General features: G+C 72.4%; 47 protein-coding genes (2 of these 47 cut by a window edge). 24 read left to right on the top strand and 23 right to left on the bottom strand.

All coding sequences use genetic code 11. The annotated features are described in order from the left end of the window. From FNV62_RS09660 to FNV62_RS09645, 4 genes are all read left to right on the top strand, one after another. Window positions 1-6,810 carry the end of a type I polyketide synthase gene (locus FNV62_RS09660; protein WP_144315078.1) on the top strand. It extends 7,176 nt beyond the left edge of the window, so the window shows 6,810 of its 13,986 coding nt (coding positions 7,177-13,986); its start codon lies off the left edge, out of view; the stop codon is at window positions 6,808-6,810. Window positions 6,811-6,888: 78 nt separating this feature from the next. Beyond that, the gene (locus tag FNV62_RS09655; protein ID WP_144315077.1) at window positions 6,889-9,462 is read left to right on the top strand and encodes a thioester reductase domain-containing protein; all 2,574 of its coding nucleotides are present in this window, start codon (window positions 6,889-6,891) and stop codon (window positions 9,460-9,462) included. After that, window positions 9,459-10,595, top strand: a complete 1,137-nt coding sequence (locus tag FNV62_RS09650; RefSeq protein WP_097283578.1) for an alpha/beta hydrolase — start codon at window positions 9,459-9,461, stop codon at window positions 10,593-10,595. The genes FNV62_RS09655 and FNV62_RS09650 overlap by 4 nt, the downstream gene beginning before the upstream one ends. A gap of 64 nt (window positions 10,596-10,659) precedes the next feature. Next, window positions 10,660-11,439: an alpha/beta fold hydrolase gene (locus FNV62_RS09645; protein ID WP_143600668.1), complete on the top strand. Its 780-nt coding sequence runs from the start codon at window positions 10,660-10,662 to the stop codon at window positions 11,437-11,439. Window positions 11,440-11,465: 26 nt separating this feature from the next. Here FNV62_RS09645 and FNV62_RS09640 read toward each other — a convergent pair whose 3' ends face one another. Both FNV62_RS09640 and FNV62_RS09635 read right to left on the bottom strand, forming a co-directional pair. After that, window positions 11,466-12,113: a TetR/AcrR family transcriptional regulator gene (locus FNV62_RS09640; protein ID WP_143600666.1), complete on the bottom strand. Its 648-nt coding sequence runs from the start codon at window positions 12,111-12,113 to the stop codon at window positions 11,466-11,468. A 164-nt stretch (window positions 12,114-12,277) separates the two neighbouring features. Further along, on the bottom strand, window positions 12,278-13,234 hold the full coding sequence (locus tag FNV62_RS09635; protein WP_097283575.1) for an ABC transporter substrate-binding protein: 957 nt from the start codon (window positions 13,232-13,234) through the stop codon (window positions 12,278-12,280). Between the two features lie 442 nt (window positions 13,235-13,676). Between FNV62_RS09635 and FNV62_RS09630 the strand changes: the two genes are divergently transcribed. The 4 genes from FNV62_RS09630 to FNV62_RS09615 are packed head-to-tail and all read left to right on the top strand — an operon-like array spanning window position 13,677 to window position 17,965. Beyond that, complete coding sequence (locus FNV62_RS09630; protein ID WP_225900828.1) at window positions 13,677-16,439, top strand: ATP-binding protein; 2,763 nt, start codon at window positions 13,677-13,679, stop codon at window positions 16,437-16,439. A 2-nt stretch (window positions 16,440-16,441) separates the two neighbouring features. After that, window positions 16,442-16,915, top strand: a complete 474-nt coding sequence (locus tag FNV62_RS09625; protein WP_054228754.1) for a roadblock/LC7 domain-containing protein — start codon at window positions 16,442-16,444, stop codon at window positions 16,913-16,915. A gap of 59 nt (window positions 16,916-16,974) precedes the next feature. Then, window positions 16,975-17,403, top strand: coding sequence for a DUF742 domain-containing protein (locus FNV62_RS09620; RefSeq protein ID WP_097288801.1), 429 nt, complete (start codon window positions 16,975-16,977; stop codon window positions 17,401-17,403). Continuing rightward, on the top strand, window positions 17,354-17,965 hold the full coding sequence (locus tag FNV62_RS09615) for a GTP-binding protein (RefSeq protein ID WP_054228753.1): 612 nt from the start codon (window positions 17,354-17,356) through the stop codon (window positions 17,963-17,965). The genes FNV62_RS09620 and FNV62_RS09615 overlap by 50 nt, the downstream gene beginning before the upstream one ends. A gap of 66 nt (window positions 17,966-18,031) precedes the next feature. Here the strand turns inward: FNV62_RS09615 and FNV62_RS09610 are convergent, their stop codons facing one another. Genes FNV62_RS09610 through FNV62_RS09600 form a run of 3 tightly spaced genes read right to left on the bottom strand, consistent with a single transcriptional unit; the run spans window position 18,032 to window position 20,543 of the window. Continuing rightward, entirely contained in the window at window positions 18,032-18,706 is a 675-nt protein-coding gene (locus FNV62_RS09610) for an ABC transporter permease (protein ID WP_060898546.1), read from the bottom strand. Further along, on the bottom strand, window positions 18,703-19,410 hold the full coding sequence (locus FNV62_RS09605; protein WP_054228751.1) for an ABC transporter permease: 708 nt from the start codon (window positions 19,408-19,410) through the stop codon (window positions 18,703-18,705). The genes FNV62_RS09610 and FNV62_RS09605 overlap by 4 nt, the downstream gene beginning before the upstream one ends. After that, on the bottom strand, window positions 19,407-20,543 hold the full coding sequence (locus tag FNV62_RS09600; protein WP_144315075.1) for an ABC transporter ATP-binding protein: 1,137 nt from the start codon (window positions 20,541-20,543) through the stop codon (window positions 19,407-19,409). Before FNV62_RS09600 ends, FNV62_RS09605 begins: the two co-directional genes overlap by 4 nt. 285 nt (window positions 20,544-20,828) lie before the next feature. On the opposite strand from FNV62_RS09600, the gene FNV62_RS09595 reads away from it, so the two are divergent. Continuing rightward, a complete protein-coding gene (locus FNV62_RS09595) occupies window positions 20,829-22,919 on the top strand; it encodes a GH92 family glycosyl hydrolase (protein WP_143612679.1) in 2,091 nt (696 codons plus the stop codon). 34 nt (window positions 22,920-22,953) lie between these two features. Here FNV62_RS09595 and FNV62_RS09590 read toward each other — a convergent pair whose 3' ends face one another. Next, a complete protein-coding gene (locus FNV62_RS09590; RefSeq protein ID WP_097283571.1) occupies window positions 22,954-23,733 on the bottom strand; it encodes a DeoR/GlpR family DNA-binding transcription regulator in 780 nt (259 codons plus the stop codon). Window positions 23,734-23,889: 156 nt separating this feature from the next. On the opposite strand from FNV62_RS09590, the gene FNV62_RS09585 reads away from it, so the two are divergent. Both FNV62_RS09585 and FNV62_RS09580 read left to right on the top strand, forming a co-directional pair. Beyond that, on the top strand, window positions 23,890-24,780 hold the full coding sequence (locus tag FNV62_RS09585) for an SIS domain-containing protein (RefSeq protein ID WP_143612678.1): 891 nt from the start codon (window positions 23,890-23,892) through the stop codon (window positions 24,778-24,780). 32 nt (window positions 24,781-24,812) lie between these two features. Beyond that, window positions 24,813-25,664, top strand: coding sequence for a class II fructose-bisphosphate aldolase (locus FNV62_RS09580; protein ID WP_144315074.1), 852 nt, complete (start codon window positions 24,813-24,815; stop codon window positions 25,662-25,664). Between the two features lie 2 nt (window positions 25,665-25,666). Here FNV62_RS09580 and FNV62_RS09575 read toward each other — a convergent pair whose 3' ends face one another. Together FNV62_RS09575 and FNV62_RS09570 are read right to left on the bottom strand one after the other, a co-directional pair. Then, complete coding sequence (locus FNV62_RS09575; protein ID WP_097283568.1) at window positions 25,667-25,948, bottom strand: hypothetical protein; 282 nt, start codon at window positions 25,946-25,948, stop codon at window positions 25,667-25,669. After that, on the bottom strand, window positions 25,945-26,778 hold the full coding sequence (locus FNV62_RS09570) for a phytanoyl-CoA dioxygenase family protein (RefSeq protein WP_097283567.1): 834 nt from the start codon (window positions 26,776-26,778) through the stop codon (window positions 25,945-25,947). The genes FNV62_RS09575 and FNV62_RS09570 overlap by 4 nt, the downstream gene beginning before the upstream one ends. 71 nt (window positions 26,779-26,849) lie before the next feature. Between FNV62_RS09570 and FNV62_RS09565 the strand changes: the two genes are divergently transcribed. Beyond that, complete coding sequence (locus tag FNV62_RS09565; RefSeq protein ID WP_097283566.1) at window positions 26,850-27,623, top strand: AraC family transcriptional regulator; 774 nt, start codon at window positions 26,850-26,852, stop codon at window positions 27,621-27,623. On the opposite strand, the gene FNV62_RS09560 is transcribed toward FNV62_RS09565, so the two are convergent. Next, window positions 27,613-28,758 carry a methyltransferase gene (locus FNV62_RS09560; protein WP_205523141.1) on the bottom strand — a complete coding sequence of 382 codons (1,146 nt, stop codon included), beginning with the start codon at window positions 28,756-28,758 and terminating at the stop codon, window positions 27,613-27,615. The two genes, FNV62_RS09565 and FNV62_RS09560, sit on opposite strands and share 11 nt — an antisense overlap. 104 nt (window positions 28,759-28,862) lie before the next feature. Between FNV62_RS09560 and FNV62_RS09555 the strand changes: the two genes are divergently transcribed. After that, window positions 28,863-29,564, top strand: a complete 702-nt coding sequence (locus FNV62_RS09555; RefSeq protein ID WP_144316447.1) for an alpha-ketoglutarate-dependent dioxygenase AlkB family protein — start codon at window positions 28,863-28,865, stop codon at window positions 29,562-29,564. Then, complete coding sequence (locus FNV62_RS09550; protein ID WP_054228741.1) at window positions 29,561-30,805, top strand: ROK family protein; 1,245 nt, start codon at window positions 29,561-29,563, stop codon at window positions 30,803-30,805. Before FNV62_RS09555 ends, FNV62_RS09550 begins: the two co-directional genes overlap by 4 nt. 123 nt (window positions 30,806-30,928) lie before the next feature. Here FNV62_RS09550 and FNV62_RS09545 read toward each other — a convergent pair whose 3' ends face one another. From FNV62_RS09545 to FNV62_RS09535, 3 genes are all read right to left on the bottom strand, one after another. After that, window positions 30,929-31,846, bottom strand: coding sequence for a phosphotriesterase (locus FNV62_RS09545; protein WP_225900215.1), 918 nt, complete (start codon window positions 31,844-31,846; stop codon window positions 30,929-30,931). A 71-nt stretch (window positions 31,847-31,917) separates the two neighbouring features. Beyond that, window positions 31,918-32,502 carry a DUF4865 family protein gene (locus FNV62_RS09540; protein ID WP_144315070.1) on the bottom strand — a complete coding sequence of 195 codons (585 nt, stop codon included), beginning with the start codon at window positions 32,500-32,502 and terminating at the stop codon, window positions 31,918-31,920. 38 nt (window positions 32,503-32,540) lie between these two features. After that, complete coding sequence (locus FNV62_RS09535) at window positions 32,541-33,113, bottom strand: TetR/AcrR family transcriptional regulator (protein WP_164657625.1); 573 nt, start codon at window positions 33,111-33,113, stop codon at window positions 32,541-32,543. A 203-nt stretch (window positions 33,114-33,316) separates the two neighbouring features. Here FNV62_RS09535 and FNV62_RS09530 point away from each other — a divergent pair, with 203 nt between their 5' ends. Genes FNV62_RS09530 through FNV62_RS09520 form a run of 3 tightly spaced genes read left to right on the top strand, consistent with a single transcriptional unit; the run spans window position 33,317 to window position 36,938 of the window. Further along, window positions 33,317-33,625, top strand: a complete 309-nt coding sequence (locus FNV62_RS09530) for an SHOCT domain-containing protein (RefSeq protein WP_143654541.1) — start codon at window positions 33,317-33,319, stop codon at window positions 33,623-33,625. Continuing rightward, window positions 33,622-34,380, top strand: coding sequence for an ABC transporter ATP-binding protein (locus FNV62_RS09525; RefSeq protein WP_143600652.1), 759 nt, complete (start codon window positions 33,622-33,624; stop codon window positions 34,378-34,380). Before FNV62_RS09530 ends, FNV62_RS09525 begins: the two co-directional genes overlap by 4 nt. Next, window positions 34,377-36,938, top strand: a complete 2,562-nt coding sequence (locus tag FNV62_RS09520; RefSeq protein ID WP_144315068.1) for an ABC transporter permease — start codon at window positions 34,377-34,379, stop codon at window positions 36,936-36,938. Before FNV62_RS09525 ends, FNV62_RS09520 begins: the two co-directional genes overlap by 4 nt. Before the next feature lie 26 nt (window positions 36,939-36,964). Here FNV62_RS09520 and FNV62_RS09515 read toward each other — a convergent pair whose 3' ends face one another. Together FNV62_RS09515 and FNV62_RS09510 are read right to left on the bottom strand one after the other, a co-directional pair. Further along, on the bottom strand, window positions 36,965-37,498 hold the full coding sequence (locus tag FNV62_RS09515) for an ATP-binding protein (RefSeq protein ID WP_144315066.1): 534 nt from the start codon (window positions 37,496-37,498) through the stop codon (window positions 36,965-36,967). A gap of 1,329 nt (window positions 37,499-38,827) precedes the next feature. Continuing rightward, window positions 38,828-39,151, bottom strand: coding sequence for a hypothetical protein (locus tag FNV62_RS09510; RefSeq protein ID WP_054228734.1), 324 nt, complete (start codon window positions 39,149-39,151; stop codon window positions 38,828-38,830). A gap of 392 nt (window positions 39,152-39,543) precedes the next feature. Between FNV62_RS09510 and FNV62_RS09505 the strand changes: the two genes are divergently transcribed. Continuing rightward, complete coding sequence (locus FNV62_RS09505) at window positions 39,544-40,668, top strand: PLP-dependent cysteine synthase family protein (protein ID WP_054228733.1); 1,125 nt, start codon at window positions 39,544-39,546, stop codon at window positions 40,666-40,668. A gap of 32 nt (window positions 40,669-40,700) precedes the next feature. Here the strand turns inward: FNV62_RS09505 and FNV62_RS09500 are convergent, their stop codons facing one another. Together FNV62_RS09500 and FNV62_RS09495 are read right to left on the bottom strand one after the other, a co-directional pair. After that, entirely contained in the window at window positions 40,701-41,180 is a 480-nt protein-coding gene (locus FNV62_RS09500) for an SRPBCC family protein (protein WP_097283460.1), read from the bottom strand. Between the two features lie 80 nt (window positions 41,181-41,260). After that, window positions 41,261-42,091 (bottom strand): DeoR/GlpR family DNA-binding transcription regulator, encoded by an 831-nt coding sequence (locus tag FNV62_RS09495; protein WP_097283459.1) that lies wholly within the window; start codon window positions 42,089-42,091, stop codon window positions 41,261-41,263. A 280-nt stretch (window positions 42,092-42,371) separates the two neighbouring features. Between FNV62_RS09495 and FNV62_RS09490 the strand changes: the two genes are divergently transcribed. Continuing rightward, window positions 42,372-44,714, top strand: a complete 2,343-nt coding sequence (locus FNV62_RS09490; RefSeq protein WP_144315064.1) for a hypothetical protein — start codon at window positions 42,372-42,374, stop codon at window positions 44,712-44,714. Window positions 44,715-44,748: 34 nt separating this feature from the next. On the opposite strand, the gene FNV62_RS09485 is transcribed toward FNV62_RS09490, so the two are convergent. The 4 genes from FNV62_RS09485 to FNV62_RS09470 form a co-directional block, all read right to left on the bottom strand. Beyond that, window positions 44,749-47,184 carry a right-handed parallel beta-helix repeat-containing protein gene (locus tag FNV62_RS09485; protein ID WP_060902523.1) on the bottom strand — a complete coding sequence of 812 codons (2,436 nt, stop codon included), beginning with the start codon at window positions 47,182-47,184 and terminating at the stop codon, window positions 44,749-44,751. Between the two features lie 158 nt (window positions 47,185-47,342). Beyond that, window positions 47,343-47,948 (bottom strand): hypothetical protein, encoded by a 606-nt coding sequence (locus FNV62_RS09480; protein ID WP_097283458.1) that lies wholly within the window; start codon window positions 47,946-47,948, stop codon window positions 47,343-47,345. A gap of 157 nt (window positions 47,949-48,105) precedes the next feature. Further along, complete coding sequence (locus FNV62_RS09475; RefSeq protein ID WP_097283457.1) at window positions 48,106-48,930, bottom strand: MOSC domain-containing protein; 825 nt, start codon at window positions 48,928-48,930, stop codon at window positions 48,106-48,108. 68 nt (window positions 48,931-48,998) lie between these two features. After that, entirely contained in the window at window positions 48,999-49,436 is a 438-nt protein-coding gene (locus FNV62_RS09470) for a DUF6643 family protein (RefSeq protein ID WP_143600646.1), read from the bottom strand. 302 nt (window positions 49,437-49,738) lie between these two features. Here FNV62_RS09470 and FNV62_RS09465 point away from each other — a divergent pair, with 302 nt between their 5' ends. Beyond that, window positions 49,739-51,175, top strand: a complete 1,437-nt coding sequence (locus FNV62_RS09465; protein ID WP_164657624.1) for a TerD family protein — start codon at window positions 49,739-49,741, stop codon at window positions 51,173-51,175. Window positions 51,176-51,246: 71 nt separating this feature from the next. Here FNV62_RS09465 and FNV62_RS09460 read toward each other — a convergent pair whose 3' ends face one another. After that, the gene (locus FNV62_RS09460; RefSeq protein WP_144315063.1) at window positions 51,247-52,422 is read right to left on the bottom strand and encodes a glycosyltransferase; all 1,176 of its coding nucleotides are present in this window, start codon (window positions 52,420-52,422) and stop codon (window positions 51,247-51,249) included. A gap of 58 nt (window positions 52,423-52,480) precedes the next feature. Here FNV62_RS09460 and FNV62_RS09455 point away from each other — a divergent pair, with 58 nt between their 5' ends. Continuing rightward, window positions 52,481-53,266 carry a glutamate racemase gene (locus FNV62_RS09455; protein WP_143600642.1) on the top strand — a complete coding sequence of 262 codons (786 nt, stop codon included), beginning with the start codon at window positions 52,481-52,483 and terminating at the stop codon, window positions 53,264-53,266. 173 nt (window positions 53,267-53,439) lie between these two features. Beyond that, entirely contained in the window at window positions 53,440-53,985 is a 546-nt protein-coding gene (locus FNV62_RS09450) for a hypothetical protein (protein WP_060902529.1), read from the top strand. Between the two features lie 12 nt (window positions 53,986-53,997). Here the strand turns inward: FNV62_RS09450 and FNV62_RS09445 are convergent, their stop codons facing one another. Continuing rightward, window positions 53,998-55,014, bottom strand: a complete 1,017-nt coding sequence (locus FNV62_RS09445; RefSeq protein WP_225900214.1) for an O-antigen ligase family protein — start codon at window positions 55,012-55,014, stop codon at window positions 53,998-54,000. Between the two features lie 309 nt (window positions 55,015-55,323). On the opposite strand from FNV62_RS09445, the gene lnt reads away from it, so the two are divergent. Beyond that, window positions 55,324-56,952 carry an apolipoprotein N-acyltransferase gene (gene lnt / locus FNV62_RS09440; RefSeq protein WP_144315059.1) on the top strand — a complete coding sequence of 543 codons (1,629 nt, stop codon included), beginning with the start codon at window positions 55,324-55,326 and terminating at the stop codon, window positions 56,950-56,952. A gap of 40 nt (window positions 56,953-56,992) precedes the next feature. Continuing rightward, window positions 56,993-57,508 (top strand): NUDIX hydrolase, encoded by a 516-nt coding sequence (locus tag FNV62_RS09435; protein ID WP_143607371.1) that lies wholly within the window; start codon window positions 56,993-56,995, stop codon window positions 57,506-57,508. Here the strand turns inward: FNV62_RS09435 and FNV62_RS09430 are convergent. Next, window positions 57,495-57,671, bottom strand: the end of a protein-coding gene (locus FNV62_RS09430; protein WP_144315057.1) for a PP2C family protein-serine/threonine phosphatase. The gene runs 1,107 nt beyond the window's last position; the window shows 177 of its 1,284 coding nt (coding positions 1,108-1,284); its start codon lies beyond the right edge, outside the window; its stop codon occupies window positions 57,495-57,497. The two genes, FNV62_RS09435 and FNV62_RS09430, sit on opposite strands and share 14 nt — an antisense overlap.

The following is a 57,671-nucleotide window of genomic DNA, read 5'->3' as shown; positions in this document are numbered from 1 at the left end:
GCCCGGCACCGCAGCCACTTCGAACGGCGCGCGGCCCTCGTCGCGGGCGACCGGGACGAACTGCTGCTACGGCTGGACGCGTTGGCGAGCGGGCGGGCGCCCCTCGCCGCGCCCCGCGACGACGGGACGGGCAAGGTGGCCTTCGTCTTCGCCGGGCACGGCGGTCAATGGCCCGGCATGGGCGTCGAGTTGATGGCCGGGTCGGAGGCGTTCCGCGAGGAGCTGGTCCGCATCGACGAGGCCGTTCGCCGACGGGTCGGCTGGTCGGTGCTCAACGCCCTGCGGGCGCCGGAGGAGTTCGCCCCGCTCGGCCGCACCGAGTTCCTGCAACCGGTGCTGTTCGCGGTCAACGCCTCACTGGCCGCCGCCTGGCGCACGCTCGGCGTCCGCCCGGACGCCGTCGTCGGACACAGCCTGGGCGAGATCGCCGCCGCGTACAGCGTGGGCGCCCTCACCCTGGACGAGGCCGTGACCGTGGTGACCGGACGCGGACAGGCGGTCGTACCGCTGGTGGGCCAGGGCGGCATGCTGTCCCTGGAGCTGCCGCCCGCGCGGGTCGAGGAGCTGCTCGCGCCGTTCACGGGCCGCCTGTTCGTCGCGGCGGTCAACAGCGCCCGGTCCACGGCCGTCTCCGGCGAGGTCGACGCACTGGCCGAGCTGCGCGACCGCCTCGACGAACGGGGCATCGCCGCACGCCCGCTGACGACACCGTTCGCCTCGCACACCCCCCTGATGGACCCGCTCCGCGCGGAGCTGCTCGACCGCTTCTCCGGCATTAGGGGCGTGCGGACACCGACCCCGCTGTACTCGGCGGTGCTGGCCGAACCTGTCCCCGGCGACCGGCTGGACGCCGACCACTGGTACGCCAACCTCAGGGAGCCGGTCCGGTTCGCGGACACGATCCGACGGATGCTGGACGACGGCTACCGCTACTTCGTCGAACTGAGCCCGCACCCCTCGCTCACCTCGTCGATCGAGGCGGTGGCGGCGGAGGCCGGGATCGACGCGGTCGGCATCGGCTCGCTGCGCCGGCAGAGCGACGGACACGACGTACTGCTGCGCGGGCTGGGGGAGTTGTACACGGCCGGGCACACGCCCGACTGGCCGCTGCTGTTCCCGCAGGGACGCCGGGTCGACCTGCCGACCTACGCCTTCGCCCGCGAACGCCACTGGCTCGCGCCCGCCCCGGCCACCGCCTCGGCCGGCGCATCTCCGCTCCTGGGCACGCACCTGGAGGCCAGCGACGAACCCGACCGGCACCTCTTCCAGGCAGACATCGACCTCGACGACAGCCGCTTCGCCTATCTCACCGACCATCGGGTCACCGGTGAGGTCTGGCTGCCCGGCGCCGCCTTCCTCGACATGGCCCTGGAGGCCGCGTCCACGCTGCGCGGCGGCGGCGAAGTACAGCTGGCCGACGTCAGGTTCGTACAGGCGCTGCCGCTGGAGGTGGACCGGCCCGTACGGCTGCAACTGGTCCTGAGCCCGGCCGAGGACGGCTTCCGGGACTTCACCATCGCCTCGACCCCCTCCGGTGGGCACGGCGCGCCGTGGCAGCGGCACGTCAGCGGACGTCTCGCGGTCACCGCGCAAACCGCCACCGACGACGAAGAGCGGCTCGACGCCGTGCGCGAACGGTGCGACGAGCACGTCGATCCGGCGGCGGTCTACGCCGGGCTCGCGGCCCTGGGCATCGACTACGGCCCCGCCTTCCGGGGGCTGGAGGAGGGCCGCCGTACGAACATGGCCGCCCTCGGCCGCCTGGCCCGCACGCCCGCCGCCGGACATCTGCTGCATCCCGCCGTCCTCGACGCGGCCTTCCACACGGCCGCCCTGCCGGGCGGCGCGCCCGAGGGCCGGGCGTTCGTGCCCGCGGCCGTCGGGCGACTGACTTTCACCGGACTGCGCACGGCCCCCGTGTGGGCGACCTGCCGACTGCGTTCCGTGGACGGCGACACGGCGACCGTGGACCTGCGGCTGTGGGACGAGGACGAGCAACTCGTCCTTGAGGCAGGGGAGTTCGAACTGTCCGCACTGTCTCCGCTGGACGGCGCGCTCTTCGAGACGCACTGGCAGCCGCGTCCGGCCGCACAACAGCCGCCCGCCGAGGGCAGTTGGCTGATCCTGGCGGACGACACGGGCGTCGCGGCCGCACTGGCGGAGCGGCTCGGCTCGACCGTGCCGCGGGTGATCGCCCGCAGGGGTGAGTCGTTCGGCGTCGAGGGACCCGGTCGTTACGTGCTCGACCCCGCCGATCCGCGGCACCTGGCCCGCCTCCTGGACGAGGCCTTCCCCGACGGGCCGCCCGAGCGGGTGGTCCAGCTGTCCGCGCTCGACGCCCCGGCGATCACGGATGCCGGTACGGCCGAGGAGGCGGCGCGGCTGTGCTGCCTGAGCACGCTGCACCTGGTACGGGCGCTTGCGGACCGGCCGGTGGGTCGGGCCCCCCGTCTGTTCGTCGTCGCGCGGGGCAGCCAGGCCGCCGGTGACAGCACGCGGGTGACGCACCCTCAGCAGGCCCTCGCCTGGGGCTTCGGCCTTGCGGTGGCGCAGGAGTACCCGGAGCTGTCGGCCACCCTGATCGACCTGCCGCCCACCGACGGTGTCGACGCCCTGTGGACACAGCTGCGTCACGCGGACGACGAACGGCTCGTCGCGCTGCGGGAGTCGGGCCGACTGGTCCCGCGCCTGGCCCGCACCCGCCCCGACGACGGCGGCAACGGCGAGGTCACGTCCGACGGGGTGTACCTGATCACCGGCGGTCTGGGCGGCCTCGGCCGGGTCGTCGCCGAACGACTGGTCCGCCGCGGCGCCCGCCGACTGGCCCTGATGAGCCGCGGCGAGCCCGACGCGCACACCGCGAGCTGGATCAGGGGCCTCGAAGAACACGGGACCACCGTGCACCTCGCCCGCGCCGACGTGGCCGACCGCGAGGAACTGACGGCAGCCCTGGACGCCGTACGACGGGAAGCGGGGCCGATCGCCGGAGTCGTCCACGCGGCCGGTGTCCTCGACGACGCGACGGTGGCGAACCTGACCGACGAGCGCGTCCTGCGTGTGCTCGCCCCCAAGGTCCTCGGCACCACGCTGCTCACCGAACTGATCCCGGAGGCCGAGAGCCTCGTCCTGTTCGCCTCGGCGGCCGGTCTCCTCGGCTCCGCGGGACAGAGCCCGTACGCCGCGGCGAACGCCTTCCTCGACGCCTGGGCGCACCATCTCTCCCGTGCCGACCGCCGGGCGCTGAGCCTGGACTGGGGCGCCTGGGCGGGCGTGGGCATGGTCGCCGAGTCCGGCATCCGCGCCGCCGAGACAGGCCGGTCCGGGCTGCTCGCGCTCTCCCCGCAGGACGGGGGCGAACTCTTCGAACGGGTACTGGCCACCTCCCGCCGCCAACTCGCCCCCCTCGCCCTGGACTGGGAGACCCTCGCGCACGACCCGGACGCGGCCCGCACCCGTCCGATCCTCCGCGACCTGATCACCGTACCGACCGGCGGTGACGCCGCGGACGACCTCGTCGCCAGCGTGTTCGCGGCGACGACGGAACGGGACCGCGCGGACCGCCTCGAAGCGTATGTACGGGCCCGGGTCGGCCAGGTCTCCGAAGGCATGGTGGACGTCTCCGCGACCACGGCCCTGAAGGAACTCGGCCTGGACTCCCTCATGCTCGTCCGACTGCGCAACGCCTTCGCCCGCGAGCTGGGCGCCGAACTCCCGGCCGCCACCGTGTTCTCCGCCTCCGACATCCGCGGCCTGGCCCGGGCGCTCGGCGAGGTGCTGCCCGAACGGGACACCGCCGCGCAGGCCGGGGAACGGCGGCCGGAGGCGCGGCGGCCCGAGGCCGCCGTCGAGGTGCCCGAGAGCGAACTGCGGCCCGCGACCCGCGATGTCCTACGACTGCTGCGCAGCGCCCGGCCGGGCATGCCGGACGCGGCCCACGCCGTCGGCCTGGCCCTCCGGCTCACCACGCCCACGACCCGCGAGGAGCTCACCGACATCCTCACCCGTCTCGCCGGACGGCACGCCGCGTTGCGCACCGCGATCGTGACCGGTGCCGGAGGCGAACACGCGCGGCTGCTCCGGGTGGACCGGGAGCTCGCACGGCCGGTGCTGCGCTGGACGGACGTGCCCGGCGACGACGAACTCGACGGCGCCGACCGGCTGCGTCGGCTGCTGGAACCGCCCTTCGACCTGGCGAACCCTCCGCTGTGGCGCTTCGAGCTGCTCGACGCCGGTGCCCGGGGCCAGGTCCTGGCGTTCGGCGCGCACCACGCGGTGAGCGACCTGCAGTCGCTGCTGCTCGTGGCGGGGGAACTCGACGCCGAACTGTCCGGCACCTCGCTCGGCGACGCCGTCACCAACCGGGACATCGATCTCCTGATCGAGGCGCAACAGACGGACGACACCCCCGGCGAGGGCGTGACCGCATGGCGCGAGGCCTTCCAGGGCAGTGACCGACTCGACCTGACGCTCGCCCGGCCCCGCCCGGCGACACGCTCGTACCGGGCCGGCAGCGTGAGCGTGACGATCCCCGACGGGCTCATGGAACGGGTGTCGGCCGCCGCGAGCGGGCTCGCGATCACGCCCGCCGCCTTCTGCCTCGGCACCCTGACCGTGCTGCTCGCCAGGATGCGGCAGAAGGAACGCTTCGTTCTCGCCGTGCCCGTCGACACCCGCATCCACGCCGACGCGTACGACGCGGTGGGCTTCTTCGGAGTGCCGGTGCCGTTCCCGGCCGAGGCCGGGGCGGGCGAACCGATCGAGCGGGTGCTGCGCCGCACCGACGGCCGCCTCGACCGGGTCCTCGCGAAGGGCGCCATGTTCTCGGACGTGCTGTCGACCCTCGCCCGACAGGGGCTGCACCGGGCGAACGCGCCCTTGGTCGAGGTGTACTTCAACTACGTACGCTCCGCGGCGGGCCGCCTCGCCCACCTGGAGGTCCTGCCCGCCGGGACCGGGTACTCCGACCTCGACCTGATGATCACCATGACCCCCGACGCGGGCCGGGTCCGGCTCGACCACAACCTCGACATCCTGGACGCGGCGACCTCTGTCGAACTGGGGGAGGATTTCCTGCGGCTGCTCGCGGAGGCGGCGGACGATCCGACGGCGGCGGTCCGTTCGATGCCGGATACGGCGGTCGAGGCGACGCCGACGGTCCGTTCGACGTCGGGTACGGCGGTGGAGGTGCCCGAGGGGGCGCCCGAGGACACGCGCCACTCCCCGCGCCGGTCGCTCGCCCTCGCCGCCACCTTCGCCCTCGGGAATCTGCCCCTGCTGTGCGAGGCGGCGGTCGAGGAGGGCGCGTGGGACGGCGGCCTGACCGTCGCGGAAGCCCCGTACCACCAGGTGCTCGCCGCCCTGCGTGATCCCTCCGGCGTCTTCGCCGACCCCACGGCGGCGGTGGGCGTGGCGCTGCTGCGGGCGGCGGACCTGGAACGGTTCGGCCCGGTGGACGACGCGCTGCTCGGCGAGTTGCGTACCGCGTTCCCGGCCGCGCTGCGCGCCGTGTCCGAACGGACGCGAAAGCCGCTCATCGTCGGCTTCCTGCCGTCCGCGCACGCGGGGGACCGCTTCGCACGGTGGGAGCGCGAGATCGCCGACGAACTGGCCGAGGTGCCCGGCATCGCGGTGCTCCGCCCCGACGAGTGGACCCGACGCCACGCCGTCGAGGAACCCTTCGACGAGAGGACCGAGCGCATCGCCCACCTCCCCTTCACCCCGCACTTCCAGGCGGCGGTGGCGCTGTGCCTCGCCGACGTCGTACGTGCGGTACGGCGCCCCGCGCCCAAGGTGATCGCGGTGGACGGCGACGAGACGCTGTGGGGCGGAGTGGCCGGGGAGATCGGCCCGGAGGCGGTGGACCTGACCGGACCGCGTGCCCTGCTCGCCCGCCGACTCCTTCAGTGGCGTGCGGCGGGCGCGCTGTTGGCACTGGTCAGCAACAACGACGAGGCCACGGTACGGGCCGTCCTGGACCGGCCGGACAGCCTGCTCAAGGCCGAACACTTCAGCGTGCTCTCCGCGACCTGGGGCCCGAAGTCCGCACGGCTCGCCGAGGCGGCCCGGACGCTCGGCCTCGGCCCGGACAGCTTCCTGTTCCTCGACGACAACCCGGTCGAGATCGCGGGACTGCGGTCCGCGCTGCCGGAGGTGCTGTCGGTGACCTGCCCGCCGTCGGCCGAACTGGGGGAATTCCTGGGCAGGTTGTGGCCGCTCGTGCCGGCCGCGGCGACGGCCGAGGACGCGCTGCGGGCGCGGTTCTACGAACAGGAGCGGGACCGGGACGCGGTGCGCGCGCAGGCCGGATTCGAGGAGTTCCTCGCCCAGTTGGAACTTGAGGTCGACATCCGGGCCCTGTCCGGGGCCGATGTCGAGCGGGCCGAGCAACTCGTCCGCCGTACCAACCAGTTCACCCTGCGGGGCCGGTCCGCCGACGGGGCCGATCTCGGGCGGTGGCGGGAGCGCGGTGAGGTGTGGACGGCCGCGGCCCGGGACCGGTTCGGCGACTACGGCCAGATCGGGCTGCTCACCCTGCGTGCGGACGGCGACCAACTCGACGTACTCGCCTGGCTGATGAGCTGCCGGGCGCTCGGCCGGGGAGTCGAGGAACGGCTGTTGCGGTGGCTGGCCGACCGTGCCGACGAGCTGGGCTGCGTCAAGGTCCGGCTGACGGCGGAGCGCACTCCGCGCAACGTACCGGCCCGGCGGCTGCTGGCCGCGCTCGGTGGCGGGGACCAGGACGACGAACGTCTGGAGACCGTGGTCACGCCGGAACACCTGCGGGCCTTCCGGTCCTGGCGGCGGGGGTGAACCGGCGGCGCCGACGGGTGAAGCCGATGGCAGTGGTGGCAGTGCGCGAAAGGACAAGTCACGGGGTGAAGGGCTCTCATGCGTGAGATGAACGAGGACGCGTCGGTGTACGCCGGACAGCGGGCGACGGCCGAGGCGATCGAGCGGGGTGGTGGCGGCGGGCTGAGCGTCGACGCCCTGCTGGCGAAGGTGAGGAAGGCCGCGGCGCCCACGCCGACCGGTCCCGACGGAGGCGTTGCGGCGGCAGCGGTTCCGGACGTGGCCCCGGACGTGAAGGGTCCGGCGGCAGCGGTCCGGGACGTGGAGGGTCCGGCGGCAGCGGTTCCGGACGTGGCGGCTCTGGCGGCAGCGGTCCCGGACGTGGCGGCTCTGGCGGCAGCCATCGCCGCCGTGGCGGGCCGCCATCTGCCCGAGGGGCGCCTGTCGCCCGACGTCGACTTCTTCGACGCCGGGGGCACCTCGGTGGGCGCCGTGGAACTCGTCGCCGCGCTGGAGGACGAGCTGGGCATGGAGATCGCCCTCGACGACGTCTTCGCCGACGCCCGCCCGACCAGCCTGGCCCACCGCCGGCTGTCGACGGCGGGCGCCACGGCCGCCCTCTCGGCCCCGGCCGCATCGAAAACGCCCACGCCCGGGGTGATGTGGGCCCCGGACACGGCAGGTACAGCCAGGTCCGAGGGGACCTCGGCCTCGGTCACGGTGGGAAGTCCGCCGCCGTCGTCCGCCGCGGGCACCCGTCCGGCGCCCGCACCCGGCATCCTCCCCGTCCCGGCCCCCCGCACCGCCCCCGCGGTGGCCGTCACCTCCGCCCCGTACCCCACGGCCCGGCCCGAGGATCTCGACCAGATCCTGGCCGACCTGGCGCTCGCCGACCGGCTGCCCTGGACCGGCGACCCCGAGCCGCTGCCGCCCCGTCGGATCCTGCTGACCGGCGCCACCGGCTTCCTCGGCAGCCATATGCTCCTCGACCTGCTGCGGCACAGCGACGCCCACGTCTACTGCCTGGTCCGCGCCGCCGACGAGGAAGCGGCCCTCGGGCGGCTCGGTGAGGCGCTCAAGAGGTACGAGCTGCCCTGGTCGTCGGAGGTCCGCCGCCGGGTGACCGTGCTCCCCGGCGACATCCGGCGCCCGCACCTGGGCCTTTCCGACGAACTGTGGACCACGCTCACCCACGAGCTGGACAGCGTCGTCGGCGTGGCTGCGGCGGTGGACTTCCTGCGCGGCTACCAGTCGCTGCGGCAGAGCAACGTCGTCGGCTCGCTGACCCTCGCCGAGCTCGCGGCGACCGGCCGCCCCAAGCCGCTGCACCACATCTCCTCCATCGCGGTCTTCAACGAGTTCGGCATCACCGCGATGGGCGAGGACGACCCGCTCGCCCACGTCGACCGCCTCGTCGCGGGCTACGACCAGACGAAGTGGGCGGCGGAGGTCGCCCTGCGACGGGCCCGCGACCACGGCCTGATCGTCACGGCCCTGCGCCCCGGCGGCATCGGCGGCCACACCAGGACGGGCGCCTACAACCCGCAGGACCTCAGCAGCGGTCTCCTCTCGGCCTTCGGCCGCTTCCGCACGGTCCCCGCCTTCAGCCACCTGAACGCGGCCCCGGTGGACTGGGTGAGCCGGGTCGCGGTCGGCGTCGTCTGCGAACCCGACGCGTGGGGCTACGACTACAACCTGACCGGCGTACCCAACACCCTCGACGACGTCGTACGGGACATGGCGCTCGGCGGGATGCACGTACGCGTACAGGACTGGGACGAGTGGCGGACCCACGCCCTGGCCCGGCTGGAAGCCGAGCCCGTGCCCGAACTGGCCTTCCTCACCAGGGTGTTGCAAAACCCCACCGCGCTCAGGCTGTGCGAGGCGACCCTGAAGGGCCCGGCGGCCACCGCCGAGCGCACCGCCGCGCTCGTCGAGGCGCTCGGGTTGCGGCCCGCCGCCCGCTACGACGCCCAGGCCCAGCTGAGGACGTTCGAGCGGCTCGCCCAGGACGGGTTGGCCCGGCTGCCGCACAAGGACGACCAGCCCTACCTGTGGTTCTCCGAGACGACCGAGGGCGGTGTCGGCCCGGTCGGAGCCCCCGCCGACACTCCCTGCTCGATGGCGCTCACCCTCTCCCTCGCGAGCATGTACCAGCTGGTGAAGGAGCGCCGCGTCGACGTCACCGGCGAGTTGACGTGCGCGGCGGTGCATCCCGAACCCCTGGTCGTCGAGCACGGCGACGTCTGGATCCGGCCCGAGGAGGGCATCCCGCAGCGGCACGGTACGCGCCACCGACTCCTCAGCTACCGGCTGGTGTTGCGTGACGCGGATGGCGGCCGCTGGTGGCTGGAGGGCCACAAGTACGCCCGGGCCCGTCGTGACGTATGGCGCCAGACCCGGGCGCTCACCGTCGAGATCGGCCGCGAGGGCGCACCGGCGGCCCTGGCGGGCGAGCTCGTCGTGCCCGCCGACAGCTATCTGCGCGACCAGGTCGACGGCATCAAGGTCGACCCGCGCCTGACCAGCCAGGAGAAGCGGGCCGCCAAGCTGACCTGGCTCGCCTGGTTCGGCCTGGAGATGGGCCGCGGTCTGCTCGGCCCCTTCGCCCGGGCCGCCGCCGACCTCCTCGACCTCCGCCGCACCACGACCCCCTCGGAGCACCACCGATGATCCTCCGGAGCACCGACTCCCGCACCAGGCCGACGCTCCGCAGGGTCAGGAGCGCCACGACCCTGCGCCCCCTCCACCACCGCCTCGACCCGGCGCGGGTCGAGGAGATCCCCTTCCGGGCGGGTGACGGCGTACGCCTCGGCCTGACCCGGGTGGACAGCGGCGACACGGACCGCCCCGTCGTGCTGCTCCTGCACGGGCACACCGCGTCGGCCGACATGTTCCTGCTGCCCGAGACCCGCAACCTGGTCGACGTCCTGCTCGACGACGGCTACGAGCCCTGGCTGCTCGACTGGCGGGGCAGCTGCCGGCTGCCGTACAACGAGACCGGCCAGAAGTACACGTACGACGACGTCGCCCTGTACGACATCCCGGCGGCCGTCTCCCACATCCGCGGCCGCATCGGCGACCGGCCGCTGTTCGTGGTCGCCCACTGCGTCGGCTCCCTCACGCTGTCGCTCAGCATGACGGCCGGGCTGGTCCCGGGCCTCGCGGGTGTGGTGTCCCAGGGCGTGTTTCTGACGCCGAAGCTCGCGGGCCGCACCTCGCTGCGCATGTCGCTGGCGGGGGAGCTGCTCAGGTCCCGCATCGATCACATACCGGTCGACATCCGCAGGGCCGGCCTGTGGTCGAAGTACACCCCCCTGTTCGCCCTCGCCTCGCGCGGGGCGAGCTGCCCGGATCCGACCTGCCAGATCCTGCACAACTCGGCGTGGGGGACGGGCGCCTCGCTGTTCGTGCACGAGCACCTGTCCGAGGCCACCCACCACCGGCTCGCCGAGCTGCTGGGCCCCGCCCCGCTGTGGATCCTGCCGCATCTGCGCCGCATCGAGCTGGCCCGCACCGTGGTGCGCTGGCACGACGGCGACCACCGCTACCGGGCGCTGCCGCAGAACGCGCTGGACGCGGCGGCCCGTATCGACACCCCCGTCCTGCTGCTCGCCGGCAGCGAGAACGGTCTGTGGCTCGACTCCCAGAGGCTCTGTCACGACGTACTGGCCCGCAGACAGCCGCAGCTGGACGTCGCGTACACCGAGATTCCCGGCTACGGCCACCTGGACACGTTCCTCGGCCGGGGCGCGGCCCTCGACGTGTTCGGGCACATCCTCGAATTCCTCGGCGAACGACGGTGACGGCGGACCGGGCGGCCGGTTACCGTACCCGTCAGTAACCGGACCGCACCGCAGGAGGCCACCCATGCCGCAGCTCGAAGTCGACGGCGCCAGACTGACGTACGACGACGAGGGCCCCCGTGACGGTGCGGGCGCGCCCCTGGTGTTCATCCACGGCTGGACCGCCAACCGGCACCGCTGGGACCACCAGCTGGCCCACTTCTCCGCCACGCGGCGGGTCATACGGGTCGATCTGCGCGGCCACGGAGAGAGCGACGGCTCGGGACGGCGGAGCATCGGGGAGCTGGCCGGGGACGTCCTCGCCGTCCTCGATCACCTGAAGGTCGAACGGTTCGTCCCCGTCGGTCACTCGATGGGCGGGATGATCGCGCAGACCCTGGCGCTGGGCCACCCGGACCGGATCGAGCGCATGGTCCTGGTGAACTCGATCAGCCGGATGACGTACAGCAGGGGGAGGGGCCTGCTGATGGCGGTGTCCACGCGGGTGCCGTTCAAGCTGTTCGTCGCCGCCAACATCCAGCGGGCCTTCGCCCCCGGGTACCCGCGCGAGGAGATCAAGGAGTACATCCGGACCTCCGCGGCCACACCGCGGGAGGTGGTCATGACCTGCTACGGCGCGATGCGGTCCTTCGACGTCCTCGACCGGGTCGGGGAGATCCGTGTCCCCACCCTCATGATCCACGGCTACTACGACATCCAGCTGCCCGTCTCCCAGATGCTGCGGATGGCGAAGGCCTACCCGGACGCGGAGGTGCGCATCCTGGACGCCGGCCACGAACTCCCGGTGGAGAAGCCCGAGGAACTCACCTCGACCATCGACCGGTTCCTGACCGAGCGCCCCTGAGGCGCCCGCGAGCCCACGAGGTCGCCCTAGGTCGTCGCGATCGGCAGTGGGCGCCGGGCGACCTCGTGGGCCTCCTCGGGGGGCAGGCCCAGCATGCGCAGGACGAGTTCGGCCATCTCCTCGTCGGCGCCCGGGCCCGACTGCTCGGACGTGGCGGACGACTTCAGCTGGAGCAGCCCGAGGAGGGAGCCCCCCACGGCGCTGAGGGCGACGAGGGGACTGTCCACCTGGAAGCGGCCGGAGGCGTTGCCCCTCTCGATGTCCCGCAGGGCGCGGGGGCCCAGGCCGAAGTCGGCGTGGATGTAGGGGAGGCCGCCGTAGCGCAGGACGCGGGTGAGTTCCGGGTGGGTGTCGGCGAGCCGGAAGGTCAGCCGGACGCTCACCGCGAACACCTCGGCGGGGTCGTCGAGGTCGCCGGTGATCGAGTCGATCAGCTTGCCGTACTCCTCCAGCGCGTCGACGACCGCCGCCTCGAAGAGCTCCGCCTTCGTCTGGAAGTGGTTGTAGAAGGAGCCGAACCCGACGTCGGCACGCTCGGCGATCTGCTGGATGCTGGCCTCGCTCGTGCCCTGCTCGGCCAGGATCCCCTGGGCGGCGGCGATCAGGGCATGGCGGGTCCGGGCGCGCCTGCGTTCGAAGCGGTTGGCGGGCTGGGCGGCGGCTTGATCGGGCATGCGTTCATCCTAGCCGCGGCCCCTTCAGAACTGATGAGCGGATCAGTCGGCGGGCGTCGGTGATCTCGCGACGGAGGGGCGAACCGTCGAGCCTCGTAGACCCCGTGGCACGGCAGAGGCCGGAGCGGCGGACCCCCGCTCCGGCCTGCGCACCTCCGTCGGAACTACAGCCCGGCGGTCGACAGCCAGCTCTTGGCCACGTCCAGCGGGTCCTTGTTGTCGTTCTGCACCTGGGCGTTGAGCTTGACCAGGGTGTCCGTGTCGAGCTTCGCCGATACGGCGTTGAGCGCGGAAACTCCGGCGGCGGAGAGACCGCTCTTGTAGGCCAGTGGCGTCACGTTCTCAAAACCGAAGAGATTCTTCGGGTCTTGAAGGACCACGAACTTGTTCTTGGTGATTCCGGGGTCGGTCGTGAAAATATCTGCGGCCTGAATGTTGTTGCCCTTGAGGGCGGCCACGGTCAACGGCCCACCCGCGTCCAGCGCCTTGAACGACTTGAATTCAAGGCCGTATTCGGACTTGAGGCCCACCAATCCCTGCTTGCGCGTCTGGAACTCCGGTGATCCCCCGATGACCAGGTCCTTGGCCGAGGCGGAGAGGTCGGCGATCGTCGACGAGGTCGTGAGCTTGTACTTCTTGGCGGTCGCCTCGTTGACCGCGATCGCGTCCTTGTCCTCGGCCTTGGAGGGGTCGAGCAGGGTCAGCTTGGAATCGAGCGCGGCCGTGATGGCCTTGCTGGTGTCCTCGACCGTGGTCGGGGCGGCCTTGGCGTTCAGATAGGCCAGCAGCGCGCCGTTGTACTCGGGCAGGACGGTGATCGTGCCGTTCTTGATCAGACCGTAGGTGGTCTCGCGGCTGCCGATGTTCAACTTGTAACTGACCTTGATGCCCTTGGCCTTCAGGGCCTCGCCGTAGATGTCGGCGAGCAGGATGCTCTCGGGGAAGTTGTTGGAGCCGACCACGACCGTGCCGCCCTTGGCGGTGTCGCCCTTCAGCGGGTCCTTGCTGCCGGAGTTGTCGGAGGAACCGCAGCCCGTGAGGGCGGCCGCGGCCACAACCAGCAGGGATACAGCGTACGTTGCGTTCGTTCTGGTGCTTCTGGCGTGGGTCACGTTGGTCATCCAGACTTGTGCATGGGCGGTCGGCGGCCGGAAGGCATGGCGTGATGACGATCCAATCGAGCCCAGTAACGCACCGTCAAGACACGAATAGATCACCGATGGAGACCACACGGCTTCGCCGCGTGGGCGCAACCTGACCGAAACGGGCGCGAATCCGACGTATCGCCATGTCAGTTTTTGGTTGATCATGGCCGTACTCTTGCGGCAGCCGCTAATGTTGGCCGAGTCGGGGGACCTGGTTCCACTTGCTCGGCCCGAGCGTGCTGGCATGACTCAGTCCACGCAGCCCGGGCTGCGGGCTTCCAATTGGGAATGAAGTCAAGGAGGTTTGGTGCCCGCGCACAGGAAAGCCGCCCGGGGGCCGCAGACCACGGCTCCCCGAATAGGCCGGACGCCTTCCCTCCTCGACCGTTGGCCTTTCCGCAGGAAACTCAACGTCTTGGTGATTGTCCCGCTCGCCGTCGTTTCGGCGATGATCGCCTATGTCGTGTACGCCGAGATCGACTCGGCCCGTTCCGCCGCCTCCACCGCCCAACTCGTGCGGGACAGCGCGCAGGTCACCCAGCTCATCGACGGCGTGCAGACCGAGCACCGCCAGGCGCTCCTCGTCTCCCTGCGCTACGAGGCCGCCCGCTCCGGCGAGAAGGCGCCCAACACCTCCGCCTTCCTCCAGGCGCAGCAGAAGGTCACCGCCCAGGCGGAGGCCGTGCGGTCCACCTACGGGGACCGGCTGCCCGACGCCGAGGCCCAGGCGCTCAAGGAGCTGGAGGGCCTCGACAGCCTCCGCAAGACCATCGAAGAGGGTCCGATCCCCGCCGACAACATCGACCCGGCGTACGGATCGGTCATCGAGGGCCTCATCAACGGCCTCGGGCTCGGTCAGTCGGGTGGCGAGTCCTCGGAGTCCGCGGGCAATCTGCTGGACGCGCTGCTGCGCGCCGACACCGCCCACGCCTCCTTCGAGACCAGTGTGTTCGCGGCCCGCACCCGGGACCCCAACGCGCTCATCGAGTACACCGGGGCCGTCGGCGACTACGAGCAGTACACCTACCAGGCCGAGCGGTTCACCCGGTTCGCCAGCCAGGAACAGGGCGCCGAACTCGCCGCGATCGAGCACAGCCCGTACCAGAGCGTCGTCGCCCAGCACTACGCCGCACTGCAGGTCGACCCCAGCGGTCTGGTCGCGGAGAACGCCTCGCAGCTGCGCGCCGCGCTCGACGACGCCCTGGCCGCCGACCCGACGTACCAGCGTCAGGCGGAGAACCGGCTGAAGATCACCGAGTCGCTCATCCACCAGATCGCCGCCGACACCCAGAAGGCGTCCAGCGACGCCTGGTGGCAGGTGCTGTGGCTGGTGGCCGCCAACCTCGCCGCCTTCGCGGCCTGGATCCTGTTCTCCGTACTGGTCCGCCGCTCCGTGGTGCGGACCGTGCGGAGCCTCACCGAGGCGGCCCAGCACGTGGCCGACGCGGCCGAGACCGAGCTCGCCCGGGTCGCCGACGACGACGCCGACGACGCGAGCCCGCCGCGCCTGGAAGCCGTACCCGTGCCGGTCCGCGACGAACTCGGTGAACTCGCCGAAGCCTTCAACCAGGTGCAGGTGACCGCGACCGCCCTGCTGGAGCGCCAGGTCATCAGCCGCCGCAACATCGCCGAGATGTTCGGCAACGTCGGCCACCGCGTCAGCAACCTGACCGCTCGTCAGCTCGCGCTGATCGACTCGGTGGAGCGCGGCGAGACCGACCCGGAGGTACTGGACCGGCTCTACCGCATCGACCACATCGCGGTACGCCTCCAGCGCAACGCCGACAGCCTGATGCTGCTCGCCGGCATCCGCGAGACGGGCCTCAACACCGGGCCGATGCGGCTCAGCAACATCGTCCGCGCCGCGCTCGGCCAGATCGAGGGCTACCAGCGGGTCACCCCGCACGCCGAGGGCGATGTCACCGTCGCCCCCGACATCGTCGGCGACCTCACGCTGATGCTCGCCGAACTGCTGGAGAACGCGGTGACGTTCTCCCCGGCGTCCAGCAGCGTCGAAGTCGTCCTGCGGCCCCGGCACGGCTCCGGCGGCGGTGCCCTGATCGAGATCATCGACCACGGGCTCGGGATGAGCGCCGAGCGGCTGGAGGAGGAGAACGCCCGCCTGATCCGCCGCGAACGGCTCGACCTGGCCCCGACCGAGGTCCTCGGCCTCTTCGTGGTCGGCGGTCTGTCCCGGCGCTGGGGCATCGAGGTCGTCCTGACCCGCACCCCGGGCGGCGGCGTCACCGTCACCGTCGCGGTGCCCGGCTCCCATCTGCTGCTCGCCGACCCCACGGGGGCCGCGACCAGGGCCCCGCACATCCTGCCGCCGCCACGCCGCCCCGGCGGGACCGAACCGCGCCCCGCGGCGGTCGACCCGGAACCCGGCCCCTCGTCCCTGCCGCGCAGGATCCCCGCGCGCAGCCGGGGAGCGGACGGCCACACGGGCCGTCAGGAACCGATGGGCGACGGCGCCTCGGGCGGCTACGGCGGCCCGGGCGCATCCCGGCCACGGCCGGGCGGCACACCGGGCGCCACGACTCCGGGGGCGGCGCAGCCCGCGGAGCGCGCGACAGCGGGACGCGGCACGCCTCAGGACGCGGTCGGCGGCCCGGGCCACCAGCGTGGCACCGGCATGGAGAGCGGACAGGGTCGGCCGTCACGCGCCGCGGGCAGCGGTATGGACGGCGGGCTCGTGCAGCGCTCACGCGGCGCGAGCACCGGCCCGGGGAGTGCGGCGGGGCAGCCGCCGCGCGGCCCGAACACCGGCACGAGCAGCGGGCTCGGTCTGCCGCCCCGCGGTGCGAGCGCCGCGCGCGGCTCCGGTACGGCCCCGTCGGCACCCGGCAGCGCCCCGGCGCGACCGGGCGAGGGCGGCCCCAGTCCGCTCCGACGGCGCGTGCGCGGGGCGACCCTGCAGGCCACCACCGCCTCGACCCGGCTGCCCAAACAGACCATCACCAACCCACGGCCGCCCGCCTGGCAGACCGCCGACGCGGAAGCGGCACGATCCGAGATCGACGAGTTCGAGGAAGCCGTGCTGCGGGCCGAGCGCGAGAGCGCGACAGAGGCTCGCGGTACCGGCTTCGGGTCGGCCCGTTCAGGGGGCCGTCCCGACATCTCTGGCGATTCCAGCACAGAGAACAACAGACCCTCATTCCCGGAAGGCATGAGCAAGTGACCATGTGGACAGGTGGACCGGAGTCCGCGGCCGTGGAACAGGCGACGGACGTGAAGGCCGCCGCTGCCGACTTCAATTGGCTGCTCAATCGTTTCGCCACCGAGACCGCCGGCGTCGTCGACGTGATCGGGGTGTCCTCCGACGGTCTGTTGATCGCGGTGTCCCAACTGCGCGGCAAGGCGGACTCGGAGCGGCTCGCGGCCATCGTCTCCGGGATCACCAGCCTCGCCATGGGCGCGTCCGGCAACTACGGCCTCGGCGGGCTCAACAAGGTCATCATCGACCTGGAGGAAGGGCACGTCCTGGTGTCCGCGCTCGGCGCGGGCGCGGTGCTCGGCGTGGTCGCCTCCAAGGAGGCGAAGCTCGGGAACATCGCGTACGAGATGACCCTCTTCGCCAACCGCGCCGGTGCCGCTCTGAGCCCGCAACTGGTCATGGAGCTCAAGAACACCGTGGGGATCGCGCCGACCGGTTGACGGTCGGCGGGGGCGTCACGAAGGCCGGGACGACCCGCGAGCTGAAGGGTGAGGACGAGATGACGGCCGGCGAGCCATCAGCCGCCGACGACGCATGGGGAGTGGACCACCCCCCGTCGATCGTCAGGCCATTCCTGCTGACCGCGGGCCGGATCGCCGGCGGTGACAGTCTGGTGCCGACGATTCCGATCGAGACGCAGGTCGTCGCGACGGATCTCGGTCTGGCCACGCTGGACGCGTTCGTCTTCGACCAGCACCGCGACATCATCACGATCTGCCGCCAGCCGCAGTCGCTGGCGGAGATCGCGGCGAAACTGCGGATGCATTTGAATGTGATCAGGGTGCTCGCCGACGATCTGCGCGCCGACGGTCAACTGGCCTTGTACGCACCGCAGGCCGAATCCGCCCGCGACGCCACCGTATTGCGAAGGGTTATCGATGGTCTCCGAGCTATCCCCGACTCCCGGGGCGCGATCCGTGAGCGCTGACACCGAGGGTCCCCGGCCGCCGATGCCGGTGAAGATGGTGATCGCGGGCGGCTTCGGCGTGGGCAAGACCACCACCGTGGGTGCCATCTCCGAAATCGAGCCGCTCACCACCGAGGCGTCCATCACCTCGGTCGCCGCGGGCATCGACGACCTCTCCCACACCCCGGAGAAGATGACGACCACCGTCGCCATGGACTTCGGCTGTGTCACGCTCGACCCGACCCTGAAGCTCTATCTGTTCGGCACCCCCGGCCAGGAGCGCTTCGGGTTCATGTGGGACGACCTGGTCGAGGGCGCCCTCGGCGGGCTCGTCATCGTCGACACCCGCCGACTCGACGACTGCTACGCGGCCGTCGACTACTTCGAGCACCGCGAGATCCCCTTCGCGGTGGCCGTCAACGCCTTCGACGGCAAGGTCGAACACGATCTGAACGACGTACGGTGGGCCCTCGACGTCGGCGACCACGTGCCGCTCACCGTGTTCGACGCCCGCGAACGCGGGTCCGTGAGGGACGCGCTCCTCGTCGTCCTCGAACACGCCCTGGCGACCGCGCAGCAGTGAACGAGGGAAGAGGGGGGACGGGCCTTGCGGCTCGTCCCCCCTCTTCCCTTTTCTCTTCCCTTTTCCTCAGGCCGTACGGCGCCTGCGCACTCCCGGGGACACCGCCACCCGGGCAATGGCCCAGAACAGCACCAGCACGAGCAGCGCCAGGATCGCGGTGAGGGCCGCGCCGCCCACCACCTTCTCGTAGTTGCGCTGGTAGAGGCCGTCCAGGATGTAACGGCCGACCCCGCCGAGGCTCACATAGGCCGCGATGGTCGCCGTGGACACGATCTGGATCGCCGCCGAACGCAGACCGCTGAGGATCAGCGGCAGCGCCGCCGGCACCTCGACCTGGAACAGGACCTTCCCCTCCGGCATGCCCATTCCGCGGGCGGCGTCGACGGGGGAGGGATCCAGGGTGCGGATCGCCTCGTAGGTGGTGATGAGGATCGGCGGGACCGCCAGCACCACGAGCGGGATCATCACGGGCACGATGCCGAGGCCGAGCCAGACGAACATCAGCACCAGCAGCCCGAAGGTGGGCAGCGCACGGGCACCCGCCGACACGAAGGCCAGCGCGTTGCCGCCGCGCCCGGTGTGTCCGGTGACCAGGCCGACGGGCAGGCCGACGGCCGCGGCGATCGCGAGCGCCCCGGCGGTGTACTGGAGGTGTTCCCACACGCGCTGCGGGATCCCGTCGTACCCGTGCCAGTGGGAGCCGTCGGAGAAGAAGGACTGAATGAAGTTGAGTACGTTCACGAGACGCTCTCCGGGGTGCGGGCGGCGCCCGCGATCGTGGACGTACGGCGTTTGGCCTTGCGGCCGGAGGCGGGCTGCCAGGGGGTGAGCACGCGGCGCAGCAGGACGAGCACGGCGTCGACCAGCACCGCGAGAACGGCGGTGGTGACGACCGAGTTCACGGCGAGGAGAGGGCGGTGGTAGAGCATCGCGGTGGTGAGGAGGTTGCCGAGCGCCCCCTGGTTGCCGATCAGCGAGCCGACGCTGACCAGACTGATGCTGGAGGCGGTCGCCACGCGCAGTCCGGCCATGATCGCGGGTACGGCGATGGGCAGTTGGACCTGGAGGTAGCGTCGCAGCGAACCGATGCCCATCGCCGCGGCGGCGGCGTTCGTCTCCTCGGGGACCGAGCGGACGCCGTCGACGACGGCCGGGACGAGAACCACCAGACTGTAGAGCGTCAGCGGGATCATCACGGTGGTTTTGCTCAGGCCGGTGTAGTCGATGAGCACCACGAAGAAGGCGATCGACGGGATCGCGTACAGCACCGTGGTGATCCAGAGGACCGGCGGATAGATCCAGTTGACGCGGACGCACAACAGGCCGATCGGCAGCGCCAGCAGGAGGCCGACGAGAACCGGGACCAGCGCCTCCTGCATGTGTGTGGAGATCAGGCCGAGATAGCTGCTCTGGAGGTCGCTCGGGATGTCGAAGAAGCCGTTCATCGCGAGGCCTTCACCGTGGAGACGCCCTCGGAGTCCGCGGCGCGGCGCTGCCTGGCCGCGCGGATCGCGGCGGCGACCGTCTCCTGCCCGGCGAGCCCCAGCACGCGTCCCGCCCCGTCCACGGCGACCGCCTGACCGGTGGGCGAGAGCACCGCCCGGTCCAGCGCGACCCGCAGCGAGTCCTTGCCCACCTCGAAGGCCTGCCCATGCGGCTCCAGCGCTTGGACGTCACCGGCCCACACCGTCAGGTCGGCCCAGCCCAGCGGCTTTCCGTCCGCGTCGGTGACCAGGACCGGCTCCGTGCCGCCCGGCTTTCCGGCGAGCTGCTGCCAGTCGCTGCCGACCGGGAAGACCCGGGAGCGGTCGAGCGCGAGGTCGCGGGTGGACAGGAACGACAGCCCGCGGATGCCCCGGTCGCCACCGAGGAACTCCTCCACGAACGCGTCGGCGGGCGCCGACAGCAGCTCGTCGGGGGCGGCGAACTGGGCGAGCTTGCCACCGGTGCGCAGTACGGCGACGCGGTCACCGATCGTGATGGCCTCGTCCATGTCGTGGGTGACGAACACGATGGCCTTGCCCAGCTCGCCCTGGATGTGCAGCAACTCCACCTGCAGACCACGGCGGACGACCGGGTCGACGGCGGAGAACGGCTCGTCCATCAGCAGGATCGGCGGGTCGGCGGCGAGCGCGCGGGCGACACCGACGCGCTGCTGCTGGCCGCCGGAGAGCTGGTAGGGGTAGCGGCGGGCCATGGCCGGGTCCAGGCCCACCCGTTCCATCAGTTCCGCCGCGCGGGCGCGGGCGCGCTGCTTGGACCAGCCGAGCAGCCGCGGCACCGTGGCGATGTTGTCGAGGATCGTGCGGTGCTGGAAGAGCCCCGCGTTCTGGATGACGTAACCCATGGACTGACGCAGGGCGTTGACCGGCTTGCGGAGGATGTCCTCGCCGTTGACGCGGATCGTGCCGCTGCTGGGCTCGATCATGCGGTTGATCATCCGCAGTGTGGTGGTCTTGCCGCACCCCGAAGGCCCGACGAGCACGGTGATCGAGTGGTTCGGTATCTGGAGGGACAGGCGATCGACGGCCACCGTGCCGTCGGCATATCGCTTGCTGACATCTTCGATGGCTATCAAGCGTCGAAACCCTTCGGGAACGGCTGTGATCGGACGTGACCGGATCACATGCACGAGGGTGCGTAGTCTAGCCAGTTGGCGCGTACGTTCGGGCACCGCAGGGTGGCCGGTTGTGGAGGGTGCGCAGGTGGAGCCCGCCGCGTCGCACGAGCCGGTCGGGTGAGAGCGGGCGCTCCGCCGTGCGGGTGATCTTCGGGCGTGGCGGCGCGGAGGTGACGACATCCCCCGGGAGACTGTCGCCCTCATGCTCTGTCGCCCCTGCCGCCACAGCCCGGAGAGACCCACTTGCGATTCCCCTTCCGCCGGGCCGCGCTGGCCGGCGCCGCCGTGCTCGTCGTGTCGTCCGCCCCGGCCACACCCGCCGCCGCGGACGACACGGTGGCCGACCCGGCCCAGTACGTGAACCCCTTCGTCGGTACCGCGCCGGGAGGGGCCGATTTCGGCCATGGCGGCGGTGCCGGAAACACCTTCCCCGGCGCGACCGCACCCCTCGGCGGGGTGCAGTGGAGCCCGGACACGGTGACCTATCAGCACGGCGGGTACGCGTACGGGGACAACCGGATCAGAGGGTTCAGCCTCACCCACATCTCCGGGGCCGGCTGCAGGGACTACGGCAACGTGCCCTTCATGCCGATGCTCGCCGGCGACACCAGCGGGCGGGCGACCTTCTCGCACGCCAACGAGCAGGCGACACCCGGAAACTACCGGGTCACCTTCGACAACGGCATCGGCAGCGAACTCACCGCCACCCGGCGCTCCGGCATCGCCCGTTTCACCTACCCGGCCACCGACGACCGCCCCGCCGCGCTGAGTGTCGACGCGGGCAAGGCGTTCAACGCGGCGACCGGAACGGTCGACATCGGCACCGACACCCTGTCCGGGTTCACCAACAGCGGCGGCTTCTGCAAGTCCGCCAACCGCTACCGGCTCTACTTCCACGCCGTGTTCGACCACCCCTTCGCCCATGTCGTCCACCCCGACGGCAGACCGGGCGCCGCGCAGGTCTCCTTCGGCCCCGACGTACGCACGGTGACCGTCCGCGTCGGCGTCTCCTTCGTCAGCGTCGACGGCGCCCGCGGCAACATCGCCGCCGAGCAGCACAGGAACCCGTACGACCAGATCCGACGGGCCGCCCGTGCCCAGTGGAACGACTGGCTCGGCCGCATCAGTGTCGGCGGCGGCACCGACACGCAGCGCCGGGTCTTCTACACAGCCCTGTACCACTCGCTCCTGCACCCCAGCGCCTTCAGCGACGCCGACGGCCGCTACCCCGGCATGGACGGCCGCATCCACACCACCCCCGCCGGACACGTCCAGTACGCGAACTTCTCCGGCTGGGACGTCTACCGCTCCCAGGTGCAGCTGCTCGCCCTGCTGGCCCCGCACGAAGCCTCCGACATCGCGCAGTCCATCCTCAACCAGGGCCGCCAGGCGGGCTACTTCGACCGCTGGACCCTCGCCAACGGCGGCACCGGCGTCATGGTCGGCGACCCGCTGCCCGTCATCGCCTCCGCCGTGTACGCCTTCGGCGCCACCGACTTCGACGCCCGCGGCCTGCTGCGCGCCGCCATGGCGGGCCGCGACAACGATCGCCAGCGGCCCGGACACGCGCAGTACGACGCCCTCGGCTACATCCCCGCCGGCACCAAGAAGGTGTGGGGCTCGGCGGCCACCACTCTCGAATACGCCGTCTCCGACTACGCGTTGGCCCAGCTCGCCCACCGTCTGGGCGACACCGCCGCCTACGACATCCTGCTGAAGGCCTCCAGGAACTGGCGCAACCTCTTCAACCCCGCCACCGGCTACCTCCAGCCGCGCGCGGCCGACGGCACCTGGCCGGCCTTCACCCCCGCGCAGAAGACCGAGTACGTCGAGGGCAACGGCGCCCAATACACCTGGATGGTCCCGCACGACCTGCCCGGCCTCTTCACCCTGATGGGCGGGAACGCCGCCGTCACCGCGCGCCTCGACACCTTCTTCACCCAGCTCAACGCGGGCGGCGCCCAGCCCTACGCCTACCTCGGCAACGAGCCGTCGTTCGACACCCCCTGGGCGTACGACTTCGCCGGCCGCCCCGACCGCGCCCGCGACACCGTCCGCCGCGCCCTGGCCACCCTGTTCAGCGACCGTCCCGACGGCCTCGTCGGCAACGACGACCTCGGCGCCATGTCCTCCTGGGCGGTGTGGGCGAGCCTCGGCATGTACCCGCAAGCCGCCGGCACCGGGCAACTCGCCCTGGCCGAACCGGCCTTCCCCAGTGTCGTGGTACACCGACCGGGCGGCCCGAGGACGGTGCTCGTCGCGCCCGACGCCTCCGCCACCAGCCGCGACATCCGCACGCTCGCGGTCACCGCGCCGCAGCGGAAGGGTTCATGAGTCCGGCGTCGAGGCAGCGGGCCGTTCGGGGCCGTCAGACGGCGACGACCCCGACCCCCGCCTCCGTGAACCGCCGCACGGTCTCCTCGTCCACCGCCGTGTCGGTGACCAGTGTGTCCACCGACTCGGCCGCGCAGATCCGGGCGAAGGCGCGGCGGCCCAGTTTGCTGGAGTCGGCGGCGACGATCACACGCTCGGCGCGCTCGCACAGCAGCCGGTTGATCGCCGCCTCGGCCTCGTCGTGGGCTGCGGCCCCGTGCGTCACGTCGAAGGCGACCACGCCCAGCACGGCGACGTCCATGGTGATCTGGCTGAGCACACCGTCCGCGAGCGGCCCGACCAGCTCGTACGACTGCGGCCGGGCCACCCCGCCGGTCAGCACGATCTTGAACTGGGGCCGCACGGCCAGTTCGCCCGCGATGTTGAGCGCGTTCGTCACCACGGTCAGCGCGGGCGACCCCGAGGCGAGATCGGGGTGTACCGCCAGTGCGCGGGCCACCTCGGTGGTGGTCGTGCCGCCGGTCAGGCCCACCGCCTCGCCCGGCACGACGAGATCGGCCACCGCCTTCGCGATGCGCTGTTTCTCCGTGGCGTGCCGGGCGGTCTTGTAGCGCAGCGGCAGTTCGTACGACACGCCGTGGACGACCGCGCCGCCCCGGGTGCGTACGAGCATCTGCTGCTCGGCGAGCTGGTCGAAGTCGCGCCGGATCGTGGCGGGTGACACCTCCAGCTCGGCCGCGGCCTGCTCGACCTCCAGCCGGCCCCGCTCCACGAGCAGTTCCAGCAGGGCCTTCCAGCGGGCGTCGCGCGACATCCGCACTCTCCGTTCCTCGATCCTTCGCGACCCTAGCGCACCCCCCGGCGCACCACATTCCCTGGCATTTCCACAGACGACATGCTTGATTGTGCTCGAAAGTCGGCCTTAACTTGCACTATCTTGCATGGACAGCGTCAGTGGGAGGGGTACGGCATGACCCATGTCGAGCATGAGCTGAAGAGCCAGCCCGAGTGCTGGATCCGCGCCGCCGAGCAGGCCAAGGCGCACGACGGCGCGCTGCCGGAAGCGGGGGAGCGGGTCGCGATCGTGGGCTGCGGGACCTCCTTCTTCATGGCGCAGTCCGCCGCCGCCCTGCGTGAGGGGTCCGGGCAGGGCGAGACGGACGCCTTCGCCGCCTCGGAGTTCCCGGAGGGCCGCTCCTACGACCGTGTGGTCGCCCTCACCCGTTCCGGCACCACCACCGAGGTGCTCGAACTCCTCGGGCGGCTGCGCGGACGTACCCGGACGACCGCGATCACCGCCGACCCCGCGACCCCCGTGATGGACCGCGCGGACGACCTCGTCGTACTCGACTTCGCGGACGAACGCTCCGTGGTGCAGACCCGGTTCGCGACCACCGCGCTCACCCTGTTCCGCGCCCACCTCGGACTGCACACCGACGACGTCGTCGCCGACGCGCGCACCGCGCTCGCGACCTCGCTGCCCGAAGGGCTCGTCGACTGCGCGCAGTTCACCTTCCTCGGCCGCGGCTGGACCGTCGGGCTCGCCAACGAGGCCGGGCTGAAGATGCGTGAAGCCTCCCTGGCCTGGACCGAGGCGTACCCGGCGATGGAGTACCGGCACGGACCCATCAGCGTCACCACCGCCGGCACGGCCACCTGGATGCTCGGCGAGGCCCCCGAAGGGCTGGCCGAGCAGGTACGGGCCACGGGGGGACGGTGGGTGGCGGGTGAACTCGACCCGCTCGCCGAACTCGTCCGCGCCCAGCGGCTCGCGGTCGCCGTCGCCGCGGCCCGCGGACTCGACCCCGACCGGCCGCGCCACCTCACCCGCTCGGTCGTCCTCGCCCCGTCGGCCCGCTGAGCCGTCGGGCCGCGCGCCCAGAAGGAGGAGTTGTGCCACTCGCAGCCACCGGTGACCTGGTCACCGCCGCGGCCGGAGCGCGGACCGCCGTCGCCGCGTTCAACATCATCACCCTGGAGCATGTCGAGGCCGTCGTCGCGGGCGCCGAGTCCGTGGCCGCCCCCGTCGTCCTCCAGGTCAGCGAGAACGCCGTGAAGTTCCGCTACGGACGGCTGCTGCCGCTGGCCCGCGCCGCCGCCGCGGCCGCCGAGCGCGCCTCGGTGCCCGTCGCGCTGCATCTCGACCACGTACAGAGCGACGACCTGCTCCGCCAGGCGTCCGCCGCCGGATTCAGCTCGGTGATGTACGACGCGGCCCGGCTGCCGTACGAGGAGAACCTCGCCGCCACCCGGGCCGCCGCCGACTGGGCACACGCACAAGGCCTGTGGATCGAGGCCGAGTTGGGGGCGGTGGGAGGCAAGAACGGTGAGCCGCCGCTCGACGCGCACGCGCCCGGCGCCCGCACGGACCCCGCCGAGGCCCGCGCCTTCGTGGCCGACTCCGGCGTGGACGCCCTGGCCGTCGCGATCGGCAGCTCGCACGCCATGACCACCCGCACCGCCGCCCTCGACCACGACCGCCTCAAGCGGCTGACCGCGGCGCTCGGAGTGCCGCTCGTCCTGCACGGCTCCTCCGGAGTGCCGGACGACGAACTGGCCGCGGCCGTCGCGGGCGGCATCGCCAAGGTCAACGTGGGGACCGCCCTGAACATCGCGATGACCGGCGCCGTCCGGGAGTTCCTCGCCGCCCACCCCGAAGCCGTCGACTCCCGCAAGTACCTCAGCGTGGGGCGGGAGGCGATGGCGGAGACGGTGGCACGCCTGATCCGCGTACTGGGCGCCTGACCTCAGGGGGCACCGACGTCGACCAGCTTCTCGAAGAAGAACTCGTGCTTGAGGAACGACACGTCGTACTCGCCCCCGGGACACGGCGGGATCAGCTGTGCCGCCTGGAACAGCCGCCAGCCGTCCCGCAAGGCGTCCACACCCGACGCGTACGGCGGCTCGTCGCTGTCCCCGGTCGTGGGGGACGTGCGGCCGGTGCCGTCGTAGGCAGACCAGCCCACCACCTCCGAGTCCAGGGCGGAGGTGGCCAGATAGAGGACCAGAACCTGCTGACGGGCACTCATACAGCTTCCCTCCTGGGCTGGTTGGAGACCCGGGTCACCCAGTGGTCCAGGTCGAAGGAGTCGTCCCCGGTGAGCGCGCGCCACAGCAGGACCCGGTGGTAGATCTCGAGACGGCCGGTGGCGGGCTCGTACCAGGGGAACGTCGTGGAGAGTTCCTCGGCGACCCGCGGGTCGCCGAGGTCCGAGGTGTCCCACAGCCGCCGCTGCCGCACGGTCGGGTTGAAGCGGATCTTGAACATGTAGCGGACCACGTCGCTGTCGTTGCGCCGCCCGCCGTGCCACAGGCCATGGTGCAGAAACACCACGGTGCCCGCCGGGCAGACCAGCCGGCTCTGCCCGCGCAGATTCTGGTAGCGCCCGGTGTCCGACTCGTTGGTGCGCCGCAGATGGCTGCCCGGCACGCTGAGCGTGCCGCCCATGTCGAGGGTGACGTCCTGCGGGTAGTACATCAGCTGCACGTCGAAGGCGTCGGTGCGCACATCGATGATCGCGTCGGCGTGCAGCGGCTGCGCCCGCCCCTCGTGCGGCTCGCGGAGGTGGACGTAGTGGTGGTCGACGGCGGGTCCTGGCCCGACGAGGCTCCGCAGGGCCCCGGCCACGGCGGGGAGTTCCAGCAGCCGGCGGACGAAGGAACCCGCCGGGTAGACGGCCGGCACGGAGCTGCCGTAGGGCACCTCGGGCACGCCCTCGCGCAGCACCTCCATGCCCTCGGCGTTCATCTCCGGCGGCACCACGGCGTCCAGCCGCAGCGAGCCGTGGGCCACGAAGTGCGCCATCCGGACCGAACTCAGGAGTGGGATGTTCGAGGTGTGCTCCGGTGTGTTGGTCATGCGACTCAACGTAGGGTCGGGGCCGCCGACGGCGCGTGGGCGCGGCTCACCACTGCTGGTAGCTTTTCACCATGCGGGAGACGGACGTCCACCTCGGCGAACCGCCCGCCGTCGTCAACATCGGCGTCGGCGTGCACGGCGTGGCGAGCCGCACGGACGTCTTCCGGCTGCCGGAGCTGTGGCAGCTGCACCTCTACCAGTACGACGCCGAGCTGACCGTCGACGGCACCACGCACACCATCCGCCCCGGCCGCGTCAGCCTCGTACCGCCCGGCACCACGGTCCGCTACCGCTACCAGGGCCGCTCCGAACACCTCTACGCCCATCTGCGCATCGCCCCCGCCGGGCCGCCTCGCACCGTCCCCGTGATGCAGGACGCGGGGCCCGAATTCCCCATGCTCTCCAGCCTGTTGCTGAACGCGATCGCGGCGGCCCCCGGAGCGCCCGAGCACACCCGGGCCGAGATCTGGACCGCGCTGTGGCGCGTCGCCCGGCTCACTCCGCCCACCGCCGCGAGCCGCGGCCCGCACCCGGCGGTGGGCACGGCCATCGCCCACATCGAGGCCCGGCTGGCGGCGCCGCTCACCATCCCGGAGATCGCCCGCGCCGCCGGGATCTCCCACAACCACCTCACCCGGCTCTTCCGCGCCGAGACCGGCACCACGGTCGTGGCCTACATCCGCCGCCGCAGACTTCAGCGCGCCCACCATCTGCTGCGCGCCACGACGCTCTCCATCCCGGCGGTCGCCGCCTCCGTAGGCATCCCCGACCTGCAGGCCTTCAACAAGGCGTGCCGCCGCGAACTGGGCGCCTCGCCCCGCGTACTGCGCGGAACTACTTCTTGACGGCCCTGAGAACGACGAACTTCGCGTCACTCGCCACGAGTTCGCTGTTGCCGAAGAGGCGGCGCAGCTTCAGGTGGTAGCCGAGATGGCGGTTCCCGATGACCCACAGCTCGCCGCCCGGCCGCAGCGCGCGCCGCGCCCCCGAGAACATCCGCCAGGCCGTGGTGTCCGTCGTCGCCTGGTGCGAGTGGAAGGGCGGATTGTTCAGGACGAGGTCCACGCTCCCGGCGGGTACCTCCGCGAGCCCGTCGCCCACGCGGAACTGCGCACCCACGCCGTCGGTGTTCTCCCGGTACGTCTCCTCGGCCGAGGCGACCGCCTGGTACGACTCGTCCACGAACAGCACCTCCGCCTCCGGGTTGGCCAGCGCCATCGCCGTACCGACGACTCCGTTGCCGCAGCCCAGGTCCACGATCCGCTCGGGGCCCCGGCTGCGCGGCAGGTGCTGGAGGAGGAAGCGGGTGCCGATGTCGAGACGGTCGGCGCAGAACACACCGGCGTGGTTGACGACGGTACGGCCGGAAACCAGGCCGATGTCGTCGGGGAGCCGGTAGCTGTACGGCCAGGGGTTGGCGGCCCGGGCGATCCCGGGGTACGGGGTGCAGAAGATCAGCCGGGCCTTCTTCTCGGCCAGCGAGGTCCGGGTCGGGCCGAGGATCCGCTCGAAGAGGTGCAGCGTCGAGGTGTGGATCTCCTTGACCATGCCCGTGCCCACGACGACGGTCCCCTCGTGCACGCCGGGCGCCAGCCGGTGCAGCTGGTCCTCCAGCAGGGCGAGGCTCTTCGGCACCCGGACGAGCAGGACGTCGATGCGGTCGGGAGGCGTGTCCTGGGTGGTCAGCAGCCGTACCGCGGTGGCCTCGACCCCGTTGCGGGCCAGGTTCGCCCGGGTCGCCTCCTGCGCGAGGAAGGAGTCGGTGATCTGCGTCGGCCGGTGCGCCGACAGCGCCGTGGCGAGCGCTCCCCAGCGGTCGCCGACCACCACGACCGACCCGGACAGCGGCGTTCCGCTCTCCGCGAGGTGCCGCAGCAGATAGGTGTCGGCGGCGTCCCAGGCACGGAGCTGGTCGCGGGGGTCCTCGGGGAAGCGGGCCAGCGCGTACTCGGCCCAGGGCGCGGTCATCCGGTCGTTCATCGTGGGTCAAGGCTAGCCGAGCCGCAGCTCAGCCACGTGCGGGCCGGGTCTTGATCGGATGCGGGCACGGAACGGGCGGGGTGCGCGAGGATGGTGGCATGTCCATGGATGCTGAGCTGTTCCCCCGAAGCCGGGCGGAGATCGCGCCGGGCGCGGTGCATCTGCCGGACTGGCTGGACCCGGTCGCCCAGCGGGAGCTTCTCGACGCCTGCCGTGCGTGGGCCCGCCCACCGGCCGGACTGCGTACGGTGCGCACGCCCGGCGGCGGCGCGATGACCTCCCGGCAGGTGTGCCTGGGCTGGCACTGGTACCCGTACCGGTACGCGCGCACGGTCGCCGACGGCGACGGCGCCCCGGTGAAGTCCTTCCCCGCCTGGCTGGACGCGCTCGGCCGCCGCGCGGTCGCGGACACCCTGGGCCCCGAGGCCGCCACCGCCCCGTACGACATCGCACTGATCAATTTCTACGACGCCGACGCCCGGATGGGCATGCACCGCGACAGCGACGAGAAGTCCGACGCGCCCGTGGTGTCGCTGAGCCTCGGCGACACCTGCGTCTTCCGCTTCGGGAACACCGAGTCGCGCTCGCGCCCGTACACGGATGTCGAGCTGCGCAGCGGGGACCTGTTCGTGTTCGGCGGGGCCTCCCGGCTCGCCTACCACGGGGTTCCCCGAGTGCTCCCCGACACGGCGCCGCCCGAACTGGGCCTGACCGGCCGTCTGAACGTGACGCTACGGGTGAGTGGCTTCCAGGTGCCTTCGGACGGGGCACCGCACGAGCGGATCATGGGAGACTCGCCCTCATGAACGGCAAGGCGGGCCCCCGGACGGCGGGGGAAGGGAACACGCGGACACGGCTGGACCGGGGGCGCGGGGCGCTCGGACCCGCGCTGGAACTCGTGCACACCGGACGTGCGCCGACGCGTGCCGTACTCACCGCCGAGCTGGGCGTCACCCGGGCGACCGCCGGCGTGGTGGCCTCGGAGCTGGAGGCGCTCGGGCTGATCCGGGTCGACGCGCGGCCCGGCGCGGCGGCCGGTTCGCAGGGACGGCCCTCGCACCGCCTGGAGGTCGCCGAGGACGGTCCCGTGGCGCTGGCCGCACAGGTGCACGCCGACGGGTTCCGGGCCGCACTGGTCGGGCTCGGCGGCCGGATCGTCGCCACCGCACCCAGCTGCGAGACCGTCGACGCCGACCCGGCGAAGGTGCTGGGCGCCGTCGTCGAGACCGGCGCGGAGCTGCTTCGCGAGACCGGGCGGCGCTGCGTGGGCGCCGGACTCGCCGTACCGTCCGCCGTCGCCGAACCGGACGGGCTCGCCCTCAACCCCCTCCACCTCGCCTGGCCCGCGGGCGCCCCCGTCCGCCGGATCTTCGCCGAGCAGGTGCGCGCGGCGGGCATCGAGGGCCCGGCGTTCGCCGCGAACGACATCAACCTCGCCGCGCTCGCCGAGCACCGCCACGGCGCCGGGCGCGGCGCCCGCGACCTGCTGTGCGTGGCCACCGGGCACCGGGGCGTCGGTGGCGCGCTCGTCCTCGACGGGCGACTGCACACGGGCAGCTCGGGCCTCGCCCTCGAAGTCGGCCACCTCACCGTCAATCCCGAGGGCCGCCCCTGCTACTGCGGCAGCCGCGGCTGCCTCGACGTCGAGGCGGACCCCCTGGCGTTCCTCACGGCGGCGGGCCGCGACCCCGGCCCCGAGGTGTCCCTCCTCCAGCAGGCCAACGACCTGATCCGCACCCGGTACGACCAGGACCCCTCCGTCCGCACGGCCACCGAGGCGCTGATCGACCGCCTCGGCCTCGGCCTCGCCGGACTGGTCAACATCCTCAACCCCGACCGGATCATCCTCGGCGGCCTGCACCGCACCCTCCTCGACGCCGACCCCGACCGCCTGCGCGCCGTCGTCGCGGACCGCAGCCTGTGGGGCCAGAGCGGCGGCGTACCGATCCTCGCCTGCACCCTGGACCACAACACCCTGGTGGGTGCCGCGGAGTTGGCCTGGCAGCCGGTCCTCGACGACCCACCGGCGGCGCTGGCTCGGACCTGAGGCCGGACTTGAGATCGGACTTGAGGTCGGCCCTGAGGCCGGACTTGAGGTCGGAGCTGATACGAGGCCGTCGAGGCGGTAGCGGCCCCCTCACGTCCTCGGCGTCATCAGACTCCACAGGGCCTAGGCGGCGTCCGGCACCCGCGGCGGACGGGGTGGCGTGCCGCGCCACTCCACGGCGAGCGCCCGGGCGGGGTTCTGGGTGAAGACGCGCTCCACGAGTTCCGCACCCAGGGCCAGTGCGAGCCGTGGGCGCACCCGGCGCAGCAGATACGGCATCCCGGGGCCGCCGTTGACCGAGCGCGCCGCCGCGGTCGTCGTGTCGGCGCCGAGCAGCAGGCGATCGCCGAAACCGGCGTCTGCCAGGGCGCGTACGGCGTCCGGCATGCGCCAGTCGGTGGCGTGGTGCGCACGGGAAGGGCCGTCGAAGGCGAGGTAGGCGCCCGCCTCGGCGGCCTGGCGCTGCACCACGAGGTCCGGGGAGCGGTTGAGGTGACCCAGGATCACCCGGTGCGGCGGCACCGCCAACGCGCCGCACAGCAGGTCGAGTACGTCGAGCGCGGCCGTGCCGAGCTCCAGGTGCACGGCGATCGGCGCGCCCGTGGCGTGGTGCGCCTCGGCCGCCGCGGTCATCGTCCAGCGGGCGTGCCCGTCGAGCGCGTGGAAGCCGCCCGCGACCTTGACGAGTCCGGCCCGGACCCCGGACGTGCCGATGCCGGAGGTGAGTTCGGAGACGAAGACGTCGGTCAGCCTGCCGCGCAGTTCGTGGAGCGACTCCGGTGGATGGTGGACCGCTTGGTGCAGGCCCGTCGCGGCGACCACATGGACCCCGGTGTCACGGGAGAGCAGCGGCAGGTCCGCGGCGCGCCGGCCCAGTCCGTACGGCGTCCACTGCACCACGCTCCCGCCGCCCTGCTCGCGGAACGCGGCCAGTTCGGCCCGCGCGGCGGACGCGTCGCGCAGTTCCTGGCCGGGGAGCGCGGGACTGCCGAAGAAGAGGTGGTCATGGGCGTCGCACACCCCGAGGTGCTCGGGCGGCACGTCTCCGAGGACCGTACGGACCCTCGCGGGGACGGCACCATCGGGGCTCGCGGGGCTCGCGGGGGCAGGGCTCACCACTGCCGGCCCCGGGGCAGCCGGTCGCGCCCGGGGGCCGACACGTGCAGCACCTGGAAGACCTCGCCAAGAGCCTTGGGCGTGTCGTGGTCCCAGAGGGAGAAGTGGACCAGCTCCCAGTGGCGCGGGTCGACGGCTGTGGCCGCGCACACCGCGCCGTCGAGCGAGGCCAGCCGCTCCGTCTCCGCCGCGGCGTCCGTCATCGCCTCGGCCAGGTCGACGCCCTCCGGTACGGGCTGCCGTCGCCGCACCGCGACCTGGGCCGAGGCGCCGACGCCGCCGCCCTCCTCGTACGCGAGGCCCGTCCAGTTCTGCACCACCGGCCGCCCGAAGTCATCGACGAGCCCCTGGAAGGCGCCGCCCCAGAGGAAGGAGTTCATGCCCTCGACGGTGTTCCAGAGGTAGAAGGGCGCGTACTGGTTGACCGGCGAGCCGTGCACCCCGCGCTCACGCATCAGATACGTCTTGAAACCGAGCCCCTCCCAGTCGTCGAGAAGGTGTCCGACGCGGGAGACCCGGGCGCGGACGATCCCCATGTCGTAGTCGGCGGGTAACGTCAGTTCGTACTGCGTCGCGTGCATCGCATGCCTCCTTGACGGGCCTTCAGGCCTTCAGGTCTTCAGCCGAGGCCGTGACCGGCGGGGGAGAGCAGGGCCAGCAGTCCGCGGACGGCCGTGTCGAAGGCGTCCGGGGAGCCGGAGGCGCGCGCGAGCACATAGCCTCCCTGGACGGTCGCGAGGATCGTCGCGGCGATCTCCTCGGCGTCCAGCGACGGGGCGAACTGCCCCTGTTCCTTGCCCTCTTCGACGATCCCGGCCAGTCGCTCGCGCAGCCAGTCGATCGTCTCGTCGACGGGGGCGCGCAGCTCCACACTGGCGATCACGTCCGGGTCCATCGTCAGCCGCCCGACCGGACAGCCGCGCAGGACGTCTCGCTCCCGGCGCAGATACGCCTCGACGCGCTCGTAGGGCGAACCGGGCGCGCCCAGTACGCCCTCGGCAGCAGCCCGCAGTTCCTCGGCGGTGCGTCGGATCGCGGCCAGGGCGAGATCGGGCTTGCCCTTGAAGTGGTGGTACATGCTGCCCTGCCCGGCGCCCGCGTGCTCCTGGATCGCCTTGGGGCTGGTGCCCACGTAACCGCGCTCCCACAACAGCTCACGCGTGGACTCGATCAGCCGCTCCGGAGTGCTCATGAACGCACTGTACATACTAGTAGGTACAAAGTCGAGGGCGATAAGAGGCGGACTGAGGAAGCAGGCGATGGCGCCCCGCGTACTCCCCCGGAGGTACGGGAACGGCCGCTGGCCGTACGACGACTCGGGCCCCCTGCCGGAGCGAGTCTCGATGCATCGCAACAGCTCCCACCTACAACTGCTCCTCTAGGAGATGACTCGACATGCAGACCCTGGCGAACTGGGACGGCGGCCCCGGCCCGTGGATCCTGTTCTTCCCGCTGATCTGGGCGGCCGTCGTGATCGGCGTCGTGACGGTCCTGCGCCGCACCGTGGGGCGCGGGCGCCGCGGACCGTGGCGCACCATGGGCGACTTCGGGCCGCCCCGCGACTCCCGCCAGACGGGCGACTCGCCGATCGCGCTGCTCGGCCGTCGCTTCGCCACCGGTGAGATCGACGAGGACGAGTACTGGCGCCGACTGTCCGTCCTGGACGAGCAGTTCGGCCGCCCGGGCAAGGGAGGAGCGGCATGACGACCGCCATCACGACGCGTCATGCCGCGGGTGTCGCCGACGCCGTCAAGGTGTACGGCAGCGGCGACACCGCCGTCAGGGCCCTGGACGGGGTGAGCGTCGGCTTCCCGGCCGGACGCTTCACCGCGATCATGGGCCCCTCGGGCTCCGGCAAGTCCACCCTGATGCACTGCGCGGCGGGCCTGGACACGCTCACCTCGGGCGTCGCGTTCATCGGCGACACCCCGCTGAGCACGCTGGACGACCGCCGTCTCACCCTGCTGCGCCGCGACCGTGTCGGCTTCGTCTTCCAGGCGTTCAACCTGATCCCGACGCTGACCGTCGCCGAGAACATCACGCTGCCCCTGGACCTCGCCGGGACGAAGGGCTCCCGCGAGTGGATCGACGCGCTCGTCGACGTCGTCGGCCTGCGCGACCGGCTCCACCACCGCCCCGCCGAACTCTCCGGCGGACAGCAGCAACGCGTCGCCGTGGCCCGGGCGTTCGCAGGCCGTCCCGACGTCGTCTTCGCCGACGAACCCACCGGCAACCTCGACTCCCGCTCCGGCGAGGAGGTCCTGAACCTCCTCGGCAGGGCGGTGCGCCGGATGGACCGTACGGTCGTCATGGTCACGCACGACCCGGTGGCGGCCGCACACGCCGACGAGGTCGTCTTCCTCGCCGACGGACGCCTCGTGGACCGGATGGAGTCCCCGACGGCCGACAAGGTCCTCGACCGGATGAAGGCGTTCGACGCCAAAGGCGGGCGGTCGTGAACGCCTCCGTGCGCCTGAGCGTGTCCTCCCTGCGCGCCCACAAACGCCGCTTCGCCGGTACGTTCCTGGCGGTGCTCCTCGGTGTCGCCTTCCTGGCCGGAACGCTGGTCATGGGCGACACGCTGCGAGCGAGCTTCAGCACGCTGTTCGGCGACGCCACGAAGGGCACCGACGCGGTCGTCCGCAGCGCCGACGCCATCACGACGCCCGGTGAGAGCCAGGGTGTGCGCCAACCGGTCGACACCGCCCTGGTCAAGACCGTCGAGCGGGTTCCCGGCGTCGCGGCCGCCGCCCCCGACATCCAGGGCGCGGGCCAACTCGTCGGCAGCGACGGCAAGCCCGTCGGCGGCCAGGGCCCGCCCACCCTCGCCGGCAACTGGATCACCGACCCGAAGCTCAACCCGTACCAACTCGCCGCGGGTCACGCCCCGTCGAAGTCCGGGGAGGTCGTCGTCAACCGGGGCGCCGCGAAGAAGGGCGGCCTGAAGATCGGCGACACGACCACCCTGCGCACCCCCGGTCCCGTCAAGGTGACGATCGTGGGCCTCGCGACCTTCGGTGGCGAGGACGGCATGGCGCAGGTGACGTTCACCGGGATGACGCAGGCCGACGCCGAGAAGTACCTCACCGCGAAGCCCGGCGAGGCGGCGAACATCCGGGTGCGGGCCGGTCCCGGGGTCGGTCAGGCCGAGCTCGTCGCGGACCTGACTCCCGTCCTGCCCAAGGGAGTCGAGGCGATCACCGGCCAGGAGTCGGCGCGGGAGAACACCGACATGATCTCCAGCCAGTTCCTGAACATCTTCACCACCTTCCTCCTCGTCTTCTCCGGCATCGCGCTGCTGGTCGCGACCTTCTCCATCCACAACACCTTCGCGATCGTCGTCGCCCAACGCACCCGCGAGAACGCCCTGTTGCGTGCCCTGGGCGCCTCCCGCCGCCAGGTCACCGCCTCGTCCCTGGTCGAGGCGAGCGTGGTCGCGGTGACCGCGTCGGCCGTCGGCCTCGCGGGCGGCATCGGGATCGCGGCCGGCCTGCAGGCGCTGTTCCCCGCCATCGGGTTCCCCTTCCCCCAGGGCGGCTTGGTGATCAGCGGTCTGTCCATGCTGCTGCCGCTCGCGGTCGGCGTCGTGGTCTGCCTGGGCTCTGCACTGCTGCCCGCCGTACGCGCCGGACGCACCGCGCCGCTCGCCGCGCTGCGCGAGACGGCCGTCGACGGGTCCGGGGCCTCACGGGGGAGGGCGATCGTGGGTGCGGCGCTGGCCGTGCTCGCGGTGGGCACCACCCTGACCGGCGTACTGGTGAGCCCGTCGCTGTGGCTCGCGGGCCTCGGCGCCGTACTCGCCCTCGCCGCCTTCGTGGTCCTCGGACCCGTGGCGTCGTCAGCCGCCGTACGAGCACTCGGCGCCCCCCTCGACACGCTGCGCGGTGTCACCGGCGGCCTGGCCCGGCGCAACGCGCTGCGCAGCCCGAAGCGGACCGCCGCCACCGCGAGCGCCCTGATGATCGGCGTCGCCGTCGTCTCGCTGTTCACGGTCTTCGGCGCCTCGCTGAAGGCCACCATGGACCAGACGGTCTCCCGTTCCTTCGCGGGCGACATCGCCGTAAGCACCCCGTCCTTCGGCGCGGGCGGCAGCGGGCTGAGCCCCGAGCTGGCTCCCGCGATCGCGCGGCAGCCGGCCGTCCGGTACGCGGTCGGCCTCGGCCGCGGGGTCGCCCAGGTCAACGGCAAGGGGCGGGCGCTGACCGTCACCGACCCGGTCACACTCGGCAAGGTGTTCGACCTCGGTGAGGTGCGCGGCTCGCTCGACGACCTGGGCACCGACGGCATCGCGCTCACCCGGAAGGAGGCCGCGGCTCAGCACCTCACGACCGGCGACATCGCCCGGCTCACCTTCACCGACGGCAGGCGCGAGAACTTCACCGTCCGCGCGGTCTACGGCCGCTCCGAGCTCGCCGGCGACTACGTCATCACCCGCGCCGCCTGGGCCCCGCACCGCACCCAGGACTCCGACTCGCTCGTCGCCGTCACCTTCAAGAACGGCGTCGGTACGGCCGACGGCAAGGCGGCCGTCGAGAAGGTGGCCGCGCGGTACGGCAACCTCGAGGTGCAGACCCGCGACGAGTACGCGCGGTCCTCGGCCGGCGGCATCGACATGATGCTCACCCTGGTCTACGCGCTGCTCGCACTCGCGGTGCTCATCGCCCTGCTGGGCATCGCCAACACGCTCACCCTCGCGATCCACGAGCGCACCCGTGAACTGGGTCTGCTGCGGGCGGTCGGGCAGACCCGGGCGCAGCTGCGCGCCATGGTCCGCTGGGAGTCGGTCCTCGTCGCCGCCTTCGGAACGGCGGGCGGACTGGCCCTCGGTGCCTTCCTGGGCTGGGTGCTCGTCGAGGCCTCCGACGGAGCGTCGGACAGTGCCTTCGCCTTCGCGATCCCGCCCGTGCGGCTCGTCGTGGTGGCGCTCGTGGGCCTGGCGGCGGGAGCCCTCGCGGGGCTGCGCCCGGCCCGGCGGGCAGCACGCCTGGACGTGCTGCGCGCCATCGCCACCGAGTGACGTACGAGACGGGGGTCACCGCCCGGTCAGCCGGCAACGGCGGACCGGGCGGGAGCGTGTTCGGGCCGGCGTTCGTCGAGGGGGTCGAGCGGGGCGACGGTGTGTCGGCGCGTGGTCTCGCGAGCCTGTTCGTACGGAGGAAGCACGGGCTCCGCCACCGCGGGCGAGGTCGCAGGCAGGGAGAACCACACGACCTTGCCCGACTCGCCGTCCGGACGCACGCCCCAGCTCTCGCTCACCGCGGCGATCATCGCGAGACCGCGTCCGCAGGTGGCCGTGGGGTCCACGTCCTGTACCTCGGGCAGGCGGGGGTCGTGGTCGTGCACCGAGACCGTGAGCCGGTCGAGCAGCAGCTCGATCTCCACGGTGCACACCTTGTCCGGCTGGGCGTGCCGGTGAACGTTGGTCAGCAGCTCGGTCACTCCGAGCGCGGCCCGGTCTATCAAGGGGTCCTGATGCCAGTAGCGCAACTGCGCAGAAAGGATTCTGCGGACCTGGCCGATCCGCGACGGCAGGGCTTGGAGCTCCACCGTGCAATGCCTGCTTGGCTGGCTGATCACGGCTGCGACTCCCCGAATTGAGGTCCGGAAGAAGACGGAGATCGGATCCAGCAGAGTGGCTGAGTGGAACGGCCGCCTGCTGCAATGACCGGCGGACTGATTCGTAGCGTTATCGCCGGTGAACCCAGAGTGATGATGTGAGAACAGCGTGACTCAGGGGGTGCGGTCCCGCAACTCGCGGTGCGGTCCGCTCCGGCCCGAGCCGTCGCGGGGCGGGGGTCTCGCCTGAGCGGCGGCGTCGGGCGGTCCGGGGTTCATCGTTCACCGCCGCGGGCCCGGAATCGCTCGCGCACGCACCGCACGTCACCCACCGCGAACGGGGGCTGCCGCGCCGAGGGCGCTGATCCCGGACCGGTTTCGCGTCGGCCGCAGCCGACCGATTCCCCCGGCACCACCCCTCGCCACACGCGCCCCGAAGCCCTCCGCCCGCGGTCTGGTGGCTCCCACCCCGGGCTGTGCCGTGCGGGGGCCGGAGGCTCGCGGTCCGGGGTGGGCCGGTGGGGAGCCTGAGGCTTTTCGGCCGGCCGTGGCCGACCGTCGGCGGGTGGCCTCCAGCCCGGGCTTTGCCGAGTGAGGGCCGGAGGATCCGTAGCCGGGCTTAGTCGGCGGGGAGTCCAGGGGTTCGTCGCCGGCCGTCGCCGACCGTCGGTCCAGGGCTGCCCCGTCGGCGGTCGGCGGTTGCGCGCGGGTGGTTCTCGCATCGGGTTTGGCCGGGCGTGGGCCGGAGGGTTCTGGATCGGGCTCGGGTGGTTGTCGGCCCAGGGCTTGCGCGCCGGGCGGCTCCGGGTCCAGGGCTTGGTTGTGGGCCGTCGGCGGTCGTGGGCCGACTGCCTTCCCGTGGGCCGTTGGTGGTTGTGCGTGGGCGGCTGTCGCGCCGGGTCCCGCGTCGGGTTTCGCCGGGCGCGCGTTCGGGGTGTGCCTTCGGTTCTCGTCGACCGAGGGGCCCGACATCGGGACTCCCCGGTCCGGGGATCGTCGGCTGCGGGCCCGAGCCCGGGCGTTGTCGGTCGGCTGTGGGCGGCGGTGGTGAGCGCGTTCGTGCCGGACGTCGACGGTGGGACGTCCGAGGCTCGCCCGGTCGCCGTCGCCGGTTGCGGGCCGGGGCTGCTCGGGCCGGCGACCTGGGGGTGCGGGCCCGGGGCCCGCGTGTCGACCGACGCGGATCGCGAGCGTCGCTGGTAGCGCGCTCGGGGGTGCCCGGTAGGCGGCCGTCGGCCGGAGGTCGAAGGCCTGCGCGCAGGGCGCCGCCGGTCGCGAGTCGTGGGTGCCTGTGTCGGCCCTTGCCGGTGGCGAACCGAAGGCTCCCGTGTCGGTTGCCGCGCGGCCGACTCAGCCGTTGCGCCCCGCCGCCCTGCGAACCGCCTCGATGAACCGGCGCGCCGACGGCGGCCCCGGCTTGCCCGGCGCGGGATCGTGCTCGCCGAGCGTGAGCGAATAGCGGGTGCCGTTGACGTCGGCCAACGCCCGGTCCTCGGGCGCGAACCACGGCTTCGACGCCCGCACCGCCTGCACCGGCGCACTGTCGATCTCGCTGCCGTAACTCGTCAGCAACTCCAGCCTGCCGTCGCTGATCCGGACCTGTCCGGCCCGGGTGAGCGACCGCAGCCTCTTCCCGATCCGCACGCCCGTGGCCGTGAACTCCGGCTCCGCCATGATGCTCCGCCCCCTTGTGCGCGTCGGCTGTGCTCTGTTCCGTGTCGCTCTGTCCCGCGTCCCGGGCCCGGATGTCGCGCGGGTCGTGCTCCGGTGCGCGCGACCGCTCCGGGAGTGTCATCCCGCGCGGCGCGGTCGGACGCGGGCCGCGTGCCCTGCGGTGCAGTCTGCCCGCAGGCAGCGGCGAGCACCAGTGCGCACGACGAGGTGACGGCGGGGACGGGAGCACTCGCCCGGGTGCGCCCCCGTCGCTTCGGACACCCCTGCTCCAGGGGTGCCTTTGAGGTGCTCAAAGGTATGTTTATGCAGGTGAGAAGCGTGCGCAAGGTGTTTATGATCGAGGCGTCCGACCATCTGAACCGGCGTCGGCGCGATGCGTTAGGAGCCCCGCCGTGAGCACCCCTCAGCAGATCCGGACCGGCGAAACCCTCGACGTCGACCACAGCGACGCGCGGTACCGGACCTGGCTCAAAGAAGCCGTCCGTAAAGTCCAGGCCGACGCGAACCGCTCGGCGGACACCCACCTGCTGCGCTTCCCGCTGCCCGAGGCGTGGGGTATCGACCTCTACCTGAAGGACGAGTCGACCCACCCCACCGGCAGCCTCAAGCACCGCCTGGCCCGCTCACTCTTCCTGTACGGGCTCTGCAACGGCTGGATCAGGCCGGGCCGCCCGGTGATCGAGGCGTCCAGCGGCTCGACCGCGGTCTCCGAGGCGTACTTCGCGAAGCTGATCGGCGTGCCCTTCATCGCGGTCATGCCGCGCACCACGAGCGCCGAGAAGTGCCGTCTGATCGAGTTCCACGGCGGCCAGTGCCACTTCGTGGACGACTCCCGCAGGATGTACGAGGAGTCCGCCGCCCTCGCGGTCGAGACCGGCGGCCACTACATGGACCAGTTCACCTATGCGGAACGGGCCACGGACTGGCGCGGCAACAACAACATCGCCGAATCCATCTTCCGCCAGCTGGAGTTGGAGCGTTTCCCGGAGCCCGCGTGGATCGTCGCCACGGCCGGCACCGGCGGTACCTCGGCGACCCTCGCGCGCTACGTGCACTACATGCAGGCCGACACCCGAATCTGCGTCGCCGACCCGGAGAACTCGTGTTTCTTCGAGGGCTGGACCACCGGCGATCCGGACGTCACCTGCGACTGCGGCTCGCGTATCGAGGGCATCGGCAGGCCCCGTATGGAGCCGAGCTTCGTGCCGGGCGCGATCGACCGGATGATGAAGGTGCCGGACGCCGCGAGCGTGGCGGCCGTACGGGCACTGGAACAGGCCATCGGCCGCAAGGCGGGCGGCTCGACCGGCACCGGGCTGTGGAGCGCGCTGAAGATCGTCGCCGAGATGGTGACCGAGGGGCGCAAGGGGAGCGTGGTGACGCTGCTCTGCGACCCCGGGGACCGCTATCTCGACAAGTACTACTCGGACGGGTGGCTGGCCGAACAGGGGCTGGACATCGCGCCCTACACCGCGGCGATCGCGGCCCTGCTCCAGACGGGCGTCTGGCCGGACTGACCTCGGGGCGCGCTCTCAGGCGGACCTGGTCCTCACGCGTGCGTCGACGCCAGCCGTCGGTCCAGCGCCGTCACCGCCTGGCGGAACGCGCGGCCCAGCCCCGCCCGGCCCAGTTTCAGGGCCAGCCGGAACGGGGCCGCGCCGTCGACGGCGAAGGTCCACTGGACCCGGGTGCCCTTCCCGGCCGGAGTCAGCCGCCACTCCTCGACCAGGGCCCGGGGGCCGGGCGCGTTCGAGACGTCCACCCGGTACGCGTAGACCTCGGGGGCCTCGGCCGCGAGGACCGTTTCCTGGAAGCGCGTACCGCCCCGGAGCCGGATCTCCCGCCCGGCGCCGTCCCCGGTCGGCCGGGCGAGTGTCACCGCCGAGAACCACTCGCTCCAGCCGGGCACGTCCTCGGCCAGCGCGCGGAAGACCACCTCGGGAGGGGCCGCCACCTCGCGGGCGAACACCAGACGCAGGGGAGCGGTCTCGGCGAAGTCGAGCCCCACCGGGCGAAGACGGCGTGCCATGGACGAAACCCCCACCTGGGAACGGAGCCTCCGGTCCCGCGTAGAGAGCCGCGGGCAGCGTCACCTTAGCTGGCGGACCGTCAGATGTCTGTACCGTCCTCGGGCTCTCCGGCAACCACCAGGCGCCGCAGGTGTTCGGAGACCTCCGCCCGCGCCTCCGCCGGCAGCCCGGCGTCGGTGACCAGCGTGTCGACCTGGTCCAGCGCGGCGAACGAACTCAGACCCACCGTGCCCCACTTGGTGTGGTCGGCGACCACGACGACCCGCCGTGCGGACTGCACCAGCCGCCGGTTGGTCTCGGCCTCCGCCAGGTTCGGCGTCGACAGGCCCGCCTCGACCGATATCCCGTGCACCCCGAGGAACAGCACGTCGAAGTGGAGCGCCGCGATGGCCTGGTCGGCCACGGGGCCGACCAGCGAGTCCGACGGGGTGCGCACCCCGCCCGTCAGCACGACCGTGGCCGCGCCCTGCCGCTGGCCGGAGAGGCGCTGCGCCGAGTGGAAGACATCGGCGACCCGCACCGAGTTGGTGACCACGGTCAGGTCCGGCACGTCAAGGAGCTGATGCGCCAGCGCGTACGTCGTCGTACCGCCCGAGAGCGCGATCGCCGTGCCCGGCGCGACCAGCTCGGCGGCGACCCGCGCGATGTCCTCCTTGGCGGTCAGTTCCAGGCCCGACTTGGCCTCGAAACCAGGCTCGTGCGTACTCGCTTCCACCAGCGGCACCGCGCCGCCGTGCACCTTCTCCACCACGCCCTGGCGGGCGAGCGCGTCGAGGTCACGACGGACCGTCATGTCGGAGACGCCCAGCCTGCGGGTCAGCTCGTTCACGCGGACGCCGCCCCGGCGCCGTACCTCGTCGAGAATCAGGGCCCGACGCTGCTCCGCGAGAAGGTTCTGATTCTCACTCACGTCCGCTCCGATCCTTGCGCCACAAGCTGCCCGACACTCCGTCCGAACCCACTCCCACGTGGACATTCTCCTTGTCCTAGGCCTGGAGGACGACCCATCCTCGCACGGGCCACCGACACGTGCGCCACTCCCCGCAAGGACACCGCGTCCCGCCCGTCGCGTCACTGTCACACGTATCGGGGAGATTCCGTGACCACAGGTGCGCGCGCACCCCTGAACGGAGATCCTTGTGCCTGCACATGACACATGCCAGACGCGCGCACGGGGGAAGTGCAGAAAAGTGGAACGTGCACGGGAACACGCCTCGGCGGGAAAGCTCAGCGGCCCCGCACAGCGGCCCGAAGCGGCCGATACCGCCCTCGAACTCCTGGTCCACGGAGTCGGGGGCACCACACCCGAGGAGATGCTGGACGATCCGCGGACGGTCCGGATCAGCGGCGACGACACCGCGGCCGTCTACCGGCGCGTCGACGACGCCGACGCGGAGCGGCGCCCCGACGACTACCGGGGCAAACCGGTCCCCGAGGCCTATGTGTGGTGCAACCTCACCTCCGGCAACGGCACCCGGGCCCTGTGGCTGTTGCTGCTGCCCTTCATGGTCGTCAACCTCGCGCACTGGATGCGTCCCGCCACCCGCGGCCGCACCCGGACGGTCCGCCTGTACGGCCTGCTCGTCCGGCTGGCAGGGCTCACCCTCACCGTGCTGCTGGTCGCCGCGGCCTGCGAGGTCGCCCTCGACCTGACCGCCTGGCAGTGCGCGGGCACCCGCGCGTGCGCCGAGGCGCACTCGTGGCTCGGCTTCCTCTCCCCGGAGCTGTCCGACAACGGCTGGTGGAGCCGGCCCGGCCGCCGCCTCGCCCTGGCCGCCCTGGTGCCCGCGGGTCTCACCTGCCTGCTCTGGTACCTCTCGCACCGCACCTGGAGCGCGTACGAGTCCCAGCAACCCGTGTCCCGCAGGCCCGAGCCCGCCGAGGAGACCGGCCGCACCGGACTCGGCAGGCCCGGCTTCTGGTACGGGCGCCGTCTGGTCGCCCGGCTGCGCGCCGCGCACACCGCGGCGGGACTCCTCACCGTCACCGCCGCCGTCGGCGGCCCCGCGGCCCGCTTCGACCGGGAGGCCGGGGGACCCGCCGTGCTCGGGATCCTCGGCCTGCTGCTGTACGCAGCGCTCGTCGTCGGCGCGGTCGTGGTGCTGTGGGTGGTCTGTCGGCGCGGGCGCAGCGAACACCGGCTGGACCAGGAACTGGACGCCACGCTCGTGCGAGGGCTGCCCCTGGGCTCGATCGTCCTGTTCGCCCTCACCCTGCTGTACGCCGGATGGTCACGGCCCGGCTGGCACTCGACGGGGCGGCTGCCGGGCGACACGACCTTCGGAGGCCTCGCCCTCGCCCAGGGGCTGCTCGTCATCACGCTCGGCGTGGTGGCCCGCGTTCTGTACCGCACCAGGCCCGATCCGCGCACCGCCCTGCGTGGTCTGGCCGGACCCGCCGTCGCGATGCTGGCCTGCGCCCTGGGCGGCGTGATGTCCGGCGGAGTCGCGCAGCGCGTCGCCGACTGGCTGGACGGCACGCGCGGCTCGCTGCCCGGCCCGCCCGTCCTGCTGACCTGGCAGGCGTCCGTGATCCCGCCGACGCTCCTCGTGCTCCTCGGCCTGTGTGGCAGGCTGGCCCTGCGCACCTGGCGGCTGCGCGCCGTCGAGACGCGCGCGGTGGAACTCGACTACCTCGGCGAGGCCAAGGACACCACCCGTACCGGCCGTATCGCGAGCACACGCGCGATGGCCGCCCTCACCGACCGGGCGCCCCTCATGGTCGGCGTGATCTCGTTCGTGACCCTGCTCCTCGGCGCCGGAGCCCTGGTGGGCGTCCTGACCACCGGTGACGCCCCGGCGCAGGCCGCGCGAGGGTCGTACGCCTTCGTCCGAGGCGCCGCCGAAGCCGCGCAGGCGCTCGGGTCCTGGCTGATCGGCCTCGGCTTCATCCTTCTCGTCACTTCGGGGCGGCGCGCCTACAAGGACCAGGCGGCCCGCCGCACCATCGGCATCCTCTGGGACGTCGGCACCTTCTGGCCGCGCGCCGCCCACCCCTTCGCGCCGCCCTGCTACGCCGAGCGTGCCGTGCCCGACCTGACGTGGCGCATGGTCACCTGGACCCGGGCCACCGGCGGGCGCCTGGTGCTCTCCGGGCACTCCCAGGGCAGTGTGCTGGCCGCCGCCGCGGCCTGGCAGCTGAAGCCCTCCGTACGCAGGCGGGTCGCGCTGCTCACCTACGGCTCTCCACTGGAACGGCTCTACGGGCGCTGGTTCCCGGCCCACTTCGGCCCGGCCGCCCTCACCTCGCTGCACCGGGAGGTCGACTGCTGGCGCAACCTGTACCGCCTCACCGACCCCATCGGCGGCCCCGTTCGGCTGCCCGGCGACTGCGGCCCCCAGGTCGACCGCGCGCCCCTGAAGGACCCGCTCGCCTACGGACGCACCCAGGAGCATCCGCTGCCCGCGCCGATCCTCGGACACGGGGACTACCAGGCGGACCCGGCCTTCGCCGAGGAACGCGAACGGCTGCTGGCCCGGCTGCGGCCGGAGGCGGTACCGGGCCCCCGTGCCGACGGCGACGCCACGGCCTGAGGGCGAGGGCGACCGCCCGTCCACGCGGGGAGACTCAGGGCAGCTCCGGCAGGTCCTCGGGGTAGAGCAGCGTGAGGTCGTCCGTGCTCGGCTCGTCGAGCTGGGCGACCCGCCCCGCGTGCCGCTCGACCATCGCCTCGAAGGTCTGCCGCGCGGTGCGGCCGTTGCCGAACGCCGGGCCCTTGGGGATGGCCGTGAAGTACTTCAGCAGCGCCTCGGGCGCGCCGGGCGCCAGGCTGTACTCGTGCTCCTCGGCCTGCTGCTCCACGATCCGCAGCAGCTCCTCGGGGACGTAGTCGCTGAAGGTGATGGTCCGTGAGAAGCGGGACGCCACACCGGGGTTGACGCTGAGGAAGCGCTCCATCTCGGCCGTGTAGCCCGCGACGATCACGACGACCGCGTCCCGGTGGTCCTCCATCAGCTTCACGAGCGTGTCGATGGCCTCGCGGCCGAAGTCGCGGCCCGAGTCCTCCGGCGACAGCGCGTACGCCTCGTCGATGAACAGGACACCGCCGCGCGCCCGGTCGAACGCCTCCTGGGTGCGGATCGCCGTGGAGCCGATGTGCTCGCCCACCAGGTCGACGCGGGACACCTCGACCAGGTGCCCCTTCTCCAGGACACCGAGCGAGGCCAGGATCTCGCCGTACAGGCGGGCCACCGTCGTCTTGCCGGTGCCGGGGGAGCCGGTGAAGACCAGGTGGCGGCGGGCGGAGGCCGCCTTGAGGCCCGCCTGCTGTCTGCGGCGGCCCACCTCGATCATGTCGGTGAGGGCTCGCACCTCGCGCTTGACGCTGTCCAGGCCCACCAGCCCGTCGAGTTCGCCGAGGACGACCTTCGGGGTACGGGCCGGCTGCGCGGGTTCGGGCTCCGAGGCGGTGACGAGCGGTTCCTGCTCGGTGGTGCGCTGGCCCGGGATCGCGCCGAGCAGGCTCGTGGACGGGTTGGACGTCTGTACGGCCGTCTCGTGCGCCAGGGGGCGCACTCCGGCGCTCTCGTCGCTCGTGCAGTCCTCGACGACCGGGCCGCCTCCCGGTGCGTTGCCGCCGTCGGCGAACTCGTAACCCCCGCGTGCGCAGCGCTCCGTACGGCACTTCTTCAGCGTCGCCCGGCAGCCGTCGATGACATGGAAGCCGTAGCCCCCGCTGCCCGTCACCCGGCAGTTGTGGAAGGTGCCGCGGCCACCCGCCGACACGTAGAAACCGGCCTCCGCGGGGGAGTCGACCGTGCAGCGCTCGATGGTGGGGTCGGCGCCCTTGGTGACGATCACGCCGGTCTGGGTGCCGTCCACGGTGCAGCCGGACAGGGTCCCGCCGCTTCCGTGGTCACGGAACCAGGCGCCCGTCGCGGCGTCGCGGATACGGCAGTCGTCGAGCTGCGCCGTCGCGCCGTCGCTCACCGACACGGCGGTGTTGCGCACTTGGGAGAGGTCGCTGTCGACGACGTCCACGCGTGAACCGCGGTCGAGGACGAACAGGGCGTCGGGCACGTCGTGCACCCGGCAGGACTCGAGCACCGCGGTCGCGCCGTCGCTGACCCACACCGCGGGGTAGTCGCCCGTGCTGTCGAAGATCTCGCACTGGTTGGCGTCCACGCGCGTGCCCGGGTCCCAGACCGACAGGCCGTTGCGCCCGAACTGCCGGACGGTGGTGCGGGTCAGGGTGAGGACCGAGCGGGAACGCAGGTCCACCGCGTTCTCCGGGATGTCGTGGATGCGGCAGTCGGCGAGGGTGAGCACGGCGTCCGTGTCCAGGGTGACGCCGTCCGACGTCGTGCGGTGCACATCGCAGTCGGTGAGATGGGCCGCGGCGCGCGCGGTGATCTGCACACCGGAGCCCTTGACCTCGTACACCTCGCAACCGACCGCCTCCAGTGAGGAGTTCTCGCCGGTCACCGACAGGCCCGCGCCGGAGGCGTGGTGCACCCGGCAGCGCTCCAGACGGGGATGCGCGCCGCCGCGGACCGCGATGCCGGACTGTCCGGCCGCGACGACCTCGCACTCCTCGAACACGCCACCGCCGCCGTCGAGTACGGCGATGCCGACGCCGGCCGGATTGTCGACCGTGCAGCGCCGCACGGTGGGACGGGCGCCGCCGCGCACCTCGATGCCGGCCGCGGAGCGCGTGACGATCCGCACGTCGAGGAGCTCCGGGGTGCCCTCCTCGACGAGCAGCGCGGGCGCCGCCGAGTCCTGGCCCTCCACGTGCAGGTCCTGGACCACGGCCGAGGCGCGCACGGTCAGCGGCACGCCGTCCACCGGCGCGATGCGCACGGAGCCGGGGGAGCCCTCCGGGCCGCGCAGCGTCACCGCACGCTGGACCACGAGATTCTCCCGGTAGGTGCCGGGTGCGACGGTGAGCACGTCCCCGTCGGCCGCGGCCTCCAGGGCGGCGGCCAGCGATGCGTACTCTCCTGTGCGGCGCCGCCACCGCGAGGTGCCGGTGTGCGTCACCTGGACCGTGCCCTGTGCCATGGCGCTGTTGTGCCCCCACCTCGTCGTACGCGGGTCCTGCGAGGCCGTGCTGAAACCCCGTCGCGATCAAGAACAGCTTCTCACGACGGTGCCGAACGATTCGGTCGGTCCACCGTAGCGTGCGCGGGCACGGTGGGTTGACCGTAGCCGGAAGGCGGTCAGCTGCCGGTGCCCGTCCTGCCCCAGTCCGGACCCGCCCTGTCCCATGCCTGATCCCAACGGGCGTACCGGCGAAGGGTCATGCGCCACACGATCAGACGTCTGCCGCTGTCGAGGAGCCCGGCGGTGAGCAGGGCCGCGCCGATGCCCGCCAGCACGGCGTGCGTCGTCGCGGTGGCGGAATCCAGCGGGCGGGCGACCAGGTCACCGTGCGCGTCGGTCCAGAGCGTGAAGTGGTCACCCTTGTGCGGTGACTTGAGGGCGGCTATCACCTCGCCGTGATGCGCCGTGCCGTCCGGAGCGGTCCAGTCGGCGAGCACACGGCTGTGCGGATCCTGCGCCGACGAGGCCTCGGGATCGGGGTCCAGCGGGGCCCGGGCCGCCTTGCCGACCACGGTGGCCGTCACTTCGTGGCGGGCCAGGTGCTGGTCCCGAACGGCCTGTTGGAGGGCGTCCTCGGCCGTCGCTCCGGTGAGGGCGCCGAGCAGGGGCGCGAGGGTGAGGATCAGCAGGACGGCCAGCAGGGCCAGCCACGCCTCGACCAGATCGGTCGTGCGGCGCAGCGGATTGTGCCGCCAACGCCAGAGTCCGCCGATAGCTCGCACCGTCCCGCACCCCCTTTCGCCTCCGTGATAACCCCCGGCGAAGCCGTCCTATGCGAGCCCCGGGAAAGAGAGAGCGAAATCACCCTTCCCACGGGTCTTTCATGAACTTCTCACACGCTCAACGACCGTGCCCGGGGCCCGGGTTCCCGGGGGCGGGTCATTCGAGGACGGTGACCGGATCGCCGATCCGCACCGTGCCGCGGGACTCCGGCACCAGGTTCTGTCCGAAGACGAGCTGGGAGCCGAAGCGGCGGTGGCGTCCGAGCGTGCGCAGCGGCTCCTTGCCGCGCTCGGCGGTGTCCTGGTCGGTGGTGGTCACGACGCAGCGGCCGCACATCTTGGGCACCCGGAAGACGACCTCGCCGATGGCGATCCGCCGCCAGCCGTCCTCGGCCCATGCCGTCGTGCCCGCCACCACCACGTTCGGCCGGAAACGGTTCATCGGGAGCGGGCCCTCGTCGGCGCGGTCGCCCTGCGCGATCAAGGAGTTGAGCGCGTCCAACGAGGCGAGCGTGGTGACCAGCAGGGGATAGCCGTCGGCGAAGCTGACGGTCTCGCCCGGACGCGCGTAGTCCGGGTCCAGCGGCCTGCGCGTGGCGGGGTCGTCCATGTGCAGGAGACGGACCTCGGTCCCCAGATAGTCACTGCACCAGGCGTGCGCGTCCGCGTCGGCGAGGACCGCCTCCAGCTTGTCGCCGAAGAGATCCAGCGGCGTCGTGCCGGCCGGCTGGGGCACGCGGACGGTCAGCGGCTCACGGCCGGGCGCGGACAGGCGTATGCCACCGCCGGGCAGCAGCTCGGCGGCGGCCAGTGCCAGCCGTGGTTGCTGACGCTGGGTGACGACCTTTCCCCCGTCGTCGATCAGTACCCAGCGTCGGTCTCCGGCCAGCCCCCAGGGCTCCACGACGGCCTCCCGGGGCGAGAGAGCCCGGAAGGCCTTGACCGGGTGGACATGGATCGAGTGCAGCTCCGCATTCCCCATGACTCCATCGTGCCAGCAGGCACCGACAATCCGGTCCGAATGCCGTGGTGCCCGCGTACCTCAGCCCCTCAGTACCCGCGGTACTGCTGGTTGTTGTACGGGTCCTGGTACGGGGCCGGGGCGGGGCGGGGAGCCGCGGGGCGCATGGCCTCGTAGCCGGTGCCCGCCATCGGGCGCTGCGGCTGCTGGGGTCCCGGGTAGCCACGCGGGGGGCCGGCCTGCTGCGGGATGTACGGCGCCGGGGCCTGCTGCAGCGGTGCGGGCTGTTGGGCCTGCGGGTAGCCGCCGTACATGGGGGCCTGCTGCGAGGGGCCGGCGGGCAGGGCGGGAAGTGCCGAGGGGAGCGCGGGAAGGTAGCTGCTGCCCGTGTCGTAGGCGGCGGGAACCCGGATCGGGGCGATCTGGGGAGTGCCCCGCTCGGCGACCAGGGAGTCGTAGATCGGGGTGTCCGGGAAGGACGGCGCGGAGTAGTAACCGCCGCCATAGGTGGAGCGGGGGGAGGTCATGGCACATAAGTTAAGCCCACGATGTGCTGGTTGGGGAGACCGATAAGAGGGTTGTTTTCCGTGTCGGCAGTGACGCGGGATCCCCAATGCGAGCGAACTCGGCAAAAAAGGGCGCCAAACAGGGTTCAGATCGTGTAAAGGCCGAGTTCCGAGGGGGTTACCGGTGGTTGGCCAGCAGTCTTCGAAGCCCCTCGTGCGATCTTCCGCGGCACCTCACAGGAGTTCTCCGCCTTGGGGGAATAGGTTGGTCGGGAAAGGGCCCGAGGGACGGCCCGAGGCACGGCCTGGCGCGGTGACACGTGATGGGGGCGGACATGACAATGCCTAAAGGTTCGAATGTTCCTGTGCCGACGCGTGCGTTGCGCGTCGAAATGGGGTGGCGTTCGGGGCCCGGGGTCCCCGACGCGGATGCTTCCGCGCTGTTGCTGGTCTCCGGAAGGGTCCGCTCGGACGGCGACTTCGTGTTCTACAACCAGCCGGCACACCCCTCCGGCGCCGTGCGGCACGAGGGCAAGCGGGGCGACGGCGGTCAGGTGACCGACACACTGTTCGTCGACCTCGCGCGCGTGGAGGGCGCGATCGAGACCGTGGTGCTGGCCGCCTCCGCGGACGGCGGCACCTTCGGGCAGGTGCCCGGTCTGTACATCCGCGTACTCGACGCGGGACAGGGCACGGAGATCGCGCGCTTCGACAGCAAGGACGCGACCGTCGAGACCGCCTTCGTGCTCGGCGAGTTCTACCGGCGCCAGGGTGCCTGGAAGTTCCGCGCGGTCGGACAGGGCTACAGCAGCGGACTGGAAGGGCTGGCGAAGGACTACGGAATCACGGTGGACGAGCCGCAGCACGCGGCACCGCCCCCGCCGCCCCCCGCACCGACCGCCGCCGCGCCGACCGCCCCCGTACCGCCTGCCTCCGCACCGCCCGGCCCCACACCCCCCGCCGCCGTGCCGCCCGCGCCCGGCACACGTGTGGCCGGTCCGCCGCCGGTCGGGCCGCCGGTGAACATGCCTCCGCCCGTCGCACCGCCCGTCACCGCACCGCCGGTCACCGTCTCGCCCCCCGCCATGGCTCCGCCGCCCGCCCGGCCCGGGGCGGCCCCGGTCCGCCTCTCCAAGGTCACGCTCACCAAGGAGGCGCCCTCGGTCTCGCTGACCAAGCAGGGCGGCACGTCCGGCGCCATGCGTGTCAACCTCAACTGGCAGGTGCGCAAGCAGTTCTCGGGGTGGGGCAGCAAGCGGGGCCGGGCCGTCGCGGCGCACAGGGACCTCGACCTCGACCTCTGCGCCCTGTACGAGCTGTCCGACGGCCGCAAGGGAGTCGTCCAGGCGCTCGGCAACGCCTTCGGGGCGCTGCACCAGCCGCCGTACATCCACCTCGACGGCGACGACCGCACCGGTGCCGTGGCGAGCGGCGAGAACCTCACCGTCAACCTCGACCACAAGCAGAGTTTCCGGCGCATCCTCATCTTCGTCACCATCTACGAAGGGGCGCGTTCGTTCGCCGACCTGCATGCCACGGTCACCCTGCAACCGCTGAACGGCGCCCCCGTCGACTTCTCGCTCGACGAGTGCACGGTGCCCTCGACGGTCTGCGCCCTCGCCCTCATCACCAACAACGGCGGCGACCTGATCGTCCAGCGTGAAGCCCGCTACCTCGTCCCCGAGCGCGGCGTGAGCCCGCAGCGCACGGTGGACCGCGTCTACGGGTGGGGCATGAACTGGACCCCCGGCAGGAAGTGACCCACGGAAGTGGCCCGGGGAAGCGGCCCAGGGAAGTGACCCACAGGAAATGACTCGCGGGAAGTGACCGGTCAGCGCTCGTCGAGCGCGGTGTCCGGGCGCGCGTAGGTGCGGCCCTTCCAGGCCGCGCCGCGCCCCCTGTAGTGCTGCACCGCGGAATCGACCGTCATGAGGAGGTACAGGAACGCGGTCACGGGCAGCGACGCGGCGAGCCACACGGGCTGCCGGTAGTAGCGCAGCATCGGCAGATACGTCGCCGTCATCAGCAGCCACGCGAGCCCGCCGGCCGCCGCGATCCCCGTGTGCCCGGAGAGGAGACCCGTGAAGAGGGCGACCGGGGGCACCAGGTACACCACGGCGAGGCCGAGGACGGTACCGAGGAGCAGCAGCGGGTTGTGCCGCAGCTGGGCGTACGCGCTGCGCGAGACCATGCGCCACAGGTCGTGCAGCCGGGGATAGGGACGCACGCTGTCGACCCGCTCGGCCAGCCCCAGCCAGACGTGGCCCCCGCTCCCCTTGACCGCCCTGGCGAGCGCCACGTCGTCGATGACGGCGTGCCGGATGGCGTCCGGGATCCGCGCCCGCTCGGCGGCGTCCGCGCGCAGCAGTACGCAGCCGCCCGCCGCGGCCGCCGTCCGTGAGTCCTTCACCGCGATCCACCGGAAGGGATAGAGCTGTGCGAAGAAGTAGACGAAGGCGGGGACGACGAGCCGCTCCCACACGCTCACCACCCGCAGCCGGGCCATCTGCGAGACCAGGTCGAAGCCGCCCGTGCGCGCCGCGGCGACCAGCGTCCGCAGGCTGTCCGGCGCGTGCGCGATGTCCGCGTCCGTCAGAAGCAGGTACTCGGGGCCACGCGCGCGTGCCAGGCCGATACCGTGACGCACGGCCCAGAGCTTGCCGGTCCAGCCCGCGGGCGGCTCCCCGGGCGAGTCGACGGTGAGCGGCAGCCCGCCGTGCGTGCGGGCGAGCGCACGGGCCAGCTCCCCGGTGCCGTCCGAGCTGCCGTCGTCTACGAGGAAGATCTCGGCGCGCCCCGGATAGTCCTGGGCGAGCAGCGAGGGCAGGCTCTCGGGCAGTACGGCGGCCTCGTCGCGCGCCGGTACGACGACGCAGACGGACGGCCAGTCGTCCGGTTCCCGACGCGGCGGCAGGCGCAGATCCGTACGCCAGAAGAAGCCCTGGCCGAGCAGCAGCCACAGCCAGGCGGCCAGTGATCCCAAGGCGGTCCACGCGACGGCACTCACCCGCCGCAGTCTGCCCCACCCCGGGGGGCCGCCGGGGCGGATCGTCTATGGTGACCGGGTGAAGATCGCGCTCATGGACTCCGGAATCGGACTGCTCGCTGCCGCCGCCGCGGTACGTCGACTGCGGCCGGACGCCGATCTCGTGCTCTCCTCGGACCCCGGCAGCATGCCCTGGGGACCACGTACGCCCGAGGACGTGACCGCCCGCGCGCTCGCCGTCGCCGAGGCCGCCGCGCAGCACGGTCCCGACGCCCTGATCGTCGCCTGCAACACCGCCTCCGTCCGCGCCCTTCCGGCGCTGCGCGCCCGCCTGGAGCCGGAGGTGCCCGTCATCGGCACCGTCCCGGCGATCAAGCCGGCCGCGGCTGGTGGGGGACCCGTCGCGATCTGGGCCACGCCCGCCACCACCGGCAGCCCCTATCAGCGCGGGCTCATCGGTGAGTTCGCCGAGGGAGTGCCCGTCACCGAAGTGGCCTGCCCCGGGCTCGCCGACGCCGTGGAGCACGGTGACCAGGAGGGTATCGACGCCGCGATCGCCGCGGCGGCCGAGCGCACCCCCGGCGATGTAAGGGCCGTCGTCCTGGGCTGCACCCATTACGAGCTGGTCGCCGAACGCATCCGCACGGCCGTGCAGCAGCCCGGCCTCCCGCCGCTCGCGCTGCATGGCTCCGCCGGGGCGGTCGCCGCGCAGGCACTGCGCAGGATCGGCGAGCTCCCGGACCCGGCGGCCCCCGCCGAGGGCTCCCTCACCGTGCTCCTCAGCGGCAGCGAGGGCGACCTGTCGGCGACCGCGCTGGCGTACGAGGAAGGCCGCCTTCTTCAGGCGGTCAGCCCCGCCCGCTGACTCTGTCGCCGCTCGGAATCCTTCGCCCGCTGACTCTGTCGCCGGGCGGAGGCGCTCCGGACGGCGACCGTCCGTCACCGCCCGAACGCCCCGCGTGCGCCGCGCGCCCACCCGGAGCAGTGACCCTCCGCGACCCGGTGCCCGCGGTGCGGAACCTGAGTAGTCTCTTAAACATGAGGGACCACCTCCACCGCGAAAACTTCTCGCACCCCGATGTCTGGACCGGGCGTGCCACCAATCGCGTCCAGTGGCTGCCCGCCATAGGCGGGGCCGCCTGCATCGCGCTGGGTGTCGAACTGGCCGTCGACTCGACGTGGACGTCGGGTGTCGCGGCACTGGCCATGTCCGTCGTCGGGTGCATCGCGGCGGGACTGCTCATCATGTTCGGCACGCTCGCCTTCGTGCATGTCGCCGTGAAGGTCGACAAGGACTGCCTCGAAGTGCGGTGCGGCCACATCGGTCTGCCCCGCCGGCGTATTCCGCTCTCGAGCGTCGTCGGCGCCGACTTCGCCCCCCGGGTCACCCCGCGGCAGTGGGGCGGCTGGGGCTACCGCTGGCGTCCCGACAAGGGCACCGCGGTCATCGTCCGGCGCGGCGAGGGCGTGGTGCTCCGGCTCGGTGACGGACACACGTTCACCATCACGGTGGACAACGCGGAGGCGATGGTCCGGATCATCCGGGACCGGCTGCGGCCGGCCACGCCCGGCGCGGTCATCTGACCGCCGCGGAGTTCACGGCTCCAGCTGGTTCCTCGGGGTTTGGTCTCCCGTGTTCAGGACGCGCTCCAGGTCCTCGTCGGCCAGGGGCCGTGCCGTCGCGAGCCCCGCGAGCAGCCCCGCACCCGCCGTCACCGTGGTGAAGCTCAGCGCGTTGCCCAGCGAGGCGATCACGGCCAGCGCCGTGAGGGCCGCGCCCGCCGTCAGGGCGATCGTCGTGGACCGCGGCGAACGCCACAGCGAATAGAGGAACCAGCAGAAGACCGCGGCGAGCAGCGCGACGCCGACCAGACCCTGCTCGGCCGCCTGCTGCCACGGTGCCGAGTGGGGCTTGCCGTCGGGCAGCAGCGACTGCGTGACCGTCGGACCGAGTTCCCCGTACCGCCCGGGCCCCACACCCAGGGCGGGATGGTGTCCCGCCAGGTGGAGCGCGTCGCGCCAGAGCAGGACCCGGTGCTCGGTGAGCGGCCCCTCCAGGGACGCGGTCAGACCGTCGGGCAGCACGTTCGCCGCGACCGCCCAGGTCGCGCCCGTCACCAGCGCCGCGGCGAGCGCGAGACCCCCGAGTCCGAGGGCGCGCCGGCGCATGCGGTCGGCGGCGAGCGAGCACAGCAGCACTCCGGCGCCGGCGGCGCATCCCGTGGTCGAGCCGAGCACCGCCGCGCTCACCACGATCCCGACGGCGAGCAGACTCAGCGCGAGCCGCTGCGCAGGGCTGCGTGCCGCCCAGGCCGCGCAGCACGCCGCACCGGTGGACAGGGCGAGCAGCGCGGCCGTGGCTCCGCCGTGCCCGAGGGGCGTCGTGAGCTGCGGGTCCGGGGTGGTGTGCGCGGCGGCGAGTGCGAGGCCCAGTCCGGCGAGGGCCCCGGCACCCGGCGCCGCGACCGGCAGGAGAGCGCCGAGGATCCGGCCGGAGGCGTACCCGGCGGCCACGGCGAGCACGGCCAGGAGCACGCCCTCGGGCCGCCCGTCGTGCGCGGTCGCCGTGATCAGGGCCCACACCGCGCAGGCCCCGAGCACGATCACACCCATGGCGTCCGAAACGTTTCGTCTCTCGCCTTCGGCCGCCGAACCGGCCGCGGACCTCATCCCTGTGGACCCCACCCCGTCGCCCCCCGACCTGTGCCGGACCCCGACCGACACGCCCGCATCCGGCCGCACGTCAGAGGCTCGGGCACACCGTAACGGCTGATGCGCCGGTTTGTGGATGAGTTGCGCAGGAACGGTGCATCAGGCGGGCATGCGACGGTCTGCGGAGGGACGGACCACCCCCGGGCGCCGGGAGGTTCATGGTGCGGGCCGTGCTGTCGGAGCCCAGCTCACGCGCCGTACACTCCCCGAGTGACCGCCACCGCAACTTCCGTAGACGAGCCGGATCAGCTCGAACCCCAGGCCGCGCCCGCATCGCGCGGGGCCAGACTGGCTCGGCGATACGCTCCGGCCGCCGCCGCGGCGCTCTCCGGAGTACTGCTCTACGTCAGTTTCCCGCCGCGCACCGTCTCCTGGCTGGCCCTGCCGGCCTTCGCGGTCTTCGGCTTGCTGCTGCGCGGTCGCTCCTGGAAGGCGGGCCTCGGGCTCGGCTATCTGTTCGGCCTCGGCTTCCTGCTGCCGCTGCTCGTGTGGACCGGTGTCGAGGTCGGCCCCGGCCCGTGGCTGGCCCTCGTCGCCGTGGAAGCGGTGTACGTGGCGCTCGTCGGCGCGGGCATCACCCTCGTCTCCCGGCTGCCCGGCTGGCCGCTGTGGGCGGCGGCGGTCTGGATCGCGGGCGAGGCGGCACGCGCGCGTGCGCCGTTCGGCGGCTTCCCCTGGGGCAAGATCGCCTTCGGTCAGGCGGACGGCATCTTCCTCCCGCTGGCCGCGGTGGGCGGCACCCCGGTACTCGGCTTCGCGGTCGTGCTCTGCGGCTTCGGGCTGTACGAGGTCGTACGCCAGGTCGTCGAGGGTCGGCGCACCGGCGTCGTACGCCGAGGGGCCGCCGCGGCGGCGCTGCTCAGCGTGGCCGTCCCCGTCGTCGGGGCGCTCGCGGCGCGGTCGCTGGTGAGCGACAAGGCCGAGAACGGCACGGCGACCGTCGCCGTCATCCAGGGCAACGTGCCGCGCGCGGGGCTCGACTTCAACGCCCAGCGGCGCGCCGTGCTCGACTACCACGCACGGGAGACCGAGCGGCTGGCCGCCGAGGTCAAGTCGGGCAGGGTCGCCCGGCCCGACTTCGTGCTGTGGCCGGAGAACTCCTCCGACGTCGACCCCTTCACCAACGCCGACGCCCGCCTCGTGATCGACGACGCCGCCAAGGCCATCGGCGCGCCCGTCTCGGTCGGTGGCGTCGTCGAGCGCGACGGCAAGCTCTACAACGAGCAGATCCTGTGGGACCCGGTCAAAGGCCCCCTCGACACGTACGACAAGCGACAGGTCCAGCCCTTCGGCGAGTACCTTCCGCTGCGCTCACTGCTCGGCGCGATCAACAAGAACTGGACCTCGATGGTCCGCCAGGACTTCAGCCGGGGCGACAAGCCGGGCGTGTTCACCATGGACGGCTCCAGGGTCGGACTGGTCACCTGTTACGAGGCCGCCTTCGACTGGGCCGTGCGCAGCACCGTGACCGACGGCGCGCAGCTGATCTCGGTGCCGAGCAACAACGCGACCTTCGACCGCAGCGAGATGACCTATCAGCAGCTCGCCATGTCCCGGGTCCGCGCCGTCGAGCACAGCCGTACCGTCACGGTGCCGGTGACCAGCGGCGTCAGCGCCGTGATCATGCCGGACGGGAGGATCACCCAGCGGACCGGGATGTTCGTGGCGGACTCGCTGGTCCAGAAGGTGCCGCTGCGCTCCTCCGAGACCCCCGCCACGCGGCTCGGCATCCTGCCGGAGATGCTGCTGGTGGCGGTCGCGGTGGGCGGTCTCGGCTGGGCGGGTACGACGGTGGTCCGGGGGCGCCGGAACGGCGCCGTTCCGGGCGATCTCGCCTGACCCCGGCCGGATGACGGAATCCGGCCGTTAGGGTCGGTCCATGGCTACTCCTGACTTCATCCGCACCATCCGGGCCTCGGCTGGCCACCAGCTGCTGTGGCTCCCCGGAGTCACCGCCATCGTCTTCGACGACGAGGGCAGAGTGCTGCTGGGCCGGCGCACCGACACCCGGAAGTGGTCGATCATCGGCGGCATTCCGGACCCGGGCGAGCAGCCCGCGGCCTGCGCCGTGCGGGAGGTGTTCGAGGAGACCAACGTGCGGTGCGTCGTCGAGCGCGTGGTGCTGGTGCAGGCCCTGGAGCCGGTCACCTACGAGAACGGCGACACCTGCCAGTACATGGACACCACGTTCCGTTGCCGGGCTGTCGGCGGCGAGGCGAGGGTCAACGACGACGAGTCGCTGGACGTCGGCTGGTTCGCGGTCGACGCGTTGCCCGAGCTGAACGAGTTCGGGATGTTCCGGATCAAGCAGGCCCTGTCGGACGCGCCCACGTGGTTCGCCCCCCACGACCTGAGCACGGACGCATCGGGGACCGGACGGCTCACAGCCGGATGACGACGAGCGCGGTGTCGTCGTCGGGGCCGCGCCGAGGCGCGGGGACGAGATCGGCGAGCACGGCGTCGGCGAGGGCCTCGGGCCCGAGCAGATGATGATGTTCGACGCTGTGGGCGAGGCGGTCCAGGCTGGCGTAGATGTCCTCGCCCCGGCGCTCGATGAG

It is taken from the genome of Streptomyces sp. RLB3-17, from assembly GCF_007113425.2.
Taxonomy (GTDB): Bacteria; Actinomycetota; Actinomycetes; order Streptomycetales; family Streptomycetaceae; genus Streptomyces; species Streptomyces mirabilis_D.
The sequence above is the reverse complement of the archived record's forward strand: the minus strand, read 5'-3'. Positions and strand labels throughout refer to the sequence as shown.

Excerpts from the sequence above, each read along its gene's own strand:
- FNV62_RS09550 (WP_054228741.1), top strand. The coding sequence starts at position 29,561 with ATGAACGGCAAGGCGGGCCCCCGGACGGCGGGGGAAGGGAACACGCGG.
- FNV62_RS09615 (WP_054228753.1), top strand. The coding sequence starts at position 17,354 with ATGGTCTCCGAGCTATCCCCGACTCCCGGGGCGCGATCCGTGAGCGCT.
- FNV62_RS09540 (WP_144315070.1), bottom strand. The coding sequence starts at position 32,502 with ATGCACGCGACGCAGTACGAACTGACGTTACCCGCCGACTACGACATG.
- FNV62_RS09510 (WP_054228734.1), bottom strand. The coding sequence starts at position 39,151 with ATGGCGGAGCCGGAGTTCACGGCCACGGGCGTGCGGATCGGGAAGAGG.
- FNV62_RS09555 (WP_144316447.1), top strand. The coding sequence starts at position 28,863 with ATGGATGCTGAGCTGTTCCCCCGAAGCCGGGCGGAGATCGCGCCGGGC.
- FNV62_RS09655 (WP_144315077.1), top strand. The coding sequence starts at position 6,889 with ATGCGTGAGATGAACGAGGACGCGTCGGTGTACGCCGGACAGCGGGCG.
- FNV62_RS09640 (WP_143600666.1), bottom strand. The coding sequence starts at position 12,113 with ATGCCCGATCAAGCCGCCGCCCAGCCCGCCAACCGCTTCGAACGCAGG.
- FNV62_RS09620 (WP_097288801.1), top strand. The coding sequence starts at position 16,975 with ATGACGGCCGGCGAGCCATCAGCCGCCGACGACGCATGGGGAGTGGAC.
- FNV62_RS09535 (WP_164657625.1), bottom strand. The coding sequence starts at position 33,113 with ATGAGCACTCCGGAGCGGCTGATCGAGTCCACGCGTGAGCTGTTGTGG.
- FNV62_RS09450 (WP_060902529.1), top strand. The coding sequence starts at position 53,440 with ATGAGGGACCACCTCCACCGCGAAAACTTCTCGCACCCCGATGTCTGG.
- FNV62_RS09565 (WP_097283566.1), top strand. The coding sequence starts at position 26,850 with ATGCGGGAGACGGACGTCCACCTCGGCGAACCGCCCGCCGTCGTCAAC.
- FNV62_RS09470 (WP_143600646.1), bottom strand. The coding sequence starts at position 49,436 with ATGACCTCCCCCCGCTCCACCTATGGCGGCGGTTACTACTCCGCGCCG.
- FNV62_RS09625 (WP_054228754.1), top strand. The coding sequence starts at position 16,442 with ATGTGGACAGGTGGACCGGAGTCCGCGGCCGTGGAACAGGCGACGGAC.
- FNV62_RS09485 (WP_060902523.1), bottom strand. The coding sequence starts at position 47,184 with ATGGCACAGGGCACGGTCCAGGTGACGCACACCGGCACCTCGCGGTGG.
- FNV62_RS09635 (WP_097283575.1), bottom strand. The coding sequence starts at position 13,234 with ATGACCAACGTGACCCACGCCAGAAGCACCAGAACGAACGCAACGTAC.
- FNV62_RS09645 (WP_143600668.1), top strand. The coding sequence starts at position 10,660 with ATGCCGCAGCTCGAAGTCGACGGCGCCAGACTGACGTACGACGACGAG.
- FNV62_RS09560 (WP_205523141.1), bottom strand. The coding sequence starts at position 28,758 with ATGAACGACCGGATGACCGCGCCCTGGGCCGAGTACGCGCTGGCCCGC.
- FNV62_RS09475 (WP_097283457.1), bottom strand. The coding sequence starts at position 48,930 with ATGGGGAATGCGGAGCTGCACTCGATCCATGTCCACCCGGTCAAGGCC.
- FNV62_RS09525 (WP_143600652.1), top strand. The coding sequence starts at position 33,622 with ATGACGACCGCCATCACGACGCGTCATGCCGCGGGTGTCGCCGACGCC.
- FNV62_RS09445 (WP_225900214.1), bottom strand. The coding sequence starts at position 55,014 with ATGGGTGTGATCGTGCTCGGGGCCTGCGCGGTGTGGGCCCTGATCACG.
- FNV62_RS09500 (WP_097283460.1), bottom strand. The coding sequence starts at position 41,180 with ATGGCACGCCGTCTTCGCCCGGTGGGGCTCGACTTCGCCGAGACCGCT.
- FNV62_RS09530 (WP_143654541.1), top strand. The coding sequence starts at position 33,317 with ATGCAGACCCTGGCGAACTGGGACGGCGGCCCCGGCCCGTGGATCCTG.
- FNV62_RS09465 (WP_164657624.1), top strand. The coding sequence starts at position 49,739 with ATGGGGGCGGACATGACAATGCCTAAAGGTTCGAATGTTCCTGTGCCG.
- FNV62_RS09570 (WP_097283567.1), bottom strand. The coding sequence starts at position 26,778 with ATGACCAACACACCGGAGCACACCTCGAACATCCCACTCCTGAGTTCG.
- FNV62_RS09650 (WP_097283578.1), top strand. The coding sequence starts at position 9,459 with ATGATCCTCCGGAGCACCGACTCCCGCACCAGGCCGACGCTCCGCAGG.
- FNV62_RS09435 (WP_143607371.1), top strand. The coding sequence starts at position 56,993 with ATGGCTACTCCTGACTTCATCCGCACCATCCGGGCCTCGGCTGGCCAC.
- FNV62_RS09590 (WP_097283571.1), bottom strand. The coding sequence starts at position 23,733 with ATGTCGCGCGACGCCCGCTGGAAGGCCCTGCTGGAACTGCTCGTGGAG.
- FNV62_RS09575 (WP_097283568.1), bottom strand. The coding sequence starts at position 25,948 with ATGAGTGCCCGTCAGCAGGTTCTGGTCCTCTATCTGGCCACCTCCGCC.
- FNV62_RS09605 (WP_054228751.1), bottom strand. The coding sequence starts at position 19,410 with ATGAACGGCTTCTTCGACATCCCGAGCGACCTCCAGAGCAGCTATCTC.
- FNV62_RS09585 (WP_143612678.1), top strand. The coding sequence starts at position 23,890 with ATGACCCATGTCGAGCATGAGCTGAAGAGCCAGCCCGAGTGCTGGATC.